General features: G+C 72.5%; 56 protein-coding genes and 2 pseudogenes (1 of these 58 only partly in view). 32 read left to right on the forward strand and 26 right to left on the reverse strand.

Annotated features, from left to right (window positions below; genetic code table 11):
* Positions 1-77 precede the first annotated feature (77 nt).
* The 4 genes from galK to AC0I8G_RS03065 are packed head-to-tail and all read right to left on the reverse strand — an operon-like array spanning position 78 to position 5247.
* Positions 78-1298 carry a galactokinase gene (gene galK / locus AC0I8G_RS03050; protein WP_471728607.1) on the reverse strand — a complete coding sequence of 407 codons (1221 nt, stop codon included), beginning with the start codon at positions 1296-1298 and terminating at the stop codon, positions 78-80.
* Positions 1295-2395, reverse strand: a complete 1101-nt coding sequence (galT, locus tag AC0I8G_RS03055; RefSeq protein WP_471728710.1) for a galactose-1-phosphate uridylyltransferase — start codon at positions 2393-2395, stop codon at positions 1295-1297. The genes galK and galT overlap by 4 nt, the downstream gene beginning before the upstream one ends.
* Before the next feature lie 29 nt (positions 2396-2424).
* Positions 2425-3213, reverse strand: a complete 789-nt coding sequence (locus AC0I8G_RS03060; RefSeq protein ID WP_471728608.1) for a DeoR/GlpR family DNA-binding transcription regulator — start codon at positions 3211-3213, stop codon at positions 2425-2427.
* Complete coding sequence (locus AC0I8G_RS03065) at positions 3214-5247, reverse strand: beta-galactosidase (protein WP_471728609.1); 2034 nt, start codon at positions 5245-5247, stop codon at positions 3214-3216.
* Positions 5248-5382: 135 nt separating this feature from the next.
* On the opposite strand from AC0I8G_RS03065, the gene trpS reads away from it, so the two are divergent.
* The 9 genes from trpS (at position 5383) to AC0I8G_RS03110 (ending at position 14337) form a co-directional block, all read left to right on the forward strand.
* On the forward strand, positions 5383-6396 hold the full coding sequence (gene trpS, locus AC0I8G_RS03070) for a tryptophan--tRNA ligase (protein WP_471728711.1): 1014 nt from the start codon (positions 5383-5385) through the stop codon (positions 6394-6396).
* 38 nt (positions 6397-6434) lie between these two features.
* On the forward strand, positions 6435-6947 hold the full coding sequence (locus AC0I8G_RS03075; RefSeq protein WP_471728610.1) for a 2'-5' RNA ligase family protein: 513 nt from the start codon (positions 6435-6437) through the stop codon (positions 6945-6947).
* 128 nt (positions 6948-7075) lie between these two features.
* A complete protein-coding gene (locus tag AC0I8G_RS03080; protein WP_471728611.1) occupies positions 7076-8161 on the forward strand; it encodes a YihY/virulence factor BrkB family protein in 1086 nt (361 codons plus the stop codon).
* 20 nt (positions 8162-8181) lie between these two features.
* The gene (locus tag AC0I8G_RS03085; RefSeq protein ID WP_471728612.1) at positions 8182-8424 is read left to right on the forward strand and encodes an SCO4848 family membrane protein; all 243 of its coding nucleotides are present in this window, start codon (positions 8182-8184) and stop codon (positions 8422-8424) included.
* A 14-nt stretch (positions 8425-8438) separates the two neighbouring features.
* Positions 8439-9455 (forward strand): LacI family DNA-binding transcriptional regulator, encoded by a 1017-nt coding sequence (locus AC0I8G_RS03090; RefSeq protein ID WP_471728613.1) that lies wholly within the window; start codon positions 8439-8441, stop codon positions 9453-9455.
* Positions 9456-9602: 147 nt separating this feature from the next.
* Positions 9603-10910: an ABC transporter substrate-binding protein gene (locus AC0I8G_RS03095; RefSeq protein WP_471728614.1), complete on the forward strand. Its 1308-nt coding sequence runs from the start codon at positions 9603-9605 to the stop codon at positions 10908-10910.
* 63 nt (positions 10911-10973) lie between these two features.
* Positions 10974-11957, forward strand: a complete 984-nt coding sequence (locus AC0I8G_RS03100) for a carbohydrate ABC transporter permease (protein WP_380259324.1) — start codon at positions 10974-10976, stop codon at positions 11955-11957.
* Positions 11954-12847, forward strand: a complete 894-nt coding sequence (locus AC0I8G_RS03105) for a carbohydrate ABC transporter permease (RefSeq protein ID WP_380259325.1) — start codon at positions 11954-11956, stop codon at positions 12845-12847. Before AC0I8G_RS03100 ends, AC0I8G_RS03105 begins: the two co-directional genes overlap by 4 nt.
* 38 nt (positions 12848-12885) lie before the next feature.
* Positions 12886-14337, forward strand: a complete 1452-nt coding sequence (locus AC0I8G_RS03110; protein WP_471728615.1) for a GH1 family beta-glucosidase — start codon at positions 12886-12888, stop codon at positions 14335-14337.
* Between the two features lie 19 nt (positions 14338-14356).
* Here AC0I8G_RS03110 and AC0I8G_RS03115 read toward each other — a convergent pair whose 3' ends face one another.
* A complete protein-coding gene (locus tag AC0I8G_RS03115; protein ID WP_471728616.1) occupies positions 14357-14986 on the reverse strand; it encodes an MBL fold metallo-hydrolase in 630 nt (209 codons plus the stop codon).
* Between the two features lie 62 nt (positions 14987-15048).
* Here AC0I8G_RS03115 and AC0I8G_RS03120 point away from each other — a divergent pair, with 62 nt between their 5' ends.
* The 4 genes from AC0I8G_RS03120 to AC0I8G_RS03135 all read left to right on the forward strand — a co-directional run bounded on the left by AC0I8G_RS03120 (position 15049) and on the right by AC0I8G_RS03135 (position 19288).
* The gene (locus tag AC0I8G_RS03120; RefSeq protein WP_471728617.1) at positions 15049-15504 is read left to right on the forward strand and encodes a MarR family winged helix-turn-helix transcriptional regulator; all 456 of its coding nucleotides are present in this window, start codon (positions 15049-15051) and stop codon (positions 15502-15504) included.
* On the forward strand, positions 15501-16886 hold the full coding sequence (locus tag AC0I8G_RS03125) for an MFS transporter (RefSeq protein WP_471728618.1): 1386 nt from the start codon (positions 15501-15503) through the stop codon (positions 16884-16886). Before AC0I8G_RS03120 ends, AC0I8G_RS03125 begins: the two co-directional genes overlap by 4 nt.
* Positions 16887-16935: 49 nt before the next feature.
* Positions 16936-18195: a formaldehyde dehydrogenase, glutathione-independent gene (fdhA, locus tag AC0I8G_RS03130; protein WP_471728619.1), complete on the forward strand. Its 1260-nt coding sequence runs from the start codon at positions 16936-16938 to the stop codon at positions 18193-18195.
* Positions 18196-18292: 97 nt separating this feature from the next.
* A complete protein-coding gene (locus tag AC0I8G_RS03135) occupies positions 18293-19288 on the forward strand; it encodes a TauD/TfdA family dioxygenase (RefSeq protein ID WP_471728620.1) in 996 nt (331 codons plus the stop codon).
* Between the two features lie 75 nt (positions 19289-19363).
* Here the strand turns inward: AC0I8G_RS03135 and AC0I8G_RS03140 are convergent, their stop codons facing one another.
* Both AC0I8G_RS03140 and AC0I8G_RS03145 read right to left on the reverse strand, forming a co-directional pair.
* A complete protein-coding gene (locus AC0I8G_RS03140; RefSeq protein ID WP_471728621.1) occupies positions 19364-20269 on the reverse strand; it encodes an NADP-dependent oxidoreductase in 906 nt (301 codons plus the stop codon).
* 107 nt (positions 20270-20376) lie between these two features.
* A complete protein-coding gene (locus AC0I8G_RS03145) occupies positions 20377-22038 on the reverse strand; it encodes an ABC1 kinase family protein (protein WP_328294815.1) in 1662 nt (553 codons plus the stop codon).
* Between the two features lie 196 nt (positions 22039-22234).
* On the opposite strand from AC0I8G_RS03145, the gene AC0I8G_RS03150 reads away from it, so the two are divergent.
* On the forward strand, positions 22235-22801 hold the full coding sequence (locus AC0I8G_RS03150) for a Uma2 family endonuclease (RefSeq protein ID WP_471728622.1): 567 nt from the start codon (positions 22235-22237) through the stop codon (positions 22799-22801).
* 54 nt (positions 22802-22855) lie between these two features.
* On the opposite strand, the gene AC0I8G_RS03155 is transcribed toward AC0I8G_RS03150, so the two are convergent.
* The 5 genes and pseudogenes from AC0I8G_RS03155 to sdhC all read right to left on the reverse strand — a co-directional run bounded on the left by AC0I8G_RS03155 (position 22856) and on the right by sdhC (position 26483).
* Entirely contained in the window at positions 22856-23695 is an 840-nt protein-coding gene (locus AC0I8G_RS03155; protein WP_380259333.1) for a succinate dehydrogenase iron-sulfur subunit, read from the reverse strand.
* Positions 23695-24102 (reverse strand): annotated as a pseudogene (locus AC0I8G_RS03160) (succinate dehydrogenase/fumarate reductase flavoprotein subunit); the annotation flags it as partial. The pseudogene AC0I8G_RS03160 and the gene AC0I8G_RS03155, both read right to left, overlap by 1 nt.
* An 83-nt stretch (positions 24103-24185) precedes the next feature.
* Positions 24186-25527 (reverse strand): annotated as a pseudogene (locus AC0I8G_RS03165) (FAD-binding protein); the annotation flags it as partial.
* Positions 25528-25545: 18 nt separating this feature from the next.
* A complete protein-coding gene (locus tag AC0I8G_RS03170) occupies positions 25546-26052 on the reverse strand; it encodes a succinate dehydrogenase hydrophobic membrane anchor subunit (RefSeq protein WP_380259334.1) in 507 nt (168 codons plus the stop codon).
* An 11-nt stretch (positions 26053-26063) separates the two neighbouring features.
* Positions 26064-26483 (reverse strand): succinate dehydrogenase, cytochrome b556 subunit, encoded by a 420-nt coding sequence (sdhC, locus tag AC0I8G_RS03175; RefSeq protein WP_328294820.1) that lies wholly within the window; start codon positions 26481-26483, stop codon positions 26064-26066.
* A 297-nt stretch (positions 26484-26780) separates the two neighbouring features.
* Here sdhC and AC0I8G_RS03180 point away from each other — a divergent pair, with 297 nt between their 5' ends.
* The 10 genes from AC0I8G_RS03180 to AC0I8G_RS03225 all read left to right on the forward strand — a co-directional run bounded on the left by AC0I8G_RS03180 (position 26781) and on the right by AC0I8G_RS03225 (position 37332).
* The gene (locus AC0I8G_RS03180) at positions 26781-27965 is read left to right on the forward strand and encodes a mannose-1-phosphate guanylyltransferase (protein WP_471728623.1); all 1185 of its coding nucleotides are present in this window, start codon (positions 26781-26783) and stop codon (positions 27963-27965) included.
* A 50-nt stretch (positions 27966-28015) separates the two neighbouring features.
* On the forward strand, positions 28016-29263 hold the full coding sequence (locus tag AC0I8G_RS03185; RefSeq protein WP_471728624.1) for an amidohydrolase: 1248 nt from the start codon (positions 28016-28018) through the stop codon (positions 29261-29263).
* A 143-nt stretch (positions 29264-29406) separates the two neighbouring features.
* The gene (locus AC0I8G_RS03190; protein ID WP_471728625.1) at positions 29407-30501 is read left to right on the forward strand and encodes a BMP family lipoprotein; all 1095 of its coding nucleotides are present in this window, start codon (positions 29407-29409) and stop codon (positions 30499-30501) included.
* 37 nt (positions 30502-30538) lie between these two features.
* Complete coding sequence (locus AC0I8G_RS03195; RefSeq protein WP_471728626.1) at positions 30539-32059, forward strand: ABC transporter ATP-binding protein; 1521 nt, start codon at positions 30539-30541, stop codon at positions 32057-32059.
* Positions 32056-33273, forward strand: a complete 1218-nt coding sequence (locus AC0I8G_RS03200; protein ID WP_471728627.1) for an ABC transporter permease — start codon at positions 32056-32058, stop codon at positions 33271-33273. Before AC0I8G_RS03195 ends, AC0I8G_RS03200 begins: the two co-directional genes overlap by 4 nt.
* Entirely contained in the window at positions 33270-34565 is a 1296-nt protein-coding gene (locus tag AC0I8G_RS03205) for an ABC transporter permease (RefSeq protein ID WP_471728628.1), read from the forward strand. Before AC0I8G_RS03200 ends, AC0I8G_RS03205 begins: the two co-directional genes overlap by 4 nt.
* On the forward strand, positions 34562-34972 hold the full coding sequence (locus AC0I8G_RS03210) for a cytidine deaminase (RefSeq protein WP_380259340.1): 411 nt from the start codon (positions 34562-34564) through the stop codon (positions 34970-34972). The genes AC0I8G_RS03205 and AC0I8G_RS03210 overlap by 4 nt, the downstream gene beginning before the upstream one ends.
* Positions 34969-36255: a thymidine phosphorylase gene (locus tag AC0I8G_RS03215; protein WP_471728629.1), complete on the forward strand. Its 1287-nt coding sequence runs from the start codon at positions 34969-34971 to the stop codon at positions 36253-36255. The genes AC0I8G_RS03210 and AC0I8G_RS03215 overlap by 4 nt, the downstream gene beginning before the upstream one ends.
* Positions 36256-36280: 25 nt before the next feature.
* Positions 36281-36589: a hypothetical protein gene (locus AC0I8G_RS03220; protein WP_471728630.1), complete on the forward strand. Its 309-nt coding sequence runs from the start codon at positions 36281-36283 to the stop codon at positions 36587-36589.
* 56 nt (positions 36590-36645) lie between these two features.
* Positions 36646-37332, forward strand: coding sequence for a YidC/Oxa1 family membrane protein insertase (locus tag AC0I8G_RS03225; RefSeq protein ID WP_471728631.1), 687 nt, complete (start codon positions 36646-36648; stop codon positions 37330-37332).
* Here the strand turns inward: AC0I8G_RS03225 and AC0I8G_RS03230 are convergent.
* The 3 genes from AC0I8G_RS03230 to AC0I8G_RS03240 are packed head-to-tail and all read right to left on the reverse strand — an operon-like array spanning position 37319 to position 40634.
* Positions 37319-38284 (reverse strand): dioxygenase family protein, encoded by a 966-nt coding sequence (locus AC0I8G_RS03230; protein ID WP_471728632.1) that lies wholly within the window; start codon positions 38282-38284, stop codon positions 37319-37321. The genes AC0I8G_RS03225 and AC0I8G_RS03230 overlap by 14 nt on opposite strands.
* A gap of 43 nt (positions 38285-38327) precedes the next feature.
* Complete coding sequence (locus AC0I8G_RS03235; protein ID WP_471728633.1) at positions 38328-39710, reverse strand: MFS transporter; 1383 nt, start codon at positions 39708-39710, stop codon at positions 38328-38330.
* Between the two features lie 33 nt (positions 39711-39743).
* Positions 39744-40634 carry a LysR family transcriptional regulator gene (locus AC0I8G_RS03240; protein ID WP_471728634.1) on the reverse strand — a complete coding sequence of 297 codons (891 nt, stop codon included), beginning with the start codon at positions 40632-40634 and terminating at the stop codon, positions 39744-39746.
* Between the two features lie 72 nt (positions 40635-40706).
* On the opposite strand from AC0I8G_RS03240, the gene AC0I8G_RS03245 reads away from it, so the two are divergent.
* Complete coding sequence (locus AC0I8G_RS03245; protein WP_471728635.1) at positions 40707-41675, forward strand: EamA family transporter; 969 nt, start codon at positions 40707-40709, stop codon at positions 41673-41675.
* Here the strand turns inward: AC0I8G_RS03245 and AC0I8G_RS03250 are convergent.
* On the reverse strand, positions 41590-42120 hold the full coding sequence (locus AC0I8G_RS03250) for a GNAT family N-acetyltransferase (RefSeq protein WP_471728636.1): 531 nt from the start codon (positions 42118-42120) through the stop codon (positions 41590-41592). The two genes, AC0I8G_RS03245 and AC0I8G_RS03250, sit on opposite strands and share 86 nt — an antisense overlap.
* 39 nt (positions 42121-42159) lie before the next feature.
* On the opposite strand from AC0I8G_RS03250, the gene AC0I8G_RS03255 reads away from it, so the two are divergent.
* Positions 42160-42726, forward strand: coding sequence for a helix-turn-helix domain-containing protein (locus AC0I8G_RS03255; RefSeq protein ID WP_471728637.1), 567 nt, complete (start codon positions 42160-42162; stop codon positions 42724-42726).
* A 16-nt stretch (positions 42727-42742) separates the two neighbouring features.
* Complete coding sequence (locus AC0I8G_RS03260) at positions 42743-43852, forward strand: adenosine deaminase (RefSeq protein WP_328294837.1); 1110 nt, start codon at positions 42743-42745, stop codon at positions 43850-43852.
* Here AC0I8G_RS03260 and AC0I8G_RS03265 read toward each other — a convergent pair.
* Positions 43840-44811, reverse strand: coding sequence for a helix-turn-helix transcriptional regulator (locus AC0I8G_RS03265; protein ID WP_471728638.1), 972 nt, complete (start codon positions 44809-44811; stop codon positions 43840-43842). The genes AC0I8G_RS03260 and AC0I8G_RS03265 overlap by 13 nt on opposite strands.
* A 61-nt stretch (positions 44812-44872) precedes the next feature.
* Between AC0I8G_RS03265 and AC0I8G_RS03270 the strand changes: the two genes are divergently transcribed.
* Positions 44873-45436, forward strand: a complete 564-nt coding sequence (locus AC0I8G_RS03270; protein WP_471728639.1) for a TIGR03086 family metal-binding protein — start codon at positions 44873-44875, stop codon at positions 45434-45436.
* A gap of 2 nt (positions 45437-45438) precedes the next feature.
* Here the strand turns inward: AC0I8G_RS03270 and rsgA are convergent, their stop codons facing one another.
* Together rsgA and AC0I8G_RS03280 are read right to left on the reverse strand one after the other, a co-directional pair.
* Positions 45439-46524, reverse strand: coding sequence for a ribosome small subunit-dependent GTPase A (rsgA, locus tag AC0I8G_RS03275; protein WP_471728640.1), 1086 nt, complete (start codon positions 46522-46524; stop codon positions 45439-45441).
* A gap of 56 nt (positions 46525-46580) precedes the next feature.
* Positions 46581-47486 (reverse strand): NADP-dependent oxidoreductase, encoded by a 906-nt coding sequence (locus AC0I8G_RS03280; protein WP_471728641.1) that lies wholly within the window; start codon positions 47484-47486, stop codon positions 46581-46583.
* A gap of 88 nt (positions 47487-47574) precedes the next feature.
* Between AC0I8G_RS03280 and AC0I8G_RS03285 the strand changes: the two genes are divergently transcribed.
* Positions 47575-48063, forward strand: coding sequence for a MarR family winged helix-turn-helix transcriptional regulator (locus tag AC0I8G_RS03285; protein WP_471728642.1), 489 nt, complete (start codon positions 47575-47577; stop codon positions 48061-48063).
* Between the two features lie 9 nt (positions 48064-48072).
* Here the strand turns inward: AC0I8G_RS03285 and AC0I8G_RS03290 are convergent, their stop codons facing one another.
* The 3 genes from AC0I8G_RS03290 to AC0I8G_RS03300 all read right to left on the reverse strand — a co-directional run bounded on the left by AC0I8G_RS03290 (position 48073) and on the right by AC0I8G_RS03300 (position 50704).
* Positions 48073-48597: a CvpA family protein gene (locus AC0I8G_RS03290; RefSeq protein ID WP_471728643.1), complete on the reverse strand. Its 525-nt coding sequence runs from the start codon at positions 48595-48597 to the stop codon at positions 48073-48075.
* 69 nt (positions 48598-48666) lie between these two features.
* A complete protein-coding gene (locus AC0I8G_RS03295; protein WP_471728644.1) occupies positions 48667-49296 on the reverse strand; it encodes a hypothetical protein in 630 nt (209 codons plus the stop codon).
* Complete coding sequence (locus AC0I8G_RS03300; RefSeq protein WP_471728645.1) at positions 49289-50704, reverse strand: aldehyde dehydrogenase family protein; 1416 nt, start codon at positions 50702-50704, stop codon at positions 49289-49291. The genes AC0I8G_RS03295 and AC0I8G_RS03300 overlap by 8 nt, the downstream gene beginning before the upstream one ends.
* Positions 50705-50784: 80 nt before the next feature.
* Between AC0I8G_RS03300 and AC0I8G_RS03305 the strand changes: the two genes are divergently transcribed.
* Entirely contained in the window at positions 50785-52338 is a 1554-nt protein-coding gene (locus AC0I8G_RS03305) for a PHP domain-containing protein (RefSeq protein ID WP_471728646.1), read from the forward strand.
* Between the two features lies 1 nt (position 52339).
* Here AC0I8G_RS03305 and AC0I8G_RS03310 read toward each other — a convergent pair whose 3' ends face one another.
* Positions 52340-53056, reverse strand: a complete 717-nt coding sequence (locus AC0I8G_RS03310) for an SDR family oxidoreductase (protein ID WP_471728647.1) — start codon at positions 53054-53056, stop codon at positions 52340-52342.
* 94 nt (positions 53057-53150) lie between these two features.
* Here AC0I8G_RS03310 and AC0I8G_RS03315 point away from each other — a divergent pair, with 94 nt between their 5' ends.
* Positions 53151-53999, forward strand: a complete 849-nt coding sequence (locus AC0I8G_RS03315; protein ID WP_471728648.1) for a LysR family transcriptional regulator — start codon at positions 53151-53153, stop codon at positions 53997-53999.
* Positions 54000-54004: 5 nt separating this feature from the next.
* Here AC0I8G_RS03315 and AC0I8G_RS03320 read toward each other — a convergent pair whose 3' ends face one another.
* On the reverse strand, positions 54005-54832 hold the full coding sequence (locus tag AC0I8G_RS03320) for an MmyB family transcriptional regulator (protein WP_471728649.1): 828 nt from the start codon (positions 54830-54832) through the stop codon (positions 54005-54007).
* Positions 54833-54932: 100 nt separating this feature from the next.
* Here AC0I8G_RS03320 and AC0I8G_RS03325 point away from each other — a divergent pair, with 100 nt between their 5' ends.
* Positions 54933-55667 (forward strand): SDR family oxidoreductase, encoded by a 735-nt coding sequence (locus AC0I8G_RS03325; protein ID WP_471728650.1) that lies wholly within the window; start codon positions 54933-54935, stop codon positions 55665-55667.
* Here the strand turns inward: AC0I8G_RS03325 and AC0I8G_RS03330 are convergent.
* On the reverse strand, positions 55655-55885 hold the full coding sequence (locus tag AC0I8G_RS03330; RefSeq protein WP_471728651.1) for a helix-turn-helix domain-containing protein: 231 nt from the start codon (positions 55883-55885) through the stop codon (positions 55655-55657). The two genes, AC0I8G_RS03325 and AC0I8G_RS03330, sit on opposite strands and share 13 nt — an antisense overlap.
* A protein-coding gene (locus tag AC0I8G_RS03335; RefSeq protein ID WP_471728652.1) for a hypothetical protein crosses the window boundary here: on the reverse strand, positions 55882-56488 show its 3' portion. The gene runs 50 nt beyond the window's last position; only the last 607 of its 657 coding nucleotides appear in the window; the start codon falls outside the window, past its right edge; it ends in the stop codon at positions 55882-55884. Before AC0I8G_RS03335 ends, AC0I8G_RS03330 begins: the two co-directional genes overlap by 4 nt.

Here is a 56488-nt window from a genome sequence, read left to right on the forward strand (position 1 = left end):
GCCGGGCGGAAAGTGTTGTTTCCGCCCGGCGGGGTGGGGCTGTGAGGGCGGAGAGTGTTGTTTCCGCGGGCGGGGGGTCAGAGGTCGCGACCGGCGCCTTCGGAGGGGAGCGCGGTGAGGAACCGGGGGGCGCGCAGACCCTGCTCGGCGAACGCGGCGGCCACGGCCTCCGCGACGGCCTGCACGCGCCCGGCCGCGACGAGCGCGATCGCGGACCCGCCGAAACCGCCGCCGGTCATGCGGGCGCCGAGGGCGCCGTGGGCGCGGGCGACGTCGACGGTGAGGTCGAGTTCGCGGCAGGAGACCTCGTAGTCGTCGCGCAGCGAGTCGTGCGACGCGTTCAGCAGGTCACCGATCTCGCCGGCCCGCCCCTCATGCAGGAGTTTCGCCGTGCGGCGCACCCGGTCGATCTCGGTGACGGCGTGCTTCACCCGGCGGCGCAGCACGTCACCGTCGGGCTCGGAGCCGACGCGCTCGAGCGCGGCGTCCAGCTCGGCGGGGTCGACCTCGCGCAGCGTGGGGACGCCGAGGAGCTCCGCTGCGTGCTCGACGTTCGCGCGGCGCTTGCCGTACTCACCGCCCGCGTGGGAGTGCTCGGCGCGGGTGTCGACGACGAGCAGCGCGAGCCCCGCCCCGGCGAGGTCGAGGGCGACCTGGGAGACGGTGTCGTCGCGGGTGTCGAGCAGGATCGCGCCGCCCTCGTGGCAGCGCAGCGACGCGGCCTGGTCCATCCCGCCGGTGTTCGCACCGGCCACGACGTTCTCGGCCAGCATGCAGGCCCCGGCCAGTGCGGCCCGTCCCGCGTCGTCCAGCGGGGCCCCGATCAGGTCCCCGAGCGCCACCGCGACGGCGCACTCCAGCGCGGCCGAGGACGACAGACCCGAACCGTAGGGGACGTGGCCGTCGACCAGGGCGTCGAAACCCCCGGTCAGCAGGTCCCCGGCGAACTCCTGCTGCGCCAGCGCCCACGGGACCCCGGCGACGTAGGCCGCCCAGCCCGGCGGGGACCCGGCCCCGACCTCGGCGAGCGGGAGCTCGACGACGGTGTCCTCCTGCCGGGAACGCAGCCGGACGACGCCGTCGGTGCGCGGGCGCAACGCGACGAAGGTGCGGTGCGGCAGGGCCAGCGGCAGGCACAGACCACCGGTGTAGTCGACGTGCTCGCCGATGAGGTTCACCCGGCCCGGGGCGGACCAGACGCCTTCGGGCTCCTCGCCGAAGACGTCGCGGAACTCCTTGGCCAGGGCGGTCGCCGTGCTCGGACGGTCGGCGGCGTCGAAGAACTCAGGGTTGCTCATCGGGAAACCTCACGGAGTCGGGCCGCCACCTTCTCGGGCGTCGTGTCGTTGATCCAGGCCGCCATCGCCGATTCGGACCCGGCGAGGAACTTCACCTTCGAGGGGCCGCGCAGCACGCTGAAGACCTGCAGGTGCAGGCGCATCTCGTCGCGCCCCTCGTTCGCGGGGGCCTGGTACCAGCCCGCGATGTAGGGCAGCGGGTGGTCGTCGGGGTAGTAGCGGTCGAGCCGGCCCAGCAGGTCGAGGTACGCGGCGACCAGGTCGTCGCGTTCCTCCTCGGTCAGGGCCGGGAGGTCGGGGACGTCGCGGTGCGGTGCGAGGTGGACCTCGACGGGCCAGCGGGCCGCGGCGGGGACGTAGGCGGTGAAGTGCTCGGTCTCGAACACGACCCGCGACCCGGCGCGACGTTCGGCGTCGAGGACGTCGCGGAACAGGTTGCCGCCGGTGGCCGCACGGTGCTCACGGGCCCGGCGCAGCATGGTCTCCATCTTCGGCGCCAGGTAGGGGTAGCCGTAGATCTGGCCGTGCGGGTGCGGCAGCGTGACGCCGATCTCCTCGCCGCGGTTCTCGAAGACGAACACCTGCTCGACGCCCTCGGTCGCGTTGAGGGCCTCGGTGCGGTCGATCCACGCCTCGAGGACCGTGCGCGCCCGGCGCGGGTCGAGGGTGCCGAACGAGCCGTGGGTGTCGGAGCTGAAGCAGACGACCTCGCAGCGTCCGGCCGCCGGACGGGTCGGCCACAGGGCCTCCCCGTCGAGGAACCCGCTCTCGCCGCCGATCCGGTTGGAGAACGACGGGAACCGGTTCTCGAAGGCGACGACGTCGTAGCTGGAGTCGGCGATCTCGGTGGGGAAGCCGCCGGGCACGGTGGGGGCCAACGGGTCCTGGTCCGGCGGCGGCATGAGGGTGCGGTCGTTGCGGTGGGAGGCCATCGCGATCCAGTCACCCGTCAGGGGGTCGAAACGCACCTGGGAACCGCCGCGCACGGTCTCCTCGGCGGGGGGCAGGGGCCGGTGGTCGACGGCGTCGCGCACCCGTTCCCCCGACAACCACGGTTCGGTGTCGTCGAAGTAGATGAGTTCGCGTCCGTCGGCCATCGTGGTCGACGTCTTGCGGAACGGGTGGCTCACTGGTCCTCCTCCTGGGGGATGCCGGCGATCACGAGTTCGCCGACGAGTTCTGAGATGACGGGACGGGCCGAGGGGTCCAGGGCGTCGTCGGTGACGAGGACGTCGACCGCGGAGAGCGCGGCGAACGACGTCAGACCGACGACCCCCCACTTCGAGGCGTCGGCGACGACCACGACCCTTGCGGCGCAGTCCATCAGCGCCCGGTTGGTGTCGGCCTCGGTCAGGTTCGGGGTGCTCAGGCCGGCCGCGGCGTCGAGGCCGTGCACCCCCAGGAACAGCACGTCGACGTGCAACCCGCGCAGACCCGCGCGGGCGACGGGGCCGACGAGCGCGTCGGAGGGTGTGCGGGTGCCGCCGGACAGGATGACCGTGCGGGAGTGGTCGGCCGGGTCGTGCAGCAGGTCGGCCACCCGCGGGGAGTTCGTCACGACGGTGAGGTCGGAGACGTCGCGCAGTTCGCGGGCGACCTCGGCCGTCGTCGTCCCCGCCGACAACCCCACCGAGGCGCCGTCGGGCACGAGGTCGGCGGCGGCCCGGGCGATGGCCCGCTTCGCGTCCGGCCGCAGGTTCGACTTGGCCGCGAAACCCGGTTCCTCGCTGGTCCGGCCGATCGCGGCGGCCCCGCCGTGCACGCGTGCGACGAGCCCGCGCCGCGACAGTTCCCCGATGTCGCGACGCACCGTCATCTCCGAGACGCCGAGGCGTTCGACGAGGTCCGCCACCCGGACGCCGCCGTGGGTGCGGACGGCGTCGAGGATGAGTTCCTGGCGCTGGTGGGCGAGCACTCAGTCCTCCCGCGCGGTTTCCCGGACCACGGCGCTCTGGCCGGGTTCGAGGTGCAGGACCTCGACCTCGACCTCGCCGACGAGGTCGAAACCCCGGACGGCGACCGTCGCGTCCTCCTCGCCGTGGTTCAGCGCGAACAACCAGCTGCCGTCCGCGGAGGACCGGCGGACGACGTCGACGGGCCCGCTGGCCTCGGCGACGGGCATGACTCCGGCTGCGGTGCAGACGGTCCGCAGCAGCCCGGCGAGGGCTTCGTCGTCGAGGGAGGTGCCCAGGTACCAGGCGTGCGCGCCCGAGGGCAGGTCGCGACGGGTCAGGGCGGGGCACCCGGCGGCGGCGCCGTCGGCGTAGCGGACCAGGACCTCGGTGTCGTCGTGCGCGCTCGCGATCTCGGCCCAGACGTCACCGACGGTGCCGTCGTCGAGTTCGCCGGCGACCCCGTCGGAGAGCGGGTGGAACTCCTCGACCCGGACGCCGAGCAGGTCCCGGAACGCCCCGGGGTAGCCCCCGAGGCGGACCCGGACGGAGTCGTCGACGATCCCGGAGAAGTAGGTGACCAGGACGTGGGTCCCGGACTCCGCGGCCGCGGTCACGGCGGCCGCCGTGGTGTCGTCGCACAGGTAGAGCGTGGGGACGACGAGGACCCGGTAGCCCGAGAGCACCGCGGCGAGGTCGTCGGGGTGCGCGGTCACGGGGACGACGTCGGCCCCCGTGTGGGCCGCCCGGAGCAACCCGTGGACCCGCAGCGCGAGGTCCGCGTGCCCGACCCGCTGCGAGGGCAGGGTCGGCGACTCCATGGCCCAGGCGTTCTGCCAGTCGACGAGGATCGCCACGTCGTTGGTCACGGTGGAGTCGCGCACTTCCCCGAGCCGGCCCAGGACGGCACCGAGCTCGACGACCTCGCGAAAGCGTTCGCTGTCCTCGCCCGCGTGCGGGACGAGGGCCGAGTGCCACTGCTCGGCCCCGCCGGCGGACTGGCGCCACTGGAAGAAGCAGATCCCGTCCGCCCCCCGGGCGACGTGGGACAGGCTGTCCTGCAGCATCTCCCCGGCGGCCTTGGCGACGTTCACCGGCTGCCAGTTCACGGCCGAGGTCGAGTGCTCCATGAGCAGCCACGGGTTCCCCGACGCCGCGCCGCGGGTCAGGTCGGCGGCGTAGGCGAGTTCCCCGCGCGGGTCGTCGTAGGCGCCGTGGATCAGGTAGTGGTCGTTGGAGACGACGTCCTGCTCGCGCGCCCAGCGCCCGTAGTCCAGCGGGTTGAGCTGGGAACCGACCATGAAGTTGGTCGTGACGGGGACGTCCGGCGTGATCTCGCGCAGGACCTCCTTCTCGGCGAGGTGCTGGCCGAGGAGTTCGTCGGAGCAGAACCGGGCGAAGTCCAGGGCCTGGGCCGGGTTGTGGAACGAGGACGTGTGCGCAGGGACCTGGACCTGGTCGAGGGAGGTGTAGTGCTGGCTCCAGAACGCCGTCGCCCAGGCCGCGTTCAGCGCGGCGACGTCGGCGTAGCGCGTGGCCAGCCAGTCCCGGAACGCCGTCGCGCTGACGGCGCAGTAGCACCGGGCGTTGTGGCAGCCGAGTTCGTTGCTGACGTGCCACAGCCGCAGCGCCGGGTGCTCGCCGTAGCGCTCGGCCAGCGCCCGCACCAGCTTCAGCGAGCGCTCGCGGTAGACCGGCGAGCTCGGGCACCAGCTCTGCCGGCTGCCGAAGGTGACGCGACGGCCGTCGGCGTCCACCGGGAGCACCTCGGGGTGCTGCTGGGTCAGCCAGGCCGGGGGAGAGGCCGTGGCGGTCGCCAGGGAGACGCCGATCCCACCGGCGTGCAGGTCGTCGAGGACGTCGTCGAACCAGGCGAAGTCGAAGCGGTCCGGTTCGGGCTCGAGCAGGCCCCAGGAGAAGATCCCGACCGAGACGAGGTTCACCCCGGCCTCCCGCATGAGCCGCACGTCGTCCGCGCGGACCTCGGCGGGCCACTGCTCGGGGTTGTAGTCGGACCCGAACACCAGCCCGGACGGTCCCTCGCTCCATCGCTTCACCCGCCGAGGATGCCCGCCCGCTCGACCCCGGGTCAACCAGAACCGCACACAACCGCACACGAGCCTCCGTGTGGGGGACGGGGGTGGGGGGACGGGCCGGCACCCGGCGGCTGGCAGGATGGAGTCATGTCCGTCATGGCAGGTACGCGCCCGCGACTGCTGTCGGGGATGCAGCCGACCTCAGGGTCGCTCCACCTCGGCAACTACCTCGGTGCCCTCAAGCAGTGGGTGGCCCTGCAGGAGACCCACGACGCGCTCTACTGCGTCGTCGACCTGCACGCCCTCACCGTCGGGCCGGACTCGGCCGCGCTGCGCGAGCGGACCCGCTGGACGGCCGCCCAGTACATCGCCGCAGGCGTCGACCCCGAACGCTCGGCCCTCTTCGTCCAGAGCCACGTCCCCGCCCACGCCCAGCTCGCCTGGGTGCTGTCGTGCATCACCGGTTTCGGCGAGGCCGGGCGGATGACGCAGTTCAAGGACAAGTCGGCCAAGCAGGGCTCCGACAGCACCACCGTCGGGCTGTTCACCTACCCGGTCCTCATGGCCGCGGACATCCTGCTCTACCAGGCTGCGGAGGTCCCCGTCGGTGAGGACCAGCGCCAGCACCTGGAGCTGACCCGCAACCTGGCCCAGCGCTTCAACTCCCGCTTCGGCGAGACGTTCACCGTGCCGGAACCCTTCATCCCCAAGGAGACCGCGAAGATCTTCGACCTGCAGGAACCCGGCGCGAAGATGAGCAAGTCCTCGTCCTCGCCCAACGGGATCGTCGACGTCATGGACGACCCCAAGGTCACCGCGAAGAAGATCCGCTCGGCCGTCACCGACACCGGCCGCGAGGTCCTCTTCGACCCCGTCGAGAAGGCCGGTGTCTCCAACCTGCTCTCGATCCACTCCGCCCTGTCTGGGAAGTCGATCACCGAGCTCGAGGCCGACTTCTCCGGCCGCGGCTACGGCGACCTCAAGAAGGAGCTGGCCGAGGTCGTCACCGACGTGCTGGGCCCGGTCCGGACCCGCGCGCAGGAGCTCATGGCCGACGCCGGCGCCCTGGACGAACTGCTCGCCTCCGGGGCCGCGCGCGCGAACGAGATCGCCGAGGACACGCTGGCCACGGTCTACGACCGGGTCGGCCTGGTGGGTCGGCGCCGGTGAGCGGATCAGCACGGGACGACGCAGCGCAGCGTGGTGACGTGGCGACCATCGGGGTCTCGATCCCCGTCCCCGCACCGCACGCGGCCGAGCTGACCGCCTGGCGGGAGAAGTTCGGGGACCCGCTCGCGCACGCCATCCCGCCGCACATCACGCTGCTGCCCCCCTTCGAGCTCTCCTGCGCCGACCTCGACGCCGCCCGCGGCCACCTCGCGTCCACCGCCGCCACCGGCGCCCCCTTCGAGGTGCACCTGCGGGGCACCGCGACCTTCCGCCCCGTCTCGCCCGTCGTCTTCGTCCAGCTCGCGCGCGGCATCTCCGAGTGCGAACTGCTCCAGGCCGCGATCCGCACCGGCCCGCTGCGGCACGAGATCGCCTTCCCCTTCCACCCCCACGTCACCGTCGCCCACGACGTCGAGGAGTCCTCCCTCGACCGCGCCGAGCTCGTGCTGCGCGACTGGGAGGCGACCTTCACCGTGAGGGGCTTCAGCCTCTACGAGCACGGCACCGACGGCGTCTGGCGCCCGCGCGAGGACTTCACCTTCCCGCAGTAGGACGACTCGTGTTGCGCGAGCGGGTGGCGACCACCACCGTGAGGGGTTCAACCTCCCCGAGGACGGCGCCGGTGGCGTGCGGCCGCGACGGGAGGACGTCACGTCCCAGCAGTGAGGGGTCCCTCCCGGTGAGCGGCGCTGTCGATCAGGCCAAGAGCGCGGTCAGCACCGTCCAGCGGTCGCTGCCGGCGCGGGTCTACAAGAAGTACGGCGACGCCCGGGGGAACGTGCTGGCGGGCGGGATCGCGTACTTCGCGTTCTTCTCCATCTTCCCGGCGCTCGCGGTCGCGCTGACGGTCATCGGGCTCGTGATGACCGGGGTGCCGGAGTTCCGGGACTTCATCACCTCGAACCTCGTGAGCGGGCTGAACAGCTACCTCCCGGGGCTCATCCACACCGGGACCTCCGAGGCCGCCGCGGCGTCGCGGGACGGGGCCAAGGGCATCTACATCGACGACTTCCTCTCCGGCAGTGCCCTGACCTGGGGCCTCGTCATCTCGACCGTGACGGCCCTCTTCACCGGCCTCGGCTGGATCGACGGCATGCGCCAGGGCGTGCGAGCCGTCTACGGCGAGGACTCCGGCGGGGGCAACTTCCTGATCGTCAAGCTGCGCGACCTCGGCGGCATGGTCGTCATCGGGTTCGGTGTCCTGCTCTCGATCGTCTCCGTCGTCGGCACGAACGGCGCGGGCGGGGTGCTCCTCGACGCGTTCGGTTTCGAACCCTCGACGTGGTCGCGCTGGCTGCTCGCGATCGTGGGTTTCGTGGTCTCCCTCGCGATCGACACCCTGACCTTCCTCGCGGTGTTCCGGATCCTGCCCGGGGCGAACCTCCCCTTGCGTGACCTGGTGCAGGGCGCGGTGATCGGCGGGGTCGGGATCGGCCTGCTGAAGCAGTTCGGGACGGCCATCGCGGGGCGCAGCGCCTCCGGCAACGCGTTCCTCGGGGCGGCCGCGACGTTCGTCGTGCTGCTCGTCCTCATGCAGCTGATCGCCCGGGTCGTCCTGCTCGCCGCGGCCTGGGCCGCGACCGTGGCCGAGGACAAGGGTTCGTTGCACCCGGACCTGATGGCGCAGGCCCGTCTGCAGGTCCCGCTCGGCCCGGAGGCACCGGAGGGACCGGCCGGCCACAAGGGCCGGATGCCCTTCGTCTCCGGTCTCGTCGTCGGGGCGATCGGGGCCACCGCCCTCAAGGTCGTGCGCCGGGGGCGCTGACCGGGTGGGATGATCGGGACGTGGTCCTGTCCAAGCGTTCCAGCTGGTTCCTCGTCCTCTTCGGCGTCTGGAGCTGGATCATCTGGCCCACGTTCCTCAAGAACATCTGGGTGGACCCGCGGTCCTTCGACGACGGCGCCCAGCCGTTCTTCCTCGTGCACCTGGTGCTCGTCGTGGTGAGCCTGGTGCTGGGCACGACCATCGGTGCGCTGGGCGTCCGGGGCCTGCGAGGATCGGCCCGCCCCGTCCGCGCGGACCGCTGACCCCTGGAGGAGCCGTGCCGAGCCCGAGCGCCCCGACCCTGGACTCCGTCGCTGCGCGGGCGGGTGTCTCGCGGGCGACCGCCGGGCGGGTGCTGGCGGGCTACGCCCGGGTCAGCGACGCGGCGCGTGAGGCCGTCCTGCGCGCGGCGTCGGAGCTGTCCTACGTGCCCAACCAGGCGGCGCGGTCGCTGGTGACCCGGCGCAGCGGGTCGGTGGCCCTGGTCGTCGTCGAGCCCGTCGAGCGCTTCTTCGCCGACTCCTACTTCCCCCTCGTGCTCAGCGGGGCCCAGGCCCAGCTCGCCGAGCGCGAGGTGCAGCTCGTCCTGGTGGTGCTCTCGACCCAGCGCGAGCGTGACCGCTTCGAGCGCTACGCCCGCGGCGGCCACGTCGACGGGGCGATCCTCGTCTCGGTGCACGGGCCGGACCCGCTGCCGCAGCACCTGCGCGACGCCGGCATCCCGGTGGTGATGTCCGGGCGCCCCTACGACGAGACGTCCACCGTGCCGTTCGTCTCGGCCGACAACGTCGCCGGGGCCCGGTCGGCGACCCGCCACCTGATCGAGCGCGGCTGCCGGCGGATCGTGACGGTCGCGGGCCCGATGGACATGCGGGTGGGTCAGGAACGGCTGGAGGGTTTCCGGGCGGAGCTGCGCGCCCAGCGGCGCCGCTTCAGCGCCGGGCTGGCCGCGGTGGGGGACTTCACCGTGGAGGGCGGTCGCGCTGCGGCGGAGGGGCTGCTCGCCCGCTGGCCCGACCTCGACGGCGTGTTCGCGGCCAACGACCTCATGGCCGCGGGTGTCCTGCAGGCGCTGGCGGCGGCGGACCGGGCGGTCCCGGGGCAGGTGCGCGTCGTCGGGTTCGACGACGCACCCCTGGCGGCCGCGGCGACACCCCCGCTGACGACGGTCCGCCAGCCGGTGGTGGAGATGGGGCGCGAACTGGCCCGGATGCTGCTGGCCCTCGTCGACGGCGAGCCCGAGGTCGGGGACGTCATCGCCCCGACGGAACTCGTCGAACGCGCCACGTCCTGAGGCGTTGACACCGGGTACCTCCTGGGTACAACCTGTGGGGACCCCTGAGAGCGCTCTCACGGATTCCCGGCTCACCCTTGAGAGCGCTCTCACGGACCCGCGATCACCGTCGATCCGCCGACCCGGCGAGGCCCGAGGAGTTCCCCCATGTCCACTGTCCGCGCGAAGACCCTCGCCGCCCTGGCGACGACCATCACCGGTGCCCTGCTGGTCACCTCCTGCAGCACCGCCCAGTCCGGTTCCGGTGACCAGGCCGCCGCCGACGGGGGGAAGGCCGTCACCGTCAGCCTCTTCGGGACCTTCGGCTACGAGGAGGCGGGGCTCTTCGACGAGTACGAGAAGCTCAACCCCGGCGTCACGATCCAGTACGAGTCCACCCAGGGCGAGAACAACTACTGGCCCGCCCTGCAGACCAAGCTCGCCTCCGGCAACGGCGCCGCCGACGTCCAGGGCATCGAGGTCGGCCGCATCGCCGACGTCGTCGCCAACCAGGGCGACAAGTGGACCGACCTCACCTCCACCCCGGCGGGGGAGCAGATCCCCAACTACCTGGACTGGAAGTCGGCCGCGGCCACCACGAAGGACGGGAAGGTCCTCGCCCTCGGCACCGACATCGGCCCGATGGGCCTGTGCTACCGCAGCGACCTGCTGGGGCAGGCCGGTCTGCCGACCGACCCCGCGCAGCTCGCCGCCCGGATGGGCAGCTGGGACGACTACCTGGCCCTGGGCCGGGAGTTCAAGGGCAAGGCGCCCGCGGGCACCGCCTGGATGGACTCCGCGGGCGGGTTCTACAACGCGATCGTCTCCACCGAGCAGGAGATCTACTACGACGGTTCCGGGAAACTCGTCTGGGACAGCAACCCCGCGGTCAAGAAGGCCTTCGACACCGCCGCCACCGCCGCCGACGAGGACCTGACGGCGAAGCTGGAGCAGTTCGAGGACCCGGCCTGGGACAAGGGTTTCGGCGGCGGCGCGTTCGCCACCATCGCCTGCCCCGCCTGGATGGTCGGCTACATCAAGGGCAAGGCCGGCGACGCCGGTTCCGGCAAGTGGAACATCACCTCCCTGCCCGGCGGGGCCGGCGGGAACTGGGGTGGTTCCTACCTGGGCATCCCCAAGTCCGCCAAGCACCCCGAGGAGGCGGCCAAGCTCGTCAAGTGGCTGACCGACCCCGAGCAGCAGGCCAAGGTGTTCGAGGTCGGCGGGAACTTCCCGTCCAACACCGGCGCCATCGACCTCGTCGCGGACACCACCGACGACTACTTCCAGGGTGCCCCGATCGGGCAGATCTTCTCCGGTGCGGCCAAGGCCGCCCCCACCCAGATCCTCGGTGAGGAGGACGCCGTCGTGAAGTCCTCCCTCGTGCAGTCGCTGCTGTCGGTGGAGACCAACGGCGTCAGCCCGGCCGACGCCTGGAACGCCGCCTCGAAGGACCTCGCGAACCAGATCAGCTGAGACCGACCGGGGCGGCCGCCGCCCGCGGCCGCCCCGGACCGCCCCGACCTCGCGAGGAGAACCGTGAGCACACCGAGCACGACCGCACCCCCGGCCCCCTCCGGGCCGGGTGCGCGCACGGCCGTCGAACCGCACCTGAGCCTGCGGTCGCGGTTGTTCCGCTTCGAGGGCGTCGCCGCCCCCTACGCCTACATCGCCCCGTTCTTCCTGCTGTTCCTCGCGTTCGGGCTGTTCCCGCTCGTCTACACGATGTGGATCAGCTTCCACTCCTACGAACTGGGTTCGCAGCCGGAGTGGACGGGTCTGGACAACTACACCTGGCTGTTCACGAACCCGAAGTTCTACAACGCGCTGCTGAAGACGATCACCATCGGGATCCTCTCGACCGTTCCGCAACTGCTGCTGGCCCTCGGGCTCGCGCACCTGCTGAACTACCGGATGCGGGGCCGGAACTTCTTCCGGGTCTCGATGATCATGCCGTACGCGACCTCGGTCGCCGCCTCCACGCTGGTGTTCGCCCAGATCTTCGGGCGCGACAACGGCCTGGCGAACTGGATCCTCTCCCTCGTCGGCCTCGACGGGCTGGACTGGCGCAACGGCGACCTCAGCGCCCAGATCGCCATCGCCGTCATCGTCACCTGGCGCTGGACGGGCTACAATGCCCTGATCTACCTGGCCGGGATGCAGTCCATCTCCGCCGACCTCTACGAGGCCGCGGCCCTGGACGGCGCCAACCGGTGGCAGCAGTTCCTGCACGTCACCCTGCCCGGGCTGCGCCCCACGATCCTGTTCACCGTGGTGGTCTCCACGATCGGGGCCACCCAGTTGTTCGGCGAGCCGCTGCTGTTCGGCGGGGTCGACGGGGGAGCCCTGAACCAGTACCAGACGCTGGGGTTGTTCATGTACCAGCAGGGCTGGGGATTCGGTGCCCTGGGCCGGGCCGCCACCGTGGCCTGGGTGACCTTCGTCCTCATCATCGTCCTCGTCCTGATCAACACCGCGCTGGCCCGGTGGCGCGACCGTGACCCCGAAGGAGCCCGGCGATGAGCGCGACCACCGTCCGCGAGGCCGCCCTCGCCGCACCGCAGCCCTCCCCGGGACGGGCCCGGCGATACCGCGCGCCCGACGCCGCGGGCCCGCTGACCTACGTGCTGCTGGGCGTGACCGCGCTGATCTTCATCGTGCCCTTCTACTACATGATCGTCGCAGCCAGCCGGCCGATGGCGGAGATGAACCAGTCGCCGCCGCCGTTCCTGCCCGGTCCGGACCTGTGGCAGAACATCACCACCGCCGTGCAGCAGCAGGCGATCGGCCTCTCGATCGTGAACTCCCTGCTCGTCTCCGGGGTCACCACGATCGGGACGCTGCTGTTCTGCACCCTCGCCGGTTTCGCCTTCGCGAAGCTCCGGTTCCGCGGCAGGAACGCGCTGTTCGCGATCACCATCGGCACCCTGATGATCCCGCCGTCGCTGGGCGTTGTCCCGCTGTACAAGATCATGTCGGACTGGGGTCTGGCCGGCCGCCTGGAATCGGTGATCCTGCCCTCGCTGGTCACCGCCTTCGGGGTGTTCTTCATGCGCCAGTACCTCGTCCAGACGATGCCGGACGAACTCCTCGAGGCCGCCCGGGTCGACGGCGCCTCCACGACCCGGACGTTCGTCGCCATCGTGCTGCCCATCGCCCGCCCGGGCATGGCCGTGCTGGGGATGCTGACGTTCATGACGTCCTGGAACGACTTCTTCTGGCCCGTCATCGCCTTGAACTCCACGATGCCCACCGTCCAGGTCGCGCTGAACAACCTCGGCAGCGGCTACGTCCCCGACACCTCGATCATCATGGCGGGGACGCTCGTCGGCACCCTTCCGGTCATCGTGGTGTTCCTGCTGCTCGGTCGTCAGATCGTCGGCGGGATCATCGCCGGAGCCGTCAAGGGCTGACCGCCCCTCCATCCCCGCCCACCTCCAGGAAGGCCCCCGTGACCACCACCGAGGAACGCCCCACCACCGCCGGCACCGAACGGGATTTCCCCCCCGGGTTCGTCTGGGGCACCGCCACCGCGTCCTACCAGGTCGAGGGGGCCGTCGCCGAGGACGGCCGGACGCCGTCGATCTGGGACACCTTCAGCCACACCCCCGGCCGGGTGGCCGGCGGGGACACCGGGGACGTCGCCGACGACCACTACCACCGCTTCCGCGAGGACATCGCGATCATGAAGCAGCTCGGGATGGCCTCCTACCGCTTCTCCGTGGCCTGGCCGCGCATCACCCCGCAGGTGGACGCCGAGGGACTCGGCCCCGTCAACGAGGCGGGGCTCGCGTTCTACTCGACCCTGGTCGACGAACTCCTCGCCGCGGGGATCGAACCCGCCGTCACCCTGTACCACTGGGACCTGCCGCAGGCGCTGGAGGACGCCGGCGGCTGGACCTCGCGCCGGACCGCCGAACGCTTCGCGGAGTACGCCGAGGTCGTCGCGGCGGCGCTGGGGGACCGGGTGCGGACCTTCATCACCCTCAACGAACCCTGGTGCTCGGCCTACCTCGGCTACGCCTCCGGCGTGCACGCCCCGGGGCGCACCGAACCCGCCGCTGCGCTGGCCGCGGTGCACCACCTGAACCTCGCCCACGGCCTCGGGGCCGCCGCGGTGCGCCGGGCCGCTCCCGGGGCGCGCGTCGCCCTCACCTTGAACCTGGCCTGGGTCCGGACCGAGGGCTCGCGCCGGGCCGACGCCGACGCCGTGCGCCGCGTCGACGGCCTGCAGAACCGGGTGTTCCTGGACCCCGTGCTTCGGGGCCGCTACCCGGCCGACGTGCTGCTCGACACCGCGTCGGTCACCGACTGGTCCTTCGTGCGCGAGGGAGACCTCGCGCTCATCCACCAGCCGCTGGACGTGCTGGGCGTCAACTACTACAGCCCCACCGTCGTGCAGGCCTGGGACGGGAGCTCGCCCCGGGCCGAGAACGACGGGCACGGCGCCAGCACGCACAGCCCGTGGGTGGCCGCCGCGGACGTCGAGTTCCCCGAACTGCCCGGGGAGAAGACGGCCATGGGCTGGAGCGTCGATCCGCGCGGCCTGACGGAACTGCTGCTGCGCCTGCACCGCGAGCACCCCGGTCTGGAACTGCTGGTCACCGAGAACGGGGCCGCCTACGACGACGAGGTCGTGGACGGGCGAGTCCACGACGTCGAGCGCACCCGCTACCTGCGCGACCACCTCGCGGCCGTGCTCGACGCCGTGGCGGCGGGTGCACCCGTCACCGGTTACTACCTGTGGTCCTTCCTGGACAACTTCGAGTGGGGCTACGGGTTCTCGAAGCGGTTCGGCGTCGTCCACGTCGACTACGCGACGCAGGTGCGCACGGTCAAGGACAGCGCCCGCTGGTACGCCGCGGTCGTGCGCCGCAACGCGGTGCCGACCGCGGCCGGCTGAGCCGGGACCCCGCGGGACCTCAGAGGGTGACGGTGGTCCCCAGCGGGACGGTCTCCAGGGGCAGCCCGCCCAGGTCGCCGATGAACTGGGCGGTGCTGCGCTGACCGGTCTCGGACAGCATGAGGTCGTGGATCTGGATGGCGCGCTGCGGCTTCACGGCCCGCAGGTAGTCGACGCCCTCGCCGACCTTCGACCACGGGCCGCTGGTGGGGAGCAGCAGCGTCTTCACCGGGACGTTCGGCACCTCGTAGGCGTCGCCGGGGTGGAAGACGTCGCCGTCGACGAGGAAGGCGACGTTCTCCATGACCGGCACGTCCGCGTGGATGACGGCGTGCTGCCCGCCGAACACGGTGACCTCGAAACCCGCCGCCGTGAAGGTGTCGCCGGCGGCGACGACCCGGACGCGGTCGTCGCCGACGAACTCGCGCACGCTGGCCGGGCCGAACACGGGCAGCTCGGGACGGGCGGCGAGCGCCGTCTTCAGGGCGTCCGCGTCGACGTGGTCGGGGTGGTCGTGGGTGTAGAGCACCGCGTCGGCGGCCGCGAGGAGTTCCGGGGTGTTCGGGGTGTAGGCACCCGGGTCGATGAGCAGCGCGGAGCCGTCCTTGCCGAGGACGACCGTGGCGTGGGTGTGCTTGGTGAGCTCCATACCCGAAACCTACAGCACAACCTGTTCAGGTTGCACTGAAGACCTGAGGTAACCTCGAGGCCATGAAGCCCGACGTGGAGGACCTCGCCCACGACCTCCGGCTCGTCACCGGGGCCCTCATCCGCTCCGTCGAGGGCGGGAACACGTTGCCGCCCATCACCGGTGCCGTCCTCGGTCTGCTCGCCCGGCAGGGAGCGATGACGTCATCCGACCTCGCGGCCCGGCGTCGGGTCCGGCCGCAGACGATGGCCGTCACGGTCAAGGAACTCCTCGAGGCGGGGTACCTGACGACGAACCCGCACCCCGTCGACGGCCGCAAGATCCTCCTCGACCTCACCGGGCAGGGCCGGGCGGCGGTCCTCGCCGACCGCGACGGCCGGGTGCGCCGCATCGCCGACGGGCTGGCGGCCGGGCTGCCCCGCGCCGACCTGGAGGCGCTGGCCCGTGCCGTCCCCGTGCTCGCCCGCCTCGTCGAGGACCTCGGCGGAACCCTCGACGAACCGCTGGTCGGCGCGTGAGGGCGAGCACGACCACGCCGCCGTTCGGCGCCCGGTTCGTCGTCCCCCTGCTCATCGGTCCCGTCCTCAACCCCGTCAACACCACCATGGTCTCGGTGGCGCTGGTCCCCATCTCCGCCGCGCTCGGGGTCGGCTCCAGCACCGTCGTCTGGCTCGTCGCCGGTCTCTACCTCGCGAGCTCCATCGCCCAGCCGACCATGGGCACGCTGGCCGACCGCTTCGGACCACGCCGGACCTACCTGTTCGGCCTCGCGGTCGTCGTGGTCGCGGGGGTCGTGCCGTTGGTGTCGGCGACGTTCGCGGGGGTCCTCGTCTCCCGCGTCCTCATCGGGATCGGGACCTCGGCCGCCTACCCGAGCGCCATGACGATGATCCGCGACCAGTCCGCCCGCGCCGGGGTCGCGACCCCACCGGCCCTGCTGTCGGCGGTGTCGATCGCGGCGCTCGCGACCACGGCCGTCGGTCCCGTCCTCGGGGGCTTCCTCGTCGGTTCCTTCGGCTGGCCGGCCATCTTCGTCGTCAACGTGCCGCTCGCGGGCCTCGCGCTGGTGCTGTCCTGGCTCTGGTTGCCGGGCGACGACACCCGCCCGGCCTCCCGGCTCCTCGCCGATCCCGGTCGCCTCGACGTCGTGGGCATGGCGGGTTTCGCCGTCACCACCACGACGGTGCTGGTGTTCCTGCTCGACCTGGCCTCGGGGTACTGGTGGCTGCTGGCGGGTTCCGTCCTCGTGGGCGCGCTGACGATCCGCTGGGAACTCCGTCGCACGGCGCCGTTCATCGACCTGCGGATGCTGCGCCGCAACGGCGCCCTCACCCGCACCTACCTGCGGATGATGCTGCTGTACTTCGGCTTCTACTCGATGACCTACGGGTACAGCCAGTGGCTGCAGGACGTGGCGGGTTTCTCCAGCGAACGTGCGGGGTTGCTCCAGCTGCCCTCCGCGGTGCTGGCGGGGCTGGCCTCGGTGCTGGTCGCCCGGACCACCCGGTTGCGGGCGCCGCTCGTCGCGGCCGGCGTGCTGCCGACGCTGGGGGGAGCGCTCCTCGTGCTGACCGACGCGGGCTCGCCCGTGGGTTTCCTCCTCGTCGTCGCGGGCTGCTTCGGGATCGCGCAGGGACTGGCCTCGGTGTCGAACCAGGCGGCGATGTACCGCCAGGCGCCGCCGGAGACGACGGGTGCCGCGTCCGGGCTGTCCCGCACGTTCGTCTACCTGGCGGCCATCGGCTCCTCCGCCCTCGTCGGTCTCGTGTTCGGGCAGCGGCCCACCGACGCCGGCCTGCACCTCATGGGCGGGGTCGTCGCGCTGTCCTGCCTCGGGGCCCTGGCCCTGGCCGTGGGCGACCGGACCCTTGCGCGGCGCACCCCCGCCGGGGTTGGGTGAGGGCAGCGCGTCGACACCGACGTCGGCGCCGGTGAGAAGGGCTCAGTCCGTGACCACGACCGACAGTTCCGCTGGTGTCAGCACGTCCACCCCGACCGGCAACCGCGCCGTGGCCTACCTCGGCCCCGGCCGGGTCGAGGTGCAGACCATCGACTACCCCACCTTCGAGCTGAAGGACGGCCCCGGGGTCAACCCCGCCAACGTCGGACGCAAGGTCGACCACGGCGTCATCCTGAAGCTCGTCGCGACCAACATCTGCGGCTCCGACCAGCACATGGTCCGTGGGCGCACCACCGCCCCGCCGAACCTCGTCCTCGGCCACGAGATCACCGGTGAGATCGTCGAGAAGGGCCGCGACGTCGAGTTCCTCGAGGTCGGCGACCTCGTGTCCGTTCCGTTCAACATCGCCTGCGGTCGCTGCCGCAACTGCAAGGAACGCAAGACGGGCATCTGCCTCAACGTGAACCCGGACCGCCCCGGGTCGGCCTACGGCTACGTCGACATGGGCGGCTGGGTCGGCGGGCAGGCCGACTACGTCCTGGTGCCCTACGCGGACTTCAACTGCCTGAAGTTCCCCGACAAGGACCAGGCGATGGAGAAGATCCTCGACCTGACCATGCTCTCCGACATCTTCCCGACCGGTTTCCACGGCGCGGTCAGCGCCGGGGTGGGGGTCGGGTCGACGGTCTACGTCGCGGGTGCCGGTCCGGTGGGCCTCGCGGCCGCCGTCGGCGCGCAGCTGCTGGGCGCGGCCGTCGTCATCGTCGCCGACCTCAACCCCGAACGGCTGGAACGGGCCCGCAGCTTCGGCTGCGAGACCGTCGACGTCTCGAAGGGGGACCCGCGGGACCAGATCGAACAGATCCTCGGCGTCCCCGAGGTCGACTCCGGCATCGACGCCGTCGGTTTCGAGGCGCGCGGCCACGGTGCCGGTTCGGGCACCGAGGCGCCCGCGACGGTGCTCAACTCGCTCATGGAGGTCACCGCGGCGGGCGGGTCGCTCGGCATCCCGGGGCTCTACGTCACGGGTGACCCGGGCGGGGTCGACGAGGCGGCCAAGAAGGGGTCGCTGTCGCTGGACCTCGGCACCGGCTGGGCGAAGTCGCTGGCCTTCACCACGGGGCAGTGCCCGGTGATGAAGTACCACCGGGGGTTGATGATGGCGATCCTGCACGACAAGGTGCAGATCGCGAAGGCCGTCGGTGCGACGGCGATCTCGCTGGACGAGGCGCCCGACGCCTACGCGAAGTTCGACGCGGGTGCGCCGCAGAAGTTCGTCATCGACCCGCACGGCATGATCAAGCGCTGACAATCTGTCCAGTGCTACGCAGGTGAACTAGGCAGACTGCCCGCCATCGGCGCGCTACGGTGTGACCACGTAGTGCGCCGATGATGGGAGCTCCACCGTGTCCTCGTTGTTCCTCGACTCCTCGGCCACCGTGCCGACCTTCCTCGAGCTGCCGGCGGCGCAGCGGGCGGCGATGGCCGCGCTGGGGTCGCGCCTGAGTGCCGACCCCGTGACCGAGCCCGAGGCCTTCGGCCGCCAGGCCCGCCTGCTGGCCCGGGAACTGCCCCAGGACGTCGCCGAGACGCTGTGGGCCTTCGAGGAGCGCGGCTCCGACTCCGGGGTCCTCGTCCTGCGTGGCCTCGAGGTCGGCGACCTGCCGGCCACCCCCGCCGACAACACCGGCGGTGTCGGTGGTCGGACGCTGCTGGCCAAGCAGCAGGCCATCGTCAGCCACGCCCTCGGGCACATGGTCGGCTACGCCGCCGAAGGTCACGGGCACCTGCTGCAGGACATGGTCCCCAACGCCAGGCTCGCCGCGACGCAGCAGTCGCAGGGCTCCCGGGTGGAGCTCGAGGCGCACACCGAGCAGTGCTTCTCCGGCCTGCGTCCCGACTACGTCGTCCTCGGCTGCCTGCGCGGGGACGCCGACGCCGCGACCTACGCGTTCCGCGCCCTCGACCTGCTCGAGCACGTCGACCCGACCGACGTCATGGAACTCTTCCGCCCGCTCTGGACGACGCTGGTCGACGAGTCGTTCGCCGACTTCCTCGACACCCGCGAGGTCCGCGGCCCGTTCTCGATCCTCACCGGTGACGTCGACGACCCGACGATGCTCGTGGACCAGGACCTCATGCACGGCATCACCAAGCGCGCGCAGGCGCTGCTCGAACGGGTCCTGGAGATCTACGTCGCGCACCGCCACGCCGTCGTCCTGCAGCCCGGTGACGTGCTGATGCTCGACAACCTGCGCGCGATGCACGGTCGCTCGCCGTTCACCCCCCGCTTCGACGGGACCGACCGCTTCATCAGCCGGGGTTTCGTCGTCCGCGACCTGCGTCGCTCGCGCTTCGCCCGCCCCGGCGGCAACCGCGTCGTGCAGGCCAGCTTCTCCTGACGACTCCTGGGAGATTCTCCACTCTTCCGGAGGCCGTGAAGGGTGGAGAGTCTCCCAGGAGTTGGGAGGGGGAGGTCAGGGGAGGAGGACGATCTTGCCGCGGGTGTGCCGGCGTTCCAGCTCGGTGAACGCGGCGCTCACCTCCTCCAGGGGGTAGCTCGCGGCGATCTCCACCTCGAGCTTCCCGGTGGCGACGAGTTCGGCGATCTCGCCGAGGATGCCCGTCGTCGTGGCCCCCTCGCTGCCCTCGGCCTTGACGCCGAGTTCCGCGGCCAGGGCGAAGGAGATGATCGTCTCGATGCGGTGCTTCGGGATCCCCAGGTCGACGGCGAGCTGGACGTAGTCGGGACCGAAGAGGTCGATGAAGGCGTCGGGGACGTCCTCCTCCAGACGCTCGGCCAGACCGTCCCCGTACTCCACGGGTTCGGCGCCGTGGGTGCGCAACCAGTCGGCGTTGGCCGGGCCCGCGATCCCCAGGACCTTCGCGCCGCGGCGGGTGAGGAGCTGCACGACGAGCGATCCGACCCCGCCGGCCGCCGCGGAGACCGCCACCGTCTCACCCGGCTGCGGGTCCACGGCGCGCACCGCCGCGAAGGCCGTCACCCCGGCCACGTAGAGGGAACCCGCGACCTCCCAGCTCAGCCCGGCGGGTCTGGGGATCAGCTGGTCGCCGGGCACGAGGACGTGGCTCGCCTGGCTGGAACGGGCCCAGGACCAGCCCATGACCTCCTCGCCGAGCGACCAGGTCGCGTCCGGGCCCACGGCGCTGACGACGCCGGCGAGGTCGCTGCCCTGGCCGGACGGGAACGTCGCCGGGAAGAGGTCCTTCATCGCCCCGCTGCGGATCGCGGTCTCGCCCGGGTTGATCCCGGCGGCGCGGACCTCCACGACCACCTCACCGGGACCGGGTTGCGGGTCCGGGACTTCCTCGACCTGCAGGACCTCGGGTCCGCCGTAGCGGTGGAAGCGCACTGCGCGCACGGTCAACTCCTTCGTGGTCGGTGCGGAGCGGAGCTCCGCGAGGGTGTGGAGCGGAGCTCCGCGAGGGTGCGACGGGGGTCCCCGGTCCGGGACGGGGGCGGGACGGCTCAGCGTCGTCGGGAGCGGTGACCCCTCGCGGTCCAGCCGAGGTACCCCGTCAGCGCGCCCAGGGCCGCCACCCCCACGGCGACGACCTTCGTCTCGTGGGGTTTGAAGCGTTCGGGGTCGGTGGAGCCGACGGTCGCCAGCGCCCCGATCCCGGCGGAGACGACGAGGCCGGCGACGACGCGGTTGCCGATGCGTTCGAGCCTCGCCACCAGGGGGTCCAGCTCGTCGGTGCGCAACGAGACCGAGATCCCGTCCCGGTCCAGGACGTCGAGCAGCCGGCCGAGCTGCCCGGGCAGTTCCACCCCGAGCTGGGCGACGTCGAGACCGGCCTGGCGCACCCGCTTCGCCATCGCCAGCGGGTCGAAGTGGCGGGCCACGAGCCTGCGCGCGTAGGGGTTGAGGACCCGCCCGAGCTGGAAGTCGGGGTCCAGGCTCGACCCCAGCCCCTCGGTCATCACGATCATCTTCACGACGAGGGCGAGGTTGCGCGGCAACGCCAGGTGGTGGCGACGGAGGATCTCCAGCACGTCGCGCACGATGTCGCTGACGGAGATGCGCCCCAGCGGCAGACCCTCGTAGGTCCGCAGCAGGTGCGCGCAGTCGGCGGTGAGCCGGACGCGGTCGACGCGGTGCTCGGTGACGCCGATCGTCGCGAAGGCCGCCGCGATGCGCGAGGGGTCCCGCCGGGAGAACGCCGCCAGCAGCATCGCCAGCTGTTCCCGGGAACGTTCGTCGACCTCGCCGACCATCCCGTAGTCGAGCAGCCCGATGCGTCCGGAGGGTTCGATGAGGAAGTTCCCCGGGTGCGGGTCGGCGTGGAAGAACCCGTGCTCGAAGACCATGTCGGCGAGCAGGCGCGTCGCGCGGGCGGCGAGTTCCGTCCGGTCGATGCCGTGCTCGGCGAGCGCGGCGTCGTCGTTGATCTTGACCCCGTGCAGGCGTTCGAGGGTGAGGACCCGCGACGTCGTCGTGTCCCAGTAGACCGCCGGGACCCGGATGTCGGGGTCGCCCTCGAAGTTGCGGGCGAACCGTTCCGCGTTGTGGCCCTCGGCGAGGTAGTCGAGTTCGGCGCGCAGGGTGTCGGCGAAGTCCGTCGCCAGTCCGACGACGTCGTAGTCGGCCGCCACCGTCCACCGCCGCGAGGCCTGCACGGCGAGGGTGCGGAGGATCTCGAGGTCGCCCTCGACCTCCTCGACCACCCCGGGCCGACGGACCTTCACCACGACCTGCGTCCCGTCCTCCAGGACCGCGGTGTGGGCCTGCCCGATCGAGGCGCTGGCGAGCGGTTCACGGCTGAAGTTCACGAACAGCTCCTCGGGCGGCGCCCCGAGTTCCTCCTCCACGGCGTCGCGGACCGTCTCGTAGGGGACCGGGGTGGCGCTGTCCTGCAGCTTCTCCAGCTCGTGCTGGAAGCCGGGGGAGAGCAGGTCGGGACGGGTGGAGAGGATCTGGCCGATCTTCACCGCGGTCGGTCCCAGTTCCTCCATGACGAGGCGTACGTGCGCGGCCCGGGTGTGCCGCTCGCGTTCCTGGGCGCGGCCCCCGAAGAGGTCCCAGTCGGTGCGCACCCACCGCTCGAGGCCGAGCGCGTCGATGAAGTACCCCAGACCGTGCCGGGACAGGATCCGGCTGATCTGCAGGTATCGGTCCTGGTGCCGCATTCGGTCTCTCCCCCGGGGTGGCCCTGCGCGGCACTCTACGTGGCGCCGATCGGGGGTCGACCGCCCACTGCACGCTCTCCCGCACCAGAGGCCCGGGCTCGTGCAGCTCCGGGGGGTCCGGCTCGCGTGCCGGATGCCCCGGGACAGCGGGTGAGGGGATGCTGGTGATGAGGGACCGGCACGGGAGGATCCAGACGTGGCAGCTGAGATGGACGACGTGGCCGTCAGCGTGCTCCACCGCGAGTGGGCGTTCGAGGACCTGCTCACCCTGCCCGACGACGGCTACCGGTACGAGATCATGGACGGGCAACTCATCGTGACTCCGCCGCCTCCGGTCGTGCACCAGGACGTGATCGACGACCTCCGCGCGGAGCTCGGCCGGCGGGTCGCCCCGGACGTGCGGGTCAAGACCGGTGTCGGCATGCGGGTCCCGAGGACGGGACCGGAGCGCTACGTGATCCCGGACCTGCTCGTGGCCTCCGGCGCCCGACCCGCCCTGTACTACGAGCCCGAATCCGTCCGACTGGCCGTCGAGGTGACGTCACCCTCCACCGAACTCCGGGACAGGGGTTCGAAGAAGGAGTTGTACGAGGCGCACGGTGTCGCGTGCTACCTCCTCGTCGACCTGAGCGCCGAGGCAGTGACCTGCTGGGAGCTCGAGCGGGGCGAGTACCGGCTGCAGTGGCGGATGACGGCCTCGACGCCGGGGGAGGGCCCGCTGGCGGGTGTCACGCTCGGCGACCTCACGAGAGAACCCAGCTGACGGCGACGACGAAGGGCCCGTCCGCAGCGGCGGACGGGCCCTTCGTCGTGCAGGTCAGAGCTTGCGCGAGATGAGCGCCTGCTTGACCTCGGCGATGGCCTTGGTGACCTGGATGCCCCGGGGGCAGGCCTCGGAGCAGTTGAAGGTGGTGCGACAGCGCCACACCCCTTCCTTGTCGTTGAGGATCTCCAGGCGCAGGTCCGAGGCGGAGTCGCGGCTGTCGAAGATGAAGCGGTGCGCGTTGACGATCGCGGCGGGCCCGAAGTACTGGCCGTCGTTCCAGAACACCGGGCAGCTCGACGTGCACGCAGCGCAGAGGATGCACTTGGTGGTGTCGTCGAAGCGTTCGCGGTCGGCCTGGGACTGGATGCGTTCCCGGGTCGGCTCGGCCCCGTTGGTGATGAGGAACGGCATGACCTCGCGGTAGGCCGCGAAGAACGGCTCCATGTCGACGATGAGGTCCTTCTCCACCGGCAGGCCCTTGATTGGCTCGATCAGGATGGGCTTGTCGATGTTCAGGTCCTTCAGCAACGTCTTGCACGCCAGCCGGTTGCGGCCGTTGATGCGCATGGCGTCGGAGCCGCAGACCCCGTGGGCGCAGGAGCGGCGGAAGGACAACCGGCCGTCCTGCTCCCACTTGACCTTGTGCAGGGCGTCGAGCACGCGGTCGGTGCCGTGCATCGTCAGGTCGTAGGACTCCCAGTGCGGTTCCGCGTCCAGGTCCGGGTCGTAGCGGCGGATCTTGACCGTCACGGAGAACGAGGGGACCTCGCCCGCCCCGCCCTGCCCCTCGACGGGCGACCGGCGGTCGCCACCGCTGCGTGCGGTCTCGGCGGACTTCGCCGGACCCGCTTCGCCGTTGGTCTCGGCGGGGCTGGTCTCGAAGGTCGACATCAGTACTTGCGCTCCATCGGCTGGTAGCGGGTCTGGACCACGGGCTTGAAGTCCAGTCGCGTCGAGTAGGAACCGTCGGCGGCGTACTCGCGGTAGACCATGGTGTGCCGCATGTAGTTCACGTCGTCGCGGTTGGGGTAGTCCTCGCGGAAGTGACCGCCGCGGGACTCCTTGCGCTCCAGCGCCCCGAGGCACATGGCCTCGGCGAGGTCGAGCAGGAACCCGAGCTCGAGGCCCTCGAGCAGGTCGAGGTTGAACCGCTTGCCCTTGTCCTGCACCGAGGCGCGCGAGTAGCGCTCCTTCAGGCGGTCGATGTCGGTGAGGGCCTGCTTCAGCGTCGCCTCGGTGCGGAACACCTGGGCGTTGGCGTCCATCGTGTCCTGCAGCTCACGACGGATGTCCGAGACGCGTTCGCCCTGGGCGCGGTCGCGCATCTCCGACATCCAGTTGATGACCGGGAGTTCCGAACCGGCGGGGACGGCGATCCACTCGGCCTTCGTCGCGTACTCGGCCGCGGCGATGCCCGCGCGCTTGCCGAACACGTTGATGTCCAGCAGCGAGTTCGTGCCGAGACGGTTCGAGCCGTGCACCGAGACGCACGCGACCTCGCCGGCCGCGTAGAGGCCCGGGACGACGCGGGTGTTGTCCTGCAGCACCTCGGTGTCGACGTTGGTCGGCACCCCGCCCATGGCGTAGTGCGCCGTGGGGTACACCGGAACGGGTTCGGTGTAGGGCTCGACCCCGAGGTAGGTGCGGGCGAACTCGGTGATGTCGGGCAGCTTCGCGTCGATGTGCGCGGGTTCGAGGTGGGTCAAGTCGAGGTAGACGTAGTCCTTGTTCGGACCGGCTCCGCGGCCTTCGCGCACCTCGTTGGCCATCGCCCGGGCGACGATGTCGCGGGGCGCGAGGTCCTTGATGGTGGGGGCGTAGCGCTCCATGAACCGCTCGCCGTCGGCGTTGCGGAGGATCCCGCCCTCACCGCGGGCCGCTTCGGAGAGCAGGATCCCCAGACCGGCGAGGCCGGTCGGGTGGAACTGGAAGAACTCCATGTCCTCCAGCGGCAGACCGCTGCGGTAGGCGATGCCCATCCCGTCACCGGTCAGGGTGTGCGCATTCGAGGTCGTCTTGTAGACCTTGCCCGCACCACCGGTCGCAAGGACGACCGACTTCGCCTGGAACACGTGGATCTCGCCGGTGGAGAGCTCGTAGGCCACGACGCCGGCGATGCGCTTGTCGCCCGGGACGCCGATGGTCGGCGGGGTCTGCAACCCGCGCTGCTCGGCCGCGCCCTCGATCTCGCTGCCGGTCTTCGCCTCGTCGGCGGGCACGAGCAGCAGGTCGAGGACGTAGAACTCGTTGAAGAACTCGACCTCGTGCTTCACGCACTGCTGGTACAGCGTCTGCAGGATCATGTGACCGGTGCGGTCGGCGGCGAAGCAGCTGCGACGCACGGGGGACTTGCCGTGGTCGCGGGTGTGCCCGCCGAAGCGGCGCTGGTCGATCTTGCCCTCGGGCGTGCGGTTGAAGGGCAGGCCCATCTTCTCGAGGTCGAGGACCGCGTCGATGGCCTCCTTGCACATCACCTCGGCCGCGTCCTGGTCGACGAGGTAGTCACCGCCCTTGACGGTGTCGAAGGTGTGCCACTCCCAGTTGTCCTCCTCGACGTTGGCCAGCGCGGCGCACATGCCGCCCTGGGCCGCACCGGTGTGCGAGCGCGTCGGGTAGAGCTTGGTGAGCACGGCGGTGCGGGCCCGCTGCCCGGACTCGAGGGCCGCGCGCATCCCGGCGCCGCCGGCGCCGACGATGACCACGTCGAACTGGTGCGTCTGCATCTCTGCTCCTCGTTCGGGTCAGGTGTTCGGGCTGGTGACGGTGGGGACGTTGTCGATGGCCGGTCGGCAGACGTCGAGCGTCGAGCTCGGGTCGGCGCAGGGGTCGAACGTGAAGATGACGAGGGTCCCGACGACGATGACGATGACCGTCGCGAGGTAGAGCGCCATCTTGAGCCAGAAGCGCGTGGCGTCCCGCTCGGCGTAGTCGTTGATGACGGTCCGGACCCCGTTGGTGCCGTGCAGCTGCGCGAGCCACAGCATCAGCAGGTCCCAGACCTGCCAGAAGGGGCTCGACCACTTGCCGGCGACGAAACCCCAGTCGATCTGGTGGATCCCGTTGCCGGTCATGAGGTTGACGAACAGGTGGCCGAACACCAGGACGATGAGGACGACGCCCGACATCCGCATGAACAGCCAGCCGTACAGCTCCCAGTTGGTCCGGGTCGCCTTGTTGCGCTTGTACGGGGAACGGGGGGTTTCCAGGGCGGGGGCGTAGCTGCCACCCGGGGTCTGCTCTGCGCTCACGGTTCGATCCCTCAGTGCGAGAAGACGTTGATCAGGTGGCGGGGCAGGAACCCGGCCATCAGCAGGACCCAGACCACGACGACGCCCCAGAACAGCTTCCGCTGGTGCTTGGTGCCGCCGGACCAGAAGTCCACGAGGATGATGCGGATCCCGTTGAGCGCGTGGAAGACGACCGCGCCGACGAGGCCGGCCTCGCCGAGGCCCATGACGGGGTTCTTGTACTGCCCGATCACGCCGTTGTAGACCTCGGGGGAGACCCGCACGGTCGCGGTGTCGAGCACGTGCACGAAGAGGAAGAAGAAGATGAGGACACCGGAGATCCGGTGCATCACCCACGACCACATGCCTTCGCGGCCGCGGTAGAGGGTCCCTGCGGGTTTCCTGCTCCCCGTGGGCGTGCCCTGTCCGGGTGGGGTGAGGCTCGTGGCCACCAGCGTCCTCCTCGAGTGCTCCTCGACGCCGGATCACCCGGGCTTCGGCGCTCGGGCGGCGGCGTCCTGCCACCCACTGTAGGCGCGCCGCCGCGCAGCGACTGCTCGGCGGGAGCACTCGCGGAGCTTTTGTGACGAAGGACTCACAGCATCGTGAGGCGCAGGTCACGGAGGAGAGCCTGACCTTAGCGGTGCGGTGGGCGTCCCGTCGACCTCCTGCGCCCTGTCGGGGGACGACCTCACCCGTTCGCCGCTCTCCGGCGTGGACGGACGGAGCGCACCGGTAGGTTCCCGACCATGACTGACGGGGGACAGGGCACAGCGGGCACCAACTGGTCGGCGTCGTGGTCGGAGGACGACCTCGAGGACGGCCAGATCGACCTCTCCGACTTCCACGCCGTCGTCCCGGCGGGTGGGGCGGGCACGCGGTTGTGGCCCCTCTCGCGCAGTGACCGGCCGAAGTTCCTCCTCGACCTGACCGGTCGCGGGCGCACGCTGCTGCAGTCGACCTGGGACCGGTTGCTGCCGCTCACCGACGCCTCGCGCACCCTCGTCGTCACCGGCCGCTCCCACGCCGACGCCGTCGCCGAGCAGCTGCCCGACCTGCCGGCCGAGAACATCCTGCGCGAACCGATGCAGCGCGACTCCGCCGCCGCCATCGGTCTCGCCGCGGCCGTCCTCGTCCGCCGGAACCCCGACGCCGTCCTCGGCTCGTTCGCGGCCGACCACAACATCTCCGGCCGCGACGACTTCGAGAGCTCCGTCGAGGAGGCCGTGGTCACCGCCCGCCGCGGGTTCGTCGTCACCATCGGGATCGCGCCCTCGCACCCGGCCACCGGCTTCGGCTACATCCGCCTCGGCAAGCGACTGCGCCTGCAGGGCGCCCCGAACGCGCGCCGCGTCGTGCAGTTCAAGGAGAAGCCGGACGCGCGCACCGCCGCGGCCTACCTCTCCACCGGGGACTACCGCTGGAACGGCGGGATGTTCGTGGCCCGCGCCGACGTCCTGCTGGAGCTCCTCGCCACGCACACCCCCGCCCTGCACTCCGGGCTGATGCGCATCGCCGACGCGTGGGACACCCCGCAGCGCGAGGCCGTCCTCGAGGAGCAGTGGGCGGCCCTGCCCTCCATCGCCATCGACAACGCCGTGGCCGAGCCGGCCGCCGAGGCGGGCCGCGTCGCCGTCGTGCCCGCCACCTTCGGCTGGGACGACGTCGGCGACTTCTCCTCCCTCGCCGAACTGCTGCCGGCCGACGTCGACATGCCGAAGATCCTGGGCGACCCCGACCTCGTCATCACCGAGGGCGTCGCGGGCGGTCTCGTCGTGCCCGCCAACGGCCGCGTCGTGGCGCTGCTCGGCGTCGACGACCTCGTCGTCGTCGACACCCCGGACGCGCTGCTCGTGACCACCCGCGCCCGGGCGCAGGAGGTCAAGAAGCTCGTCGCCCGGGCCAAGCACCTCGGCCTCGACCACATCGTCTGAGCGGGGCTGGGGTACGCGGGGTCGGGAGGCGGCGGGTAGCGTCGACCGACGTGACCAGCGACACCGAAGCCACGAGTGACGCGGGTTCCGCGACCCGGCGGACCGAGGGGCTCGCGGTGCGCATCGCCGACCTCGTCCTCGCCCACGAACCCACGGCGCGGGCGGTGCGGCGCGAGATCCACGCCCACCCCGAGCTGGCCCACCAGGAACACCGCACGACCGCCCGGCTCGCCGAGGTCCTCACGGCCGCCGGCGCCGCCGTCCGGCTGCTGCCCGGCACGGGGCTGATCGCCGACATCGGCCCGAGCGGCCCGATGCTCGCCGTGCGGGCCGACCTGGACGCCCTGCCCGTCCCCGAGGCCACCGGTCTGCCCTACGCCTCCACCGTGCCCGGCGTGGCCCACGCCTGCGGGCACGACGTGCACACCGCGTCGGTGCTCGGCGCCGGACTGGTCCTCGCCGACCTCGCCCGGACGGGTGATCTGCGGCACGGGGTGCGCCTCGTCTTCCAGCCCGCCGAGGAGGTCATGCCCGGCGGCGCCCTCGGGGTCATCGGGACCGGTGTGCTGGAGGGCGTCTCGGCCATCTACAGCCTGCACTGCGACCCCACGCTGGACGCCGGCACCGTCGGTCTCAAGGCCGGGCCCATCACCTCCGCCAGCGACCACGTCACCGTCCGCCTGCACGGCACGGGCGGGCACACCTCCCGCCCGCACCTCGCGGGTGACCTCGTCTTCGCCCTCGGTCAGGTCGTCACGCAGCTCCCCGCCGTCATCGCCCGCCGCGTCGACCCCCGCGCCGGGGTGAACCTCACCTGGGGAGCCGTGCACGCCGGCGACGTCGCCAACGCCGTCCCCTCCGCGGGCTACGCCGCAGGGACGTTGCGCTGCATGGAGACCGAGGCCTGGCAGCACGCCGGGGAACTCGTCGAGTCCGTCGTGGCCGACCTCGTCCGCCCCTACTCGGTGCGCGCCGAGGTCGACCTCGTCCGCGGCGTCCCGCCCGTCGACAACGAGGTGCACTCCACGGCCGCTCTCGACGAGGCCGCCCGGATCCTGCTCGGAACCGACGCCGTCCTGCCCACCCGGCAGTCGCTGGGCGGCGAGGACTTCGCCTGGTACCTGCACCACGTCCCCGGCGCGATGGTGCGCCTCGGGACCCGCACCCCCGGCGGCACGACGTTCGACCTGCACCGCGGGGACTACGCGCCCGACGAGGCGGCGCTCGCCGTCGGGATCGGCGTGCTCGCGACCACCGCGGCCTCGGAGCGGGCACTGCCCGCCGGTCTGTCGGGTTGAAAGGTCTCGATCTGGACAACCTGCGTGCTCGTGCGCACGGGGAGGGGGATTTCGGCCACTACGATGGCCGCGCGTTCGCCGGTCCTGCTCCGGGCGTCCGCCTCACCCCCGTGAGTCACACCCCGACCTGGAGGACTACCCCCATGAAGACGTTGCACCGCCTCGCGCCGGTGGCCGCCCTGGGCGCAGCTGCCCTGATGCTGGCCTCCTGCGGCAGCCGGCCGGACGCCGCGACGGGATCGGGTGACGCGAGCAGCGCCGGCGGCGCCAAGTTCAAGGCCTGCATGGTGCTCGACACCGGTGGCATGGACGACCGCTCGTTCAACCAGTCCTCCTACGACGGCTTCAAGGCCGCCAACAAGGCGAACCCGGACATCGAGATCGGCTACGTCGCCTCCAACAGCGACGCCGACTACGTCCCGAACCTGACCACCGAGGTCGGCAACAAGTGCGACTCGATCGTCGCCGTCGGCGGTCTCATGTCGGACGCCGTCAAGGAGGTCGCGGAGCAGAACAAGGACCAGAAGTTCGCCGAGATCGACTCCTCGCCCGTCGCCGACAACGTCTACGGGTTCGAGTACAACACCGCCGAGGGCGGGTTCCTCGGTGGTTACCTCGCCGCCGGCATGACCAAGACGGGCACCGTCGGCACCTGGGGCGGCCTGAACATCCCGCCGGTCACCATCTACATGGACGGCTTCTGGGAAGGCGTGCAGTACTACAACCAGCAGAAGGGGAAGTCCGTCAAGGTCATCGGCTGGGACGAGAAGAACCCCTCCGCCGGCACCTTCTCGAACTCCTTCGTCGACCAGGCCGCGGGCCGGTCGATCACCGAGACGATGGCCGCCCAGGGCGCCGACATCGTCATGCCCGTCGCCGGCCAGTCCGGTCTGGGTGCGGGGGCGGCCGCCGAGGCCGCGGGCGGCTCGCTGAACCTCATCTGGGTCGACACCGACGGCTGCGTCAGCGCCGAGCAGTACTGCAAGTACTTCATCTCCTCGGTGACGAAGAACCTCACCGACGCGGTGAACGACTACATCACGAAGTCGGCCTCCGGGTCCGTCCCGACCGGTGCCTACGTCGGGAACCTCAAGAACGACGGCACGGGCCTGGCGCCGTTCAACCAGTGGGACGCGCAGGTCCCGGCGGACCTCAAGTCCGAGCTGGACACGGTCAAGAAGGGCATCATCGACGGCAGCATCGAGATCACCTCGCCGAACGCCATCAAGGCCAGCTGACAGCGAGTTCGACGGCGACGAGGGGAACGACCCGCAGGTGCAACTGGAACTCAAGGGCATCACGAAGCGCTTCGGGCCCCTCGTCGCCAACGACTCCATCGACCTCGTCGTCCGCGAGGGCGAGATCCACGCCCTGCTGGGCGAGAACGGGGCCGGCAAGAGCACGTTGATGAACGTGCTCTACGGCCTGTACACCCCGGACGAGGGCCAGATCCTCGTCGACGGCGAACCCGTGGAGTTCACCTCCCCGGGCGACGCCATGGCCGCCGGGATCGGCATGGTGCACCAGCACTTCATGCTCGTCCCGACGTTCACGGCCACCGAGAACATCGTCCTCGGCGCGGAGCTCACCACCGGCGGGGGTTTCCTGGACCGGCGTCGGGCCCGCAAGCGCGTCGAGGAGACCTCGCAGCGGTTCGGGTTGGCGATCCCCGCCGACACCCTCGTCGCCGACCTCGCCGTCGGGGTCCAGCAACGCGTCGAGATCGTCAAGGCCCTGCTGCGCGACGCGAAGGTCCTCGTCCTCGACGAACCCACGGCCGTGCTCACCCCGGCCGAGACCGACGACCTCATGCGCGTCATGCGCGAGCTCGCCGACGCCGGGACGTCGATCGTCTTCATCACCCACAAGCTCCGCGAGGTCAAGGCCGTCGCCGACCGCATCACCGTCATCCGCCGCGGCAAGGTCGTCGGGGAGGCGTCGCCCAGCGCGTCGCCGGAGGAGCTCGCCGCGCTGATGGTGGGCCGCGAGGTGCGCCTGCGGGTCGAGAAGGCCGCGGCCGAACCCGGGGAGAGCGTCCTGACGATGTCCTCGGTGCGGGTCGTCGACCCGTCCGGGACGGTCCTGCTGGACGGCATCGACCTCGACGTGCGCGCGGGGGAGGTCCTCGCGATCGCCGGTGTCGACGGGAACGGGCAGACCGAACTGACCCGCAGCATCGTCGGCCTGCAGCGCATCGAGTCCGGGTCGCTGCGCATCGCCGGCGTCGACACCACCGGGCGCGACATCGCCGACGTCCTGGCCCTCGGGGTCGGCTACGTCCCCGAGGACCGCCTGCACGACGGTCTCGTCGGGTCGTTCAGCATCGCCGAGAACCTCGTCCTCGACCTCGTCGACTCACCCGCCTTCGCCAGCGGGCCCTCCGTCGACCGGGACGCGGTGCGGCGCAACGCGGACGACCGGATCAGCGAGTTCGACATCCGGACCCCCTCGCCGCAGGCCGCGGCCTCGACGCTGTCGGGCGGGAACCAGCAGAAGGTGGTCCTGGCCCGGGAGATGTCGCGTGAGCTGAAGCTGCTCGTCGTCGCGCAGCCGACCCGCGGGGTCGACGTCGGGAGCCAGGAGTTCGTGCACCAGCGGATCGTGGCCGAACGCGACCGCGGTGCGGCCGTCGTGCTGGTCTCGACCGAACTCGACGAGGTGCGGGCGCTGGCCGACCGCATCGTCGTGCTCTACCGCGGCCGGATCGCGGGCGAGGTCGGCCCTGAGGCCACGCAGGAGGAACTGGGTCTGCTGATGGCCGGCGCCCACATCGAACCCGCCGGAGGGCAGTCGTGACGTTGGAGAAGGAAACCGTCCGGGACGGCGGTCCGGTACGGCGACGGCGCCTGTACTGGGGTGGCAGCTGGCTGGTGACGGTGTTCGCCGTCGTCGGTGCCCTGCTCGTCGGGGCGGTGCTGATCGCCATCGGTGACGAAGCGACCCGGGCCAGCGCGGGGTACTTCTTCAGCTACCCCTGGGACCTGTTCTCCAACGTCTGGTACTCCGTCCGCGACGCCTACGTCGCGCTGCTGCAGGGTGCCGTCTACAACCCGAGCTTCTCCGGGATCGCGGCGTTGCGGCCGCTCTCCGAGACGCTCGTCAACGCCACCCCGCTGATCCTGGCCGGACTCGCCGTCGCACTGTCCTTCCGGGTCGGGTTGTTCAACATCGGCGCCCAGGGCCAGATCATCCTCGGTGCGGTCCTCGCCGCCTGGTTGGGCTTCACCCTGAACCTGCCGGTGGTTCTGCACCTGGTCGTCGCGCTGGTGGGCGGGATCGTCGGGGGACTGGTCTGGGGTGGGGTCGTCGGTCTGCTCAAGGCCCGGACCGGCGCCCACGAGGTCATCACGACGATCATGCTGAACTACGTCGCCATCAACCTGCTGAACTACCTGCTCAGCGTCCACGGCTTCCAGCGCCCGCCCTACGGGCAGGCCATCTCCGAGCAGGTCGCCGCGAACGCGGAACTGCCGCCGCTGCTGGGTTCCTCGCTGCGGGTGAACCTGGGCCTGGTGCTCGCGGTCCTCGCGTCCGTCTTCGTGTGGTGGCTCTTCGAGCGGTCCCGGCTCGGGTTCCGCCTGCGTGCGGTGGGGGCGAACCCCAACGCGGCCCGCACGGCCGGGATGCCCGTGGGTCGGTTGCAGATCGTGTCGATGGCGCTGGCCGGTGGCCTCGCGGGCCTCGCCGGCGCGACGCAGGTCCTCGGCGTCACGGGCAGCGTGACCAGCAGCGTCGCCGGGAACATCGGCTTCGACGCCATCACCGTCGCGCTGCTGGGACGCAACAACCCCTACGGCGTCATCGCGGCCGGCGTCCTGTTCGGCGGCCTGCGGGCCGGGTCGGTGCAGATGCAGTCCTCGACCGGCGTCCCCGTCGACCTCGTCGGGGTGCTGCAGGCCCTCGTCGTGCTCTTCATCGCCGCGCCGGCGCTGGTCCGGGCGGTGTTCCGCCTGAAGTCCGGCGGTGGCGCCGGGGTCGGTTCGGAACTGGCCGGAGGGTGGACCCGATGAGCGTCGAGATCCCCGCGCCCGTCGTCGAACTGGCGCGCGTCGAACCCCCCGTCAGCCTGCGCCGACGGGTCCTCACCGGAGCCCTGCTCGTGCTCGTCGGTCTGGTGACGGTCCTCGGCTGGGGGGTCGGTTCCGGTGCGGCCGACGCGACCTTCCGCTTCGGTGGCGGCTCGGCCGTCGAACTCCCCGACCTCACCGTCCCCGGGACGCTGACACCGGTCGTCCTGGGCGTCGTCGTCGTCCTGCTCGGGCTGTACCAGCTCACGCGGGGTTTCCGGGCGCGGCGCAGTCCCGTCGTCATCGCCGTCACGTTGCTGTGCTTCGTGCTCGCGTTCCTCTGCTGGGTCATGTCCGGGGCGTCCTCGCAGTCGATGGACGTCGTCAAGCTGCTCCAGCAGACGGTCTTCCTCGCCACCCCGCTCATCCTCGGCGCCCTCGCCGGGGTGCTCGGCGAACGCAGCGGTGTCGTGAACGTGGCCATCGAGGGGCAGATGCTGACCGGTGCCTTCGCCGGTGCCCTCGTCGGTTCGATGGCCGGCAACCTCGGTGCCGGGGTCGTCGGTGCGGTGCTGGCCGGGGCCGTCGTCGGGTGGCTGCTGGCGGTCTTCGCCATCCGCTACCGGGTGAACCAGGTGATCCTCGGGGTCGTGCTGAACGCGGCCGCCCTCGGTTTCACGGGGTGGGCGTACAAGGCGCTCATGCAGACCGACGCGCAGCGCTTCAACTCCCCGGGGGTGCTCTCGCCGGTCCGGATCCCCGGCCTGGCCGAGATCCCCGTGCTCGGGCCGCTGCTGTTCCAGGCCAACGTCCTCGTCTACGCCATGTACGTCGTCATCGTCGCGCTGCAGGTCGTCCTGTTCCGCACCCGCTGGGGGCTGCGCACCCGGGCCGTGGGTGAGCACCCCAAGGCGGCCGCCACGGTCGGCATCCCGGTGCTGCGGGTCCGCTACGTCAACGTCGTGGTGGCGGGGGGCATCGCCGGTCTCGCCGGGGCCTACCTCTCCATCGGGACGATCGGGCCGTTCACCGAGAACATGTCGGCCGGCAAGGGGTTCATCGCCCTGGCCGCCGTCATCTTCGGCCGGTGGAGCCCCAAGGGTGCCGTCGGTGCGTCGTTGCTGTTCGGGTTCTTCGCCGCGCTGCAGACCCTCGTCGGGATCATCACCGCGCCGGGGACCGTGCCCTCGAGCTTCCTCTCGATGCTGCCCTACCTCGCCACGATCCTGGCCGTCGCCGGTTTCGTCGGCCGTGTCCGCCCGCCCGCCGCCTCCGGGGAGCCGTACCCGTCGTGAACCCTGACTTCGACGTCCTGCGCGCCGCCGCGCGCGAAGCCCTCGCGCACTCCTACTCGCCGTACTCGAACTTCCCCGTCGGCGCGGCCGCCCTCGTCGACGACGGGCGGATCGTGTCCGGGGCCAACGTGGAGAACGCCTCCTACGGCGTCACGTTGTGCGCCGAGTGCACGCTGGTCGGGCAGTTGCAGATGACGGGGGGCGGCACGCTCGTCGCCTTCGCCTGCGTCGACGGCGCGGGCAACGTCCTCATGCCGTGCGGGCGGTGCCGGCAGCTGCTCTACGAGTTCGGCGGACCGGACCTCCTCGTCGACTCCCCGCGCGGGGTGGTCCCGATGACCCAGGTGCTGCCCGACGCGTTCGGCCCGCACGACCTGACCGACCCCGCCCGGAAGGCCCAGCCGTGAGCCAGCAGCAGTTCGCCGCCGTCGACGTCATCCGCACCAAGCGCGACAAGGGCGTGCTCTCCGACGCGCAGATCGACTGGGTCGTCGACGCCTACACCCACGGGGTGGTCGCCGAGGAGCAGATGTCCGCGCTGGCGATGGCGATCCTGCTCAACGGGATGAACCGCGCCGAGGTCTCGCGCTGGACGAACGCGATGATCGACTCGGGCAGCCGGCTCGACTTCACCGACCTGCCCCGCCCGAGCGTCGACAAGCACTCCACGGGCGGGGTCGGCGACAAGGTCACGTTGCCGTTGGCGCCGCTCGTCGCGGCCTGCGGCGCGGCCGTCCCGCAGTTGTCCGGCCGTGGGCTCGGCCACACCGGCGGGACCCTGGACAAGCTCGAGGCGATCCCCGGCTGGCGGGCCTCGCTCACCCTGGCCGAGATCCGCGACCAGCTCGTCGACGTCGGCGCCGTGATCTGCGCGGCGACGGGCGACCTGGCCCCGGCGGACAAGAAGCTCTACGCCCTGCGCGACGTCACCAGCACCGTCGAGGCGATCCCGCTCATCGCCAGCTCCATCATGAGCAAGAAGATCGCCGAGGGGACCAGTGCCCTCGTCCTGGACGTGAAGACCGGCTCCGGCGCCTTCATGAAGGAACTCGGGCAGTCGCTCGAACTGGCCCGCACGATGGTCGAGCTCGGCACCGACGCCGGGGTGCGGACGGTCGCCGTGGTCACCGACATGTCGACGGTCCTGGGCCGGACGGCGGGCAACGCGCTGGAGGTCCGGGAGTCCCTCGAGGTGCTCGCCGGGGGAGGACCGGCCGACCTCGTCGAGATCACCCTGGTGCTGGCGCGCGAGATGCTCGCCGCCGTCGGGCTCGACGCGGTGGACCCCGCGGACGCCCTCGCCGACGGCCGCGCGATGGACGCCTGGCGGCGGATGATCGCGGCCCAGGGCGGCGACCCGGACGCGCCCCTGCCGGTCGCCGCGCACACCCAGGACGTGCTGGCGCCGGCCGACGGTTTCCTCGACGTCGACGCGCTGGCCGTCGGGGTCGCCGCCTGGCGGTTGGGCGCGGGACGCTCGCGCCGGGAGGAAGCCGTGCAGGCCGGCGCCGGGGTCGAGCTGCACGCCGTGCGGGGGGACCGGGTGCGCGCCGGTCAGCGCCTCATGACCCTGCACACCGACACCCCGGACCGCTTCGACTGGGCCACGCAGGCCCTCGACGGGGGTTTCACGGTCTCGGCCGCCGAACCCGCGACGGTCCCGCTGGTCCACGAACGCATCACCGCCTGACCCTGCCGTGGGTAGGGTGGCGAGCGTGGGTGGGCAGCAGGAGCTGACGGCGCGGTTCTCGACCGCGCTGCTCGTGCTGCCCCTGCTGCTCTCGGCCCTGCTCCTCGCGGGCGGGTCCGAGCAGTTGCTGCTGGGGACGGCGGTCGCGGTCGCCTCGAGCGTCGTGGTCGGCCTCCTCGTCCTGCGGGGGGTCGTGTCCGAACTGCTGGCCGCGGTGACCCCGTCGCCGCCGGTGACCCGTCTCGAACCCGCGGACACGTTGCCGCAGAACGCACCGGCCGCGGTGGGGAACCCGCAGCCCCGGGCACCCGGAGTCCTCGCGCTCCCGTGCTGAGCTGACGCGCGCACGGGAGTCGACGCCTCCCGTTCCCGCGACCTCCGGAGTTCCCCGTGCTCGAAACCCTGCACTCGATCCTGCGTCCCGTCGAGGACGCCGTCACCTTCGTCCTGCTCCACCTGCACGACCTCGGCGCCCCCTGGCCGCTGGCGATCGTGGGACTCGTCGTCCTCGCCCGGACCCTGCTGCTGCCGTTGTTCGTGGCACAGCAACGGTCCGCCCTCCGTTCCGCCGCACTGCGACCGCAGGTCCTCGCCGTCCAGGAGCGCTACCGCGGCCGCACCGACGTGGCCTCGCGACAGGCGATGCAGCGCGAGGTCACGACCCTGCACCGCGACGCCGGGGTGAACCCCCTCGGTGGCTGCCTGCCGGGGTTGCTGCAGTCGCCGGTGTTCCTCGCGCTCACCCTGACGTTGGAATCCGGCGACACCCTCGCCTCGTTCGGGTCGGCGACCCTGGCGGGGGCACCGTTGGCGGGGGTCCTGACCCAGGACCCCGACCTCGCGACCACGGTCGTCGCCGTCGTCCTGCTGCTGTTGACCGCTGCGCTGCAGGTGGTCACGATGCGGGCGAGCAGCACCGGGGTCGCCACCCCCACCTCGCTGCTGGTGGCGATCCCCGTCGTCGTGGTGTTCTCGGCGGCGCACTTCCCGATCGGCGTCCTGATCTACTGGGCCGCCTCCGGGGCGTGGACGGCGGGCCAGCAACTCATCGCCCGGCAGCTCGTCAGGCGGCGCTAGCCATCGTCGGTGGGGTTCCGCCACCCCCGGCGCCGTCGGGGTGCCCGGAGGTGTCGGAGCCGTTGCCGGCCATCGTTCCCGCGGTGGGTTCCGTCGTGGTGTCGACGCCGACCGTCAGCGCGACGGCGTAGCCGCTGGTGACGTCCCCGCTGAACGTCGGCGTCTGGGTGGCGCCGCTGTCGTCGCCGAAGACGTTGTCGGTGGCCAGGCTCACCTGGGCGAGGTTGCTCACCGACTGCTCGTAGCCGGTGGTGGCGTAGACCGCGTCGTTGGCCCCGGTGGGCATCGCGACCTGGGAGGTGGCGATGCAGTTCGCCACGTCCGTGATGTCGTCGACGCTCGGGTAGACCTCGAAGTGGACGTGCGGCCAGCGCCCGGAGTAGCAGGCCGGGTAGACGCTGGTGAAGGTCACGTTCCCGTCGGCGTCGGCGACCTGGACCCCGCGCAGGTAGTTCTCGTCGGTGAGGGAGTCGGCGTAGAGGGAGTACTCGCCGTCGCGGTCGCAGTGCCAGACGTAGACCGCCACCCCCTCGAACGGGACGTTCCCGCCGGCCAGGTCGACGACGCTGAGGGTCAGGGTCATCGGTACCCCCTCGGCGGTGGTCGTGCTCGACCCGAAGCTGGACCGGATGTCGCTGCGCACGACCCCGCTCTGCTCGAGGACGTCCGGGCCGTTCGAGCCGTCACCCGGGTAGGGGCCGGCGGTCTCGTCGGGGATCTCGGTGAGCGTGCCGGAGGTGGCGCTCGAGGAGCTCGTGGTGGTGTCGGCCGCGGCGGTGTCGTCGCTCCCGCAGGCGGCGAGGGTGAGCCCGGTGGCCCCGAGGCCCAGCAGCCCCAGCGCGCGACGACGGCCGATCATCGTCGTGATGTCGAAGGCGAGGCCCTGGTCGTCGACGTCCTCGTCGGGGCGGGGGAGCGGACGACCCTCGTAGCTGGGGAGGTTGTTCTTCATGCCTCCACCGTCGGGGGCTCGCCGAGGAGGATCCGGTGCTGCGTCAGTGCGCTTCCTGTGAGCCGTGCACCCGGCGGGCGACGAGCAGGGCCACGACGGCGAAGACGACGCACACGGGCAGGGTCCCGGCGAACCCCGCCCACGCCGAGACGGCGCCCAGGGCGGCGAAGACCAGTCCGGTCAACGCCATCGCCGTGCCGCCGCCGGCGGCGTCGGAGATCGTCAGCGCCGCCGACCCCGCACCCTCCTGGCCGGCGGGCGACTGCTCCAGCACGAGGACGGTGGTGCGGGGGAAACCCAGTCCCATCCCGGCCCCGGCGCAGGCCCAGCCCAGGGCGGACGCCACGCCGGCGACGACGTCCCCGGGGGTGACCGCGGCGACGACGGCCTGGACGACGACGCCGACGAGCAGCAGGACGGTGCCGATCCGGACGGCACGCGCGTGCGGGAGCCGCGGCCCCAGGCGGCCCTGGACGGCCGAGGCCGAGGCCCAGGCGATCGCGGCGGCGGTCAGCGTCGCCCCCGCGAGCCAGAGCGGGAGCCCGAACCTCTCGTGCAGCATCAGCGGCAGGTAGACCTCGGTGCTGAAGAACGTCGCGGCCAGCAGACCGCGCAGCAGCACCGTCGCAGGGAGTCCGCGGTGGGCCGTGAGGGTTCCCGGCGGCAGCAGTGGGCGGACCGCGACGACCAGCACGCCGAGGGCGACCGCGGCGACCAGCCACCGCCAGGGACCGGTGGCCCCCGCGGAACTCACCGCCACGACGGCCACCGCCACCCCGGTGGCGGCGACGAAGCGGCTGCGCGGCAACGGCTCCCGGGACCCTTCCGCGGCCGGGACCCGCAGCAGGGCGGGCAGCACCGCGGACGCGGCGACCAGCACGAGGACGAGGACGCCGGAGAACACCCACGGCCAGCCGAACGTCTGCGCCACCAGCGCGGCCAGGAACGGGCCGACGAGGGAGGGCAGCACCCACGCCGAGGCGAACGCCCCGAACACCGCCGGCCGCAACGCCGGGGGGAACACCAGGGCGACCGTCACGTACAGGGTCACGCTGATCCCGCCCGACCCCAGCCCCTGCAGGAACCGGGCCGCGACGAAGAACTCCATGGTCGGCGCCAGGGAGGCGGCCAGCAGCCCGGCGGCGAACACCGTGATCGCCGCCAGCAGCGGCTTCCCCGGGCCACGCCGGTCGGCCCAGCCCCCGGCGGCGACCATCCCCAGGACGCTCGCCGCGAGCGTCGCGGCGAACGCCGTCGCGTACTCGCCGCGACCGCCCAGGTCGGCGCTCACGACGGGCATCACGGTGGTCACCGCGAGGCTCTCGAAGGCGGACAGGAACACCAGCGCCGTCGTCCCGAGGGTGGTGATCAGGTAGGTGCGGGAGAAGATCCCTGCGGTCGGGGTGGCGGTGGTGCTCGTGGTCACGTCGTCACGTTAGGTGCTCCAGCGCACTGGAGCTCAAGCGCTCCGGGCGGCCAGTCCGCGCAGGGCGTCGAGTACGGTCCCGACCCCGCGACGGGCCAGGGCCTCCGGGCGCAGCAGGGCGTCGATGCGCCGGTTGAGCGTGAGGTCGGCCAGGGGACGCAGGACCACCCCGGGTTCGGGCCGCGAGGTCAGGGCCGGCAGCAGGGCCAGTGCGTCGCCCGAGGCCACGACGGCGGCCGACACGAAGAACTCGTTGATGCGGTGGACGACGTCGAGGGGTCGGCGGGCCGCCGCGGCGACGACGTCGAGCGCGCCGGCCAGCGGGAAACCCTCGTGGACCGAGATCCACCGTTCGTCCGCGACGTCGGCGACGCTGAGCCGCTCGCGCCCGGCGAGCGGGTGGTCCACCGCGAGCGCGACGTGCAGCGGTTCGGTGAGCAGCGGCACCACGCGCAACCGCCGGGTCGGCCACGGCGGACCGGCCTCGGGGCGGTGGGCGATCACGACGTCGTAGTCGGCGACGAGGCCCGGGAAGTCCTGCTGGGCGACGTCCTCGTCGGTGCAGCGCAGGGGCGGGGCGCCGTTCAGCTCTCGCAGCAACGGGCCGAACCAGGCCAGCCCCACGGAGTTGAACGCGCAGACGGCGACCGGGGTGTCGAGGGACTCCAGGTGGGCCTCGACGGCGCGGTTCGCCCGGTCCAGGGCCGCGGCGACGTCCACCGCGGCCGCCGCGAGCGCCTCGCCCGCGGGGGTCAGGGCCAGTCGACGGCCGCGCTTCTCGGTCAGGGGTGTCGGGCAGGTGCGTTGCAGCGCCGTCAGGTGCTGCGACACCGCCGACGGGGTGACGTGCAGCGCACGAGCCACCGCCACCAGGCTGCCCCGCTCGGAGAGCTCGCGCAGGATCGTCAGCTGACGCACGTCCATGAAGCGATGCTAAATCCTGGCGTGAGCAACTGGGGTCTGGACTGAACTGTCGCGGCCACCGACCATCGACACGTGACACGTGATCGCCGGGTCGACCTGGTCCTGCTGGGGGTGGCCGTCGTCTGGGGCTCCAGCTACCTCGCCGCCAAGGTCCTCCTCGACGTCGCCGGGGTCCTGCCCCTGCTCGCGCTGCGCTACGCCGGGGCCGCGCTGGCGCTCGCTGTCGTCGTCGCCGTGACCCGCGCGCGGCTGGGGCGCGAGGAGCTCCGTCTCGGGATCGTCCTCGGGCTCTCGCAGGCGGCGATCCTCGCGCTGGAGACCTACGGCGTCGCCGGGACGAGCGCCACCAACGCCGGTCTGCTGATCTCGCTGACGATCCTGCTCACCCCGGGGTTCGAGGGGATCGTGCGCCGCTCCTGGCTACCGCCGGCGTTCTTCGCCGCGGCCCTGGTCGCCGTCGTGGGGGTCGCCCTGCTCGTCAGCGCCTCCGGGGGTCGCCTCGCGTTCCGGGTCCCCGACCACGGCGACCTGCTGGTCCTCGCGGCGGCCGTCGTCCGCGCCGCCCACGTGACGGCCATCGGCCGGGTCACCCGCACCCGCGATCTGGACCTGCGGGGGCTGACCTTCGTCCAGACCGCACTGGGGACGGTGCTGTTCACGGTGCTGGACCCGGGCGGGGTGTCCCGCGCGGTGGCGCACGCCTCGCCCGGGCAGTGGGCGGGGATCGCCTACCTCGCCCTGGGCTGCAGCGTGTTCGCCTTCCTGGCCCAGAGCTGGGCCGTGCGCCGGACGTCGGCGGCGCGGGCGAGCCTGCTGCTCGGCACCGAGCCCCTGTTCGCCGTGCTCGTGGGGGTCGTGCTCGGCGGTGAGCTGCTCGGCCCGCTCGGGGCGCTCGGGGCGGTGCTCATCCTCGCCGGGACGGCCTGGGGTCAGCGCGTGGAACGCCTCGCCCGGGTCAGGACAGCGGTTCCGGAACCCCCGCCGGGCCCGCACCCAGTGGTCGCTGCAGACGGACCACGTCCCACCACCGGTCGAGCTTGAACCCGATGCCCCGGAACGTGCCCACCTCCTCGAACCCCAGCGCCCGGTGCAGGCCGAGGCTCGCCTCGTTGGGCAGCGTCACGCCGGCCACGAGCATCCGGAAACCCCGCGCCCGCAGCGTCGCGAACAGCTCGCCGTAGAGCGCCCGGCCGGCGCCGCTGCGGCGCAGGCCGGGGGCGAGGTAGACGCTCACCTCGCACGACCAGTCGTAGGCGGCCCGGGCGGCGTAGGGGGCGGCGTAGGCGTAGCCGGTCACCACTCCCGCGTCCTCGAGGACCAGCCACGCGTGGCGCTCCCGGTAGCTCTCGATCCGGTGCGCCACCTCGGCCACGTCGGGGGGTTCCCGCTCGAAGGTGATCGCGGTGTCGCGGACGTAGGGCGCGTAGACGGCGGCGCAAGCCGCCGCGTCGGCGACGCTCGCAGGGCGGATCACACGCTCGGACATGTGACGATCGTACGCACACCAGTGACTATGGTGTCCAGCATGGCTGCCCCCTCGACGTCCCTCGCGGACTCCCTGGCCCGGACGGTCAGCTCGGTCCGCAGCGCCCGCGGGCTCTCGGTCGCGGCGCTCGCGGACGCGTCCGGGGTCTCCCGCGCGATGATCGCGAAGGTGGAACGTGGTGCGGCCCAACCGACCGCGGTCCTGCTGGGGCGACTGGCAGGGGCGCTGGGGCTGACGCTGTCGCAACTGGTCGCCCGCGCGGAGGGGGAGGAGCGCCAGGTCGCGCGCCGTGCGGAGCAACCGGTCTGGACGGACCCGGCCACCGGCTACGTCCGGCGCGCGGTCACCCCCGGCACGGGCGGACCGCTGGAACTCATCGAGGTGGACCTGCCGCCGGGGGCGCGGATCGGGTTCCCGGCCGCCACCTACGCCGGCACCCACCACCAGGTCTGGGTCCTCGCCGGCCGGTTGCGGTTCGAGGAGGGTCCTCAGGTCCACGACCTCGGCCCCGGGGACTGCCTGCGGCTCGGGCCGGCGCAGGACTGCGCCTACGTCAACGACTCCGACGACGCCTGCCGCTACCTGGTCTGCCTGGTCCGCGCGTGACTGGCACGATCGGGGGGTGAGCACTCCCGAGAGCACCACCCCCCCGACCATCGAGCGCCTCCGCGCCCTGCCGAAGGTGTCGCTGCACGACCACCTCGACGGCGGGCTGCGGCCCGCGACCATCGTCGAGATCGCCGCCGCGAACGGGCACCGGCTGCCGACCACCGATCCCGAGGAACTCGGCGCCTGGTTCCGCGACGCCGCGGACTCCGGGACGCTGGTCCGCTACCTCGAGACCTTCGACCACACCGTCGCCGTCATGCAGGACGCCGAGTCGCTGGCCCGGGTCGCGACCGAGGCCGTCCTCGACCTCGCCGCCGACGGCGTCGTCTACGGCGAGCTGCGCTACGCCCCCGAGCAGCACCTGCAGGGCGGCCTGAGCCTCGACGAGGTCGTCGTCGCCGTCGAGGAAGGCATGCGCCGCGGTGAGCAGCTCGCCGCCGAGGCGGGCACGCCGATCCGGGTCGGCACCCTCGTCACCGCCATGCGGCACGCCGACCGCGGCCTCGAGATCGCCGAACTCGCCCTGCGCCACCGCGACGCCGGTGTCGTCGGTTTCGACATCGCCGGGGCGGAGATCGGGTTCCCGCCCTCGAACCACCTCGCGGCCTTCGACCGGCTGCACGCCGAGAACTTCCCCGTCACCATCCACGCCGGTGAGGCGTTCGGCCTGCCGAGCATCGCCGACGCGGTCCACCCCTGCGGCGCCGAACGCATCGGGCACGGGGTCCGGATCATCGAGGACGTCGAACTCGGGGAGGGACGCGACCGGTTCGGCCTGCCCGTGGCGAAGCTCGGCCGCCTCGCGACCTGGGTCCGCGACCGCGGGATCGTCCTGGAACTCTGCCCGTCCTCCAACGTGCAGACGGGGGCCGCGACCAGCGTCGCGGACCACCCCGTCACCGTGCTCAAGGACCTCGGGTTCTCGATCAGCGTGAACACCGACAACCGGCTGATGTCCGGGACGTCGCTGTCGAAGGAGTTCTCCCTGCTCGTCGACGAGGCCGGCTGGGACCTCGCCGACGTGGAACGCGCCACGATCACGGCGCTGTCCGCCTCCTTCCTGCCCTTCCCGGAACGTCTCGCGATCGCGAGCGACGTGATCCGCCCCGCCTACTCGGCCTGACCTCCCGGGTCGCCGTAGCGTTCGAGCACGTCGCGGGCCGTCCGCACGAGGTCCGCGACGAGTTCGGCGGGTTCCAGCACGTGGACCGTCGTCCCGAGTCCCAGCAGGACCGCCCGGGCGGCCTGCGGGGCCCGGAAGGTCGCGGTGATCTCGACCTCCTCGCCGTGGGCGACGACCCGGGGTTCGTCGAGCAGCTGGGCGTCGGCGATGCGCAGCAGCAGGCCGGCGTCCCCGGCGGCGACCCGCATCCGCACGATCGTTCCCGGGGTGTCGTGCCGCTCGACCTCGGCGCGCAGCCGCGCCCAGACCGCCGCGAGTTCCGGGAGGTCGTCGGCGACGGTGTCGTCGAGGAGCTCGACGTCGAGGACCCGGTCCACCCGGAACAACCGTTCCCCGTCCGCCACCTTCCCCACCAGGTACCAGACCCCACCCTTGGCGACCAGGCCGAGGGGATCGAGGGTCCGGGTGCTCGTCCGCGTCGCCCCCGCCGAGCGGTAGCGCATCCGGATCCGGCGCGCCGAGAACACGGCCTCCTGGAGCTCGGCCAGGTGCGGTGGGTTGCGGTCGCGCGAACGCCACCCGCCGGGTTCGACGAGGATCCGTTCGGCGGCGCGCCGGAAGGGTTCCCGACGGCCCTCCGGGGTGGCGGCCAGGAGTTTCCGGACGGCCGACTCCCACGCCCCGCGCTGGGGGTCACCCGTTCCCGAGGCACCGGAGAACAACGCCCGCGCCTCCGCGGTGGTGAAACCCGAGACGTCCGTGCGCCAGTTCGGCATCAACGCGATCCCGCCGCCGCGGCCGCGTTCGGTCCAGACGGGGACGCCCGCGCTCGAGAGGGCCTCGACGTCGCGCAGGATCGTGCGCACCGAGACCTCCAGGCGGGTGGAGAGGTCGGGGGCGGACATCCGCCCGTGCGTCTGCAGCAGGAAGAGCAGCGAGAGCAGTCGGTCGGCGCGCACCCGGTGAGGATGTCACCAGAACACGACAGGAGGTGTCATGTTCAGGGGGGAACCTGGGGCCATGACCACAGACCCCAGAGACGACCTGTTCCGCGCCGCCGACCTCGCCGGCGACCTCCTCGAGACCGTGCGTGCGGAGGACCACGACCTGAGGACGCCCTGCGCCGAGTGGTCGGTGCTCGACCTCGTGGGCCACCTCGTGGCCGTGACCCGCCGGGTCGCCCACATCGGCCGCGGCGGGCTTCCGTACGACCTGCCGACGATGACCTCGGGCGCACCCGGGGAAGGGTGGGGTTCCGCCTACCGGGCGGGGGTCGCGGAGATGCGGGCGGTCTGGGCCGACGACGCGCTCCTGACCAGGACGGTGACCCACCCCGCCGGGCCGATGCCGGGCGCCGCCGCCGCGACGGTGTACGTCCAGGAGTTCGCGACCCACGCCGGCGACCTGGCCGTGGCGATCGGGCGCACCGACCTGCTCGACGAGGAACTGGCGGAGACGGCCCTGGCGGACTCGATGCGCTTCGTGCCCCGCGACCGGACGGGTTTCCCGTTCGGGGACCCCGTCGAGGTTCCCGCCGACGCCCCGGCCCACGTCCGTCTCGCGGCCTGGCTCGGTCGGGGCTGAGGTCAGGAGTGGTGGCGGTCGCGGGTGGCCTTGACGAGCTTCTTCCACTCCTTGCGGCGTTCCGCGGCGAGGCGGTGGTCGGTCCGGGAGGCGAACCACGCCTGTTCCCGTTCCAGCCTGCGGTAGCTGTCGAGCCGCCGCTGCTCGAACACCCCCGCGTCGATCGCCGACAGCACCGCGCAGCCGGGTTCGTTCGTGTGCGAGCAGTCGGAGAACCGGCAGTCGACCGCGACCTCGTCGAGGTCGGCGAACGTCCGTTCCAGCCCGTCGCCGAGTTCCGCGACGCCGAGGGTGCGCAACCCGGGGGTGTCGACGAGGACGAGACCCCCGGGCAGCGGAACGAGTTCCCGGGTCACCGTCGTGTGCCGTCCCTTGCCGTCCACGGACCGGACGGCCCCCACCGCGAAACGTTCCTCACCGAGCAGGGCGTTGGCCAGGGTCGACTTCCCCGCGCCGGAGGACCCGAGGAGGACGACGGTTCCCCGGAGGTGGTCGCGCAGGGCCTCGACGCTGGCCGGGTCGGTGGAACTCACCGCGACGACGTCGGCGCCCACGGCGTCGCCGCGGACGGTGGCGAGGGTCTCCGCGAGCTCGTCCCGGGCCAGGAGGTCGGACTTGGTGAGGGCGACGACGGGGCGTGCCCCGGAGTTCCACGCGAGGGCGAGGAAGCGTTCCACCCGCCCGAGGGAGAGGCGGGAGTCGGCGCCGATGGCGATCACGACGGTGTCGACGTTCGCGGCGAGCTGGTGGTCGACCGACCGTCCGGTGACCGAGGCGCGGGCGAGCACGGTGCGCCGCGGGAGGACGCCCAGCACCCGGGGCCCTTCCGGGGCGTCCAGCACCAACCCCACCCAGTCACCGGTCGTGGGGGCCGGGACCAGGTGCCCCGGGGGAGTTTCCACCCGTTGCGGGCCGAGCGGGGTCTCGACGTCGCAGGCGCCGCGGTGCACGCGGACGACACGGGCGGGCAGCAGGTGCTGCCCGTCGTGGGTGGTCGCCGCGCGGAAGGAGTTCCACCGGTCGTCCCAGTCCTCGTCCCAGCCGAGGCGGGCGAGGGGGTCGCCGGGGTGTTCGTCGGGTTCGGGCACGCGAGCAGGCTAGGTTCCGCGGCCCGGGGGCGGCGACGGGTTTTCGGAGGGGTTCCTCAGAGGGTGACGACGGCGCGTCCGCGCAACCTCCCGGCCTCGCCGTCGGCGTGCACGGCGGCCAGTTCGGCCAGCGGGCGACGGGTGGAGACGTCGACGGAGAGTTCTCCGGCGTCGACGGCTCGCACGAGTTCGGCCAGCTGGGCGGTGTCGTTGCGGACGTAGAGGATCCGCCAGTGGACGTCGCGGGCCTCGTCGTCGGTGAGGGGGAGCGGGGGAGCGCTGACGGCCCGCCCGCCGTCGCGGACGAGGTCGGTCAGCCGGCTGAGTTCCGCGGGGTCGCCGGAGACGTTGTTGAACACCAGGTCGACGGGTCCGGTGAGGCCGTCGGCGAGGGGGGTGGTCGTGTAGTCGATCACCTCGTCCGCACCGGCGGCGAGCACGGCGGCCCGGCTGCGGGGACTCGCGGTGGCGATCACGTGGGCCCCGGCCCGCTTCGCGAGCTGGACCGCGAACCCGCCGACCCCACCGCCGGCCCCGTTGACCAGCACCCGCTGCCCGGCCTGCAGGCCGCCGTGGTCGAACAGGCCCTGGAACGCGGTGAGCCCGGCGACGGGCAGGGCGGCGGCGTCGGTCAGCGGGATCGAGCGTGGCGCCGGGACCAGCAGGTCCTCGGGGACGGCCGCGAACTCCGCCGCGCCGCCGCCGACGGGGACGCCGAGGAAGGCGATGACGTCCTGGCCGGTGTCCTCGACGGTGCCGGCGAGGTCGAGCCCCGGGGTGTACGGCAGGTCCACGGGGATCAGCTCGGTCATGTACCCGGCCCGGATGGCGCCGTCGACGGCGTTGAACGTGGTGGCGGCGACCCGGACGAGGACCTCGCCGTCGGCGGGGACGGGGCGGTCGACCTCCTCGACCCGCAGGGTGTCGGCGGTTCCGTACCGGGTGATGCGAACGGCGCGCATGGGCTCTCCTCCATCAGCAGGTGCTCCGAATTCGAAGCACCTGCTGAGAGTACGACTGCTTCGAATTCGACGCAAGTACCCTGAGGGGGTGGACCGCGGACTGAGTGAGCAGCAACTGGCGACGTACCTCGCCCTGACCGAGGTCGGGAACCTGCTCGAGCAGGCCGTCACGGCCCAGCTGCGCGCCGACGGGGACCTCAGCCCCGTCCAGTTCCAGATCCTCGCGACCCTCGGCACCAGTCCGTCGGTGGATCACCGCATGACCGACCTCGCCGACCGGATCGTCTACAGCCGCAGCGGATTCACCTACCAGGCCGGGCAGCTCGAGAAGCGCGGTCTCATCGAGCGGAAATCCTCGCCCCACGACGAGCGCAGCACCGTCGTCACCCTCACCGCCGCCGGGCGCGACGTGCTCGCGACGGTTATGCCCGGCCACGTCGACGTCGTGCGCGGCCTCCTCTTCGAGGACGTCCCGCAACGCGACCTCGACGCCCTCCAGCGCGTCCTCGGCCCCGTCCGGGACCGGCTGCGGCAGGCTCCGCCGCGCTCGGCGCGGTCCCGTCGCGGACGGGGGTGACCGCTGCCGTCAGCGGGGATCCGGTCCGCCCCCCGGTCCGCCCAGCGTGGCGCCGACCGCGGTGGCGACGGGGTCGAGCACGTGTCGGCCCACCTGTTCGAGCGACTGGCGCAGACCGTCACCGGGCACCAGCGGGAGGAACGGGAGGAGCACGGCGCAGAGCACGACGGCCAGCCCGCCACGCACCACGGCCCCGGCCACCCGGTCCAGGACCCCCAGGTGCACCGCGCCCAGGGCCCGCGCCAGTCCGGCACCGACGGCGGCGCCCAGCGACGCCCCGACGACGGCCAGCACGAGCACCGTGCCGATCGAGAGGATCACGGCGTCCCCGCCGGTCTGCGGCCAGTGCGCCTGGATCCGGGCGGCCACCTCGACGCCGGTGACGGCACCGACCGCCACGCCGAGCAGGGCGAGGACCGGGCGGGAGGCACCCCGGCGCCACCCCGACCGGGCGGCGAGCACGACGAGAACCGCCGCGAGGAGGACGGCGAGGACGACGAGCAGGGGCGCGAGGCGTTCGGGGGTGAGGTCCACGCGCCGACGGTAGGCACGGGAGGTCGCCGTCGTCGCCCTTCCGCCGGGAACTTCAGGGTCCGCTCAGGGTCACACCGGAACGGTGGCCCCCGAGAAGAGGGCCGCGACGAGGTCCAGGTCGGCCAGGTCGGCCAGCGCCGCCGGGGACAGCGGCGGGAGGACCCGGGTCCCGGCCTCGGCGCAGGCCAGGCGCAGGTCCGCGTCGTAGTCGGCCGCCGCCGCCCGGGCGTCCAGCAGCGTCACCGTCGTCGCCAGCCTGCGCACCGTGTCGGGGTCCCGGGCGACGACGGTCACCGCGCTCGCGGGGAACTCCGCCGCGACCACGTCGACCAGCGCCCCGACGGCCGCCGACTCGTGCGCGACGACGCAGCGCGCACCCGCCGCCAGGGCCGAGCAGATCGCGCGGGCGGCGCCGAGGAACTCCTCCGGCGCCAGGATCGCCACCGGAGGTGGCCGGCGGTCGATGGCGACGGGCAGCAGCAGGTCGAGCTTGTCGGCCCACCCCGCCCAGCGCACGATCGTGTCCACGCAGCCGTCGACCTGGGCGACCGCCTCGGAGATCCCGCACCGGTGCGCCCGCCGGACCCGCTCGACGAACGTGGTCCGCCCGGCCTCGACCTCGGCCGCGGCGGCCAGCAGGGCGCGCCCGCGACGAGCGGCGCTGTGGGAGGGGTCAGGGCTGAACGGCGCTTCACCCACGGCAGGCCCGGAGGAGGTCCAGCGCGTCCCGCCGCGGGTCCGGCGGTGCCGGGACGTCGGTGCCCAGGGAGCCGCCCCACACGGTGACGGAGCCGGCCCCTTCGAGGTGGGGCAGCACGTCGGCGGGCGAGCGGATGGTCCGCACCCCCAGGACGGGCCCCGGCGGTGGCCACGCGCTGTGCCGGCCGAGCGTGACGACCCCCGGCGGCGTCCACCAGCCGGCCTCGGGCAGCCCGGACGGTAAGGCGCTGTCCAGGGCCTCGTGACCGGCGCGGGCGAGGTGCGGGCTCGGGACGGGGCCGACCGCCGTCGCCCGGTCCAGCGGGTGCCCGGTGCGCAGTCGCGCGACGACGGGCGCCACCCGGGCCACCAGCGCGTCGGCCACGGTGCGGGCCACGACCACCCGCGACCCGCCGGGCCGTTCGTGGGCGCCACCGACGGCCGCGGCGACGAGTGCGGCCATCACCTCCTCCAGGTCCGCCTCCGGCAGGACCACGTCGACGTGGGGCGCGTCGAGCCGTTGCAGCAGAGGCGTTCCGGCGTGGGCGAGGGCGATGCCCACGCTGCGCAGGTCGTCGAGGGAGCCGTCGGCGCGGACCGCCACGAGGTCCGCGTGCGCCCACAACCGGGCGTCGGTGGCCTGGTCCGCCCCGGGCGCGACCCGGACCAGACCGTGCGGGACACCCGCCTCCTCCACGAGCCGGACGAGCTGCCGGGCGCTCGCCGCCGCGGCCGGCCGTGCCCGCAGGACGACACCGCAGCCGGTCGCCAGCCCCGCCACGATCGCGGTCAGGGCGTCGGCGGTGCTGGTCCGCCAGGTCGTCAGCACCCCGACGACACCCCCGCCGGGACGGTGGGCGGCGCCGACGGCCTCCAGCTTGTCCGCCCAGCCGGCGGCGGAGAAGGCGGCGGCGTGCGCGGCCGGGGCGTCGAGGGTGTACCCGGCCGCGACGGGCCGCCCCGTGGTGAGGGCCGCGGTCACGGCGAGCGCGCGGACGTGGTCGGCGAGGACGTCGGCGATGGCGAAGAGGAAGCGCGCCCGGTCCTCCGCCGACAACCAGGCCCAGTCGCTGCGGCTGGTCGCGGCCGTGTCGGAGACGATGCGCTGCACCAGGTCCGGTGGGGTGTCCTCGACCGAGAGCAGGCGTTCCCCGGTGGTCGGGGCGAGCACCTCGAGCAGGGGACCGGTGCCGGAACCCCCGACGGGGCCGTCGGCGACGACGAGGTCGGGGACGACGTCGGGCAGGTCGGTCGACGGCTCGCCGGACCGCGGGGTGGAGGGTCCGGTGGGGGACCCCGTGGTCATCCGCAGGCCCGTCGGGAACGCCGCTCCGGCGGTGGACACCCGCAACGGGGACTCCCGTGGGGCACCCAGTCCCACGACAGCGTCCGGTAGCGAAGTGCTCACGATCAGTGAGTCTACTGAGGTTCCTGTGCCGGGAGAGGGTCGTTCGAGCACTCCGTCCCCCGACTGGCAGGCTGGGGCCCGTGCTCTCCGACGAACCGCACTCCCACGCGCCGTCCCCGCTGCCGCCCGATCCGGTCAGTTCCGACGGCGACGACCGGGACTTCGCCTGGTACGCCGGGGACCACCACATCCACACCACCTTCTCCCGCGACGCGATGTACTCCGTGGACGACCAGGTCCGCCGGGCGCACGAGTGCGGGCTGGACTGGATGGTCATCACCGACCACGGCGGCCCCGACCACGCCAAGCAGTCCGTCGCGCTGCAGACCCCGCTGATCGCCGAGGCTCGCCGCCGCCACCCCGTCCTGGTCTTCCAGGGCATGGAGTGGAACATCCCGGGCGCCGAGCACGCGACGTTCATCGCCCCCGAGCACGTGGACACCCCCGACCTGCTGCAGCGCTTCGAACGCGCCTTCGACGGCGACGTCCTCGGGGCGCGGCAGAACCCCGGCGGCCCACGGCTGATCGAGGACTCCGTCCACCCCGGCCCGGAGGCGGAACAGGTCGGTCTCGACGCCCTCGCCTGGCTCGTCGAGGAACTGCGGACCGGGACCGTCGGCGAGGCCCTCGTGCTCTCGAACCACCCCATGCGGACCGGTCGGGTCACCCCGTCGAAGGTGCGCGGCTGGCGCGACGCGGCGCCCGGGGTGTTCATCGGCTGGGAGGGGGCACCCGGTCACCAGGCCGCGGCGCTGCCCGCCCCGCTCGGACGCGGGCGGGGACGCGGTCAGTACGACGAACGTCCCGGGAAGTGGTCCTTCCCCGGCTACGACCTCGACCAGTACCGGACGTGGGGCGGGTTCGACGCCGCGACCGCCCGGATGGGCGGGTTGTGGGACTCGCTGCTGGCCGAGGGGCTGCCGTGGTGGATCACCGCGAACTCCGACAACCACTTCGACATCGGCGACACCGTCCGGGTCGGGAACCTCTCGCTGGAGCACTACCGCGAACACGGTTCCCGCGGAGAACCCGTCGAGACCGGGGTCGTGCAGCACGGTTACGTCGACTTCGCGCCGGGTTTCTACTCCCGGACCTGCGTGGGTTCCGCGTCCCGGGACTACCGGTCGGTGATGGGCGCGCTGCGGTCCGGGCGGGTCTTCGTCGTGCACGGCGGGTTGGTGAAGGCCGTCGAGGGACGGGTCCGGACGGGCGCCGGCCCGGGGGTGACGTTCGGGGCGCGGACGACCGTCGACCGCGGTGGCGACGTCGAGGTCGAACTCGTCGTCGACCCTGCGACGCAGGCCAACGGCAGCGGTGCGGTCCCACGCTCGGCCCGCTGGGACGTCATCGTGGGAACGGTCACCGGGCGGGTGGCCGACGTCGACCGGGACCTGTTCGAGGCGCCGGGAACCCGGGTGGTCGAGAGCTTCGAGGTCCCGGCCTCCGCCACCGGCCGTCAGGTGTTCCGCACCGTCCTGCGCGGGGTCGCAGACCCGTTGTACGTCCGCTTCCGCGGCAGCGACGGTCGCCACCAGGCCGCCGACGGGCACCCGCTGGTCGACCGGATCGGGGACTCCGACCCGTGGGACGACCTGTGGTGCTACACGAACCCGGTGTTCGTCGACGTGCGCTGACTCACCAGGGGACCTCGCCCTCGTCGTCGAAGAAACCACCGCTGGGGCCGCCGTCGGGCAGGGTCGCGAGCCGGACCGGGGTCGCGGCCCCCTCGGCCGGGCTCCGGCCGTGGAAACCCGTGAAGTCGGTCGCGACCAGCCCCGGGCAGGCGGCGTTGACCAGGATCCCGGTGCCCTCCAGCTGCCGGGCGTACTGCACGGTGATCGCGTTCAGGAAGCTCTTCGACGGCGCGTAGGCGGCCATCACCGGTCCGGTCCGCCGCGTCAGCGAACCCATGCTGCTGGAGGTGTTCACGATCCGGGGGGACGGGGCCCGGCGCAGCAGGGGCAGCAGGGCGTTCGTCACCCGGACGGTTCCGTAGACGTTCACGTCGACCACGGCCCGGACGGCGTCGAGGTCGAGCGTCGTCGGGTCCTGGGTCCAGTCGGGGGTGTACGGGCCGGAGATCCCGGAGTTGTTCACGAGGACGTCGAGGCGGCCCTCCTGCCGTTGCAGGAGTTCCGCCGCCGCGGCGACGCTCGCGTCGTCGGTGACGTCCAGGGGGACGCCGAACGCGTCCACGCCGTCGGCCCGGAGCTTCGCCACGGCCGTCCCGAGGCGTTCCGGGTCCCGGGCCCCGACGCCCACCCGGAAGCCGAGGGTGCCCAGCCCTGCCGCGATCTCGTAGCCGATGCCCTTGTTCGCGCCGGTGACCAGCGCGGTCTTCTTCTCACTCATGTGCTCGATGGTCGGTCGGGGTTCCCGTGCCGGTCCAACACCGATCGGGTGGTCCGTCATACCTTCCGGGTATCACGATGCGTAGGCTGTCGTGGTGGACACGTTGGAGACCCGGGAGTTGCGGTACTTCGTCGCCGTGGCGGAGGACCTGCACTTCGGCCGGGCGGCGCAACGCCTCGGCATCGCGCAACCGCCGCTCTCACGGGCCATCCAGCAGCTCGAACGCCGCCTCGGGGTCCTCCTGCTGGAACGCGACCGGCAGGGGGTCAGCCTGACCGACGCCGGGTCGGTGCTGCTGGTCGAGGGCCGCGCGACGCTGGAGGCCGCGAGCGCCGCCGCCCGCCGGACGCGGCGGGCGGTCGCGCAGCGGGGGACGCTCGTCCTCACGGTCAAGGCTGCCGGTTCGCACGAACTGCTGCGGAAGGTCCTCGACGCCTACGCGGCCGAACCGGGCGCCGTCGCCGTCGAGGTCCTGCCGAGCGGGTTGTGCGACCAGGCGCAGATGCTGCGCGACGGCCGCGCCGACGTGGCGTTGCTGCACACCCCGTTCAACTCCCTCGCGGGTTTCGACAGCGAGCAGCTCTCGACCGAGGGGCAGGTCGCGATCCTCCCCGCCACGCACCCCCTCGCGTCGCGGAGTTCGGTCACGGTGGCCGAGGTCTCCGACCTCCCCGGCCTGCCGATGGCCCGCTGGCCGCAGCGCGACGGTTCGTTCCTCCCCGGTCCGGGGCCGGCGATCAGCGACGTGTCCCAGCTCGCCCAGCTGATCGCCCTCGGCCGGACCGTCGCGGTGTTCCCGGAGTCGGCGCGGTCGTGGTTGTGGGCCGAGCACCGGGCGGTTCCCGTCGTGGACGCGCCGGTGGTCGGGACCCACATCGCGTGGCCCGCGCACAGTTCCTCCCTCGCGGTGGCCGCTCTGGTGCGGGCGGCCGTGGGGCGCTGACCGGCTCAGCCCGTCGTCTCCCGGGAGCGCTGCGCGGCGAGGATCCCCAGCAGGGCCAGCCCGTCGGCGCTGGGAGTTCCCGGATCGGCGTGGTAGACGGCGAGTTGTTGGCCCGCGGCGTCGCGGACGTCGAAGGTCTGGACGTGCAGGGTCATCTCGCCTGCCCGCGGGTGGTCGAACGTCTTGAGCTCCGCGGTCTTGCCCCGGGCGTCGTGCCGGGCCCACGTCCGCAGGAACTCCGCGCTGGTTCCCAACCGGTCCCGTACCCGGGCGATCCGCGGGTCGCCCGGGTGGGCCCCGTCGGCGAGGCGCAGGGCGGCCAGGGTGTTGCGGGCGACGACGTCCCAGTCCGGGTAGAGGTCCCGCGCGCCGGGGTCCAGGAACACGAACTCGACCAGGTTGCGGGTCGTGGGGAAACCGCTGAACAGTTCGGTGCCCACCGGGTTCGCGGCCAGCACGTCCAGGGCCCGGCCGAGGACCAGGGCCGGGGTCGCCGTCCAGGTCTGCAGCAGGCCGGTCAGGCGCGGATCGACCCGTTCGGGACCGGTGGCCTCGGGTACCGGGGCGAGACCGGCCAGGCGGTAGAGGTGCTCGTGCCCGTCGCGGGGCAACCGCAACGCGGCGGCGAGGGCGTCCAGGACGGCGGGGGAGGGACCACGTTCGCGGCCCTGCTCGAGGCGGACGTAGTACTCGACGCTGATGTCGGCGAGGACGGCGACCTCGCTGCGGCGCAGTCCCGGGACCCGTCGCCGAGGACCCGCGGGGAGGCCGGCCTCGGTGGGGGAGACATCGGCCCGCCGGGCGCGCAGGTAGTCCCCGAGTGCGGTGCTCACGTCTGAACGGTAGGTCGTCGGCGGCGGCCGAGGGTAGGTGTGGCGCGGCCACCCTGAGCGCGGTCTCCCTCGCGCTCCTCGCGGCCGCGAACCTCGAAGCATGACCGAACAGCAGAAGATCGTCCTCGTCACCGGTGCTTCCAGCGGCATCGGTGAGGGGGTCGCCCGCGAACTCGCCGCAGCCGGACACCACGTCGTCCTCGCGGCGCGCCGTGCCGAACGACTCGGCCGGATCGCGGCCGACCTCACCGCCCAGGGGTTCTCCGCCTCGACCGCCGTGCTCGACGTCACCGACGCGGTGGCCCACCGCAGCGTCGTGGACGCCGTCGTGGCCGATCACGGCCGGATCGACGTCCTCGTCGGGAACTCCGGCGTGATGCTGCTCTCGCCCGTGGGTTCGCTGCTCGTGGACGAGTGGGAACGGATGGTCGACGTCAACGTCAAGGGTGTCCTGAACGGCATCGCCGCGGCCCTCCCGCACTTCCAGCGCCAGGGTCGCGGACACTTCGTGACGACCGCCTCGGTGGGCGCGCACAGCGTCTCCCCGACCGCGGCGGTCTACTGCGCCACGAAGTACGCCGTGCGGGCGCTGATGGAGGGGGTGCGGATGGACCTGCCGCCGCAGATCCGGGTGACCACCGTCAGCCCGGGGGTCGTCGAGAGCGAGCTCGCGACGCACATCACCGACGCGGCCGCCGCCGACGGGATGGTCGCCTACCGCCGCAACGCCATCGGACCCGACGCCATCGGTCGCGCCGTCCGCTACGCCGTCGAGGAACCCGCCGGCGTGGACGTCAGCGAGATCGTGGTGCAGCCCGCCGCTCAGCGACCCTGAGCGACGCTGAAAACGTCACCGGGCTGGCACCCCAGCACGTCGCAGATCGAGGTCAGGGTGGAGAACCGGACCGCGCGGGCCCGGTCGTTCTTGAGGACCGAGAGGTTCACCACGGTCACCCCGACCCGCGCGGCGAGTTCGGCGAGCGTCATCCCGCGCTCGGCGAGGAGGCGGTCGAGGTGGCAGACGACGCGGTGGTGCTGGTCTTCGTCCGTCACACCAGGCCGACCAGGTCGTCCTGCAGGGAACGACCCTGGCGCAGGGCGCCGGCGAGGAGGAGCAGGAGAACGACGAAGAGGATCGGGATGTGCACGGGAAATCCCCACCGCGGGGAGAACCCGTCCACCCCCAGGCGGTTCAGGGCCAGGTGCGCCGCCAGCGGGGGCAGCAGCGGGGCGACATGGGTCGCAACCAGGACGGCCAGGGCGGTGAGGCGCAACCGCCGCGGGTTGCCGCGCTCGAACGGGTCACCGGAGGCGAAAGTGCGCAGCAGCGGACCCAGCCACCAGGCGGCGGCACCCACGCTCAGCCAGGTCAGCGCGGTCCGTCCGTTGGCGAGCCTGTTCTCGCCCGGCGGGGGCGAATTGAGCGTGAGCACGGGTTCGGAGTCGCCGACCGGCACCAGCACCTGGACCCCTCGGGGGACCGCTGGGGCGGTCACCGTCCCGTTGATCACGGTGTACCCGCCGGAAGCTTGGACCGGCAGGTAGCTGCCGTCCCCTCCCGGGCTGATGAGGATCAGGGCTCCCACGACGAGGCAGAGCCAGGCGAGACGTCGCGCCACGAACGCGGTGAGCGCGATCACGTGCGGGCGCAGGTGC

Source organism: Kineococcus sp. AC630 (assembly GCF_979255925.1).

Excerpts from the sequence above, each read along its gene's own strand:
- AC0I8G_RS03270 (WP_471728639.1), top strand. The coding sequence starts at position 44,873 with ATGACCACAGACCCCAGAGACGACCTGTTCCGCGCCGCCGACCTCGCC.
- AC0I8G_RS03205 (WP_471728628.1), top strand. The coding sequence starts at position 33,270 with ATGAGCGTCGAGATCCCCGCGCCCGTCGTCGAACTGGCGCGCGTCGAA.
- AC0I8G_RS03095 (WP_471728614.1), top strand. The coding sequence starts at position 9,603 with ATGTCCACTGTCCGCGCGAAGACCCTCGCCGCCCTGGCGACGACCATC.
- AC0I8G_RS03105 (WP_380259325.1), top strand. The coding sequence starts at position 11,954 with ATGAGCGCGACCACCGTCCGCGAGGCCGCCCTCGCCGCACCGCAGCCC.
- AC0I8G_RS03250 (WP_471728636.1), bottom strand. The coding sequence starts at position 42,120 with ATGTCCGAGCGTGTGATCCGCCCTGCGAGCGTCGCCGACGCGGCGGCT.
- AC0I8G_RS03120 (WP_471728617.1), top strand. The coding sequence starts at position 15,049 with ATGAAGCCCGACGTGGAGGACCTCGCCCACGACCTCCGGCTCGTCACC.
- galK (WP_471728607.1), bottom strand. The coding sequence starts at position 1,298 with ATGAGCAACCCTGAGTTCTTCGACGCCGCCGACCGTCCGAGCACGGCG.
- AC0I8G_RS03190 (WP_471728625.1), top strand. The coding sequence starts at position 29,407 with ATGAAGACGTTGCACCGCCTCGCGCCGGTGGCCGCCCTGGGCGCAGCT.
- AC0I8G_RS03255 (WP_471728637.1), top strand. The coding sequence starts at position 42,160 with ATGGCTGCCCCCTCGACGTCCCTCGCGGACTCCCTGGCCCGGACGGTC.
- AC0I8G_RS03155 (WP_380259333.1), bottom strand. The coding sequence starts at position 23,695 with ATGTCGACCTTCGAGACCAGCCCCGCCGAGACCAACGGCGAAGCGGGT.
- AC0I8G_RS03280 (WP_471728641.1), bottom strand. The coding sequence starts at position 47,486 with ATGCGCGCCGTTCGCATCACCCGGTACGGAACCGCCGACACCCTGCGG.
- AC0I8G_RS03240 (WP_471728634.1), bottom strand. The coding sequence starts at position 40,634 with ATGGACGTGCGTCAGCTGACGATCCTGCGCGAGCTCTCCGAGCGGGGC.
- AC0I8G_RS03310 (WP_471728647.1), bottom strand. The coding sequence starts at position 53,056 with ATGAGTGAGAAGAAGACCGCGCTGGTCACCGGCGCGAACAAGGGCATC.
- AC0I8G_RS03180 (WP_471728623.1), top strand. The coding sequence starts at position 26,781 with ATGACTGACGGGGGACAGGGCACAGCGGGCACCAACTGGTCGGCGTCG.
- AC0I8G_RS03230 (WP_471728632.1), bottom strand. The coding sequence starts at position 38,284 with ATGAAGAACAACCTCCCCAGCTACGAGGGTCGTCCGCTCCCCCGCCCC.
- galT (WP_471728710.1), bottom strand. The coding sequence starts at position 2,395 with ATGGCCGACGGACGCGAACTCATCTACTTCGACGACACCGAACCGTGG.
- trpS (WP_471728711.1), top strand. The coding sequence starts at position 5,383 with ATGGCAGGTACGCGCCCGCGACTGCTGTCGGGGATGCAGCCGACCTCA.
- AC0I8G_RS03325 (WP_471728650.1), top strand. The coding sequence starts at position 54,933 with ATGACCGAACAGCAGAAGATCGTCCTCGTCACCGGTGCTTCCAGCGGC.
- AC0I8G_RS03115 (WP_471728616.1), bottom strand. The coding sequence starts at position 14,986 with ATGGAGCTCACCAAGCACACCCACGCCACGGTCGTCCTCGGCAAGGAC.
- AC0I8G_RS03145 (WP_328294815.1), bottom strand. The coding sequence starts at position 22,038 with ATGCGGCACCAGGACCGATACCTGCAGATCAGCCGGATCCTGTCCCGG.